The organism is Coleofasciculus sp. G3-WIS-01 (genome assembly GCF_040223135.1).
Classification (GTDB): Bacteria; Cyanobacteriota; Cyanobacteriia; order Cyanobacteriales; family Coleofasciculaceae; genus Coleofasciculus.
In genome coordinates, this window is the sequence record NZ_JAVJZI010000287.1 from 1 (window position 1) to 57,671 (window position 57,671).

General features: G+C 45.8%; 59 protein-coding genes and 1 pseudogene (1 of these 60 running past the window's edge). 22 read left to right on the top strand and 38 right to left on the bottom strand.

What is annotated here, in order from left to right; translation table 11 throughout:
* Positions 1-258 precede the first annotated feature (258 nt).
* Together RIM23_RS30700 and RIM23_RS30705 are read left to right on the top strand one after the other, a co-directional pair.
* Positions 259-2,091, top strand: coding sequence for a protein kinase domain-containing protein (locus RIM23_RS30700; protein WP_446372296.1), 1,833 nt, complete (start codon positions 259-261; stop codon positions 2,089-2,091).
* A 193-nt stretch (positions 2,092-2,284) separates the two neighbouring features.
* A complete protein-coding gene (locus RIM23_RS30705; protein WP_446372298.1) occupies positions 2,285-3,403 on the top strand; it encodes an alpha-hydroxy acid oxidase in 1,119 nt (372 codons plus the stop codon).
* Positions 3,404-3,647: 244 nt separating this feature from the next.
* Here the strand turns inward: RIM23_RS30705 and RIM23_RS30710 are convergent, their stop codons facing one another.
* Complete coding sequence (locus tag RIM23_RS30710) at positions 3,648-4,391, bottom strand: histidine kinase (protein WP_446372300.1); 744 nt, start codon at positions 4,389-4,391, stop codon at positions 3,648-3,650.
* A 132-nt stretch (positions 4,392-4,523) separates the two neighbouring features.
* Complete coding sequence (locus RIM23_RS30715; protein WP_446372302.1) at positions 4,524-5,351, bottom strand: hypothetical protein; 828 nt, start codon at positions 5,349-5,351, stop codon at positions 4,524-4,526.
* 274 nt (positions 5,352-5,625) lie between these two features.
* Here RIM23_RS30715 and RIM23_RS30720 point away from each other — a divergent pair, with 274 nt between their 5' ends.
* Entirely contained in the window at positions 5,626-6,540 is a 915-nt protein-coding gene (locus RIM23_RS30720; RefSeq protein ID WP_446372304.1) for a hypothetical protein, read from the top strand.
* A gap of 48 nt (positions 6,541-6,588) precedes the next feature.
* On the opposite strand, the gene RIM23_RS30725 is transcribed toward RIM23_RS30720, so the two are convergent.
* Complete coding sequence (locus RIM23_RS30725) at positions 6,589-7,047, bottom strand: MgtC/SapB family protein (protein WP_446372306.1); 459 nt, start codon at positions 7,045-7,047, stop codon at positions 6,589-6,591.
* Between the two features lie 41 nt (positions 7,048-7,088).
* Positions 7,089-7,331, bottom strand: a complete 243-nt coding sequence (locus RIM23_RS30730) for a hypothetical protein (RefSeq protein ID WP_446372308.1) — start codon at positions 7,329-7,331, stop codon at positions 7,089-7,091.
* Positions 7,332-7,369: 38 nt separating this feature from the next.
* Between RIM23_RS30730 and lipB the strand changes: the two genes are divergently transcribed.
* Positions 7,370-8,011, top strand: a complete 642-nt coding sequence (gene lipB / locus RIM23_RS30735) for a lipoyl(octanoyl) transferase LipB (protein WP_446372310.1) — start codon at positions 7,370-7,372, stop codon at positions 8,009-8,011.
* A gap of 179 nt (positions 8,012-8,190) precedes the next feature.
* Here lipB and RIM23_RS30740 read toward each other — a convergent pair whose 3' ends face one another.
* Positions 8,191-9,186, bottom strand: coding sequence for an FHA domain-containing protein (locus RIM23_RS30740; RefSeq protein WP_446372312.1), 996 nt, complete (start codon positions 9,184-9,186; stop codon positions 8,191-8,193).
* Between the two features lie 152 nt (positions 9,187-9,338).
* Positions 9,339-10,016, bottom strand: a complete 678-nt coding sequence (locus RIM23_RS30745; protein ID WP_446372388.1) for a DUF3120 domain-containing protein — start codon at positions 10,014-10,016, stop codon at positions 9,339-9,341.
* 277 nt (positions 10,017-10,293) lie between these two features.
* Between RIM23_RS30745 and RIM23_RS30750 the strand changes: the two genes are divergently transcribed.
* On the top strand, positions 10,294-11,268 hold the full coding sequence (locus tag RIM23_RS30750; protein WP_446372390.1) for an undecaprenyl-diphosphate phosphatase: 975 nt from the start codon (positions 10,294-10,296) through the stop codon (positions 11,266-11,268).
* A 51-nt stretch (positions 11,269-11,319) separates the two neighbouring features.
* On the opposite strand, the gene RIM23_RS30755 is transcribed toward RIM23_RS30750, so the two are convergent.
* Positions 11,320-12,036, bottom strand: a complete 717-nt coding sequence (locus tag RIM23_RS30755) for a TerC family protein (protein ID WP_446339744.1) — start codon at positions 12,034-12,036, stop codon at positions 11,320-11,322.
* A 174-nt stretch (positions 12,037-12,210) separates the two neighbouring features.
* Here RIM23_RS30755 and psaM point away from each other — a divergent pair, with 174 nt between their 5' ends.
* The gene (gene psaM, locus RIM23_RS30760; RefSeq protein WP_071777246.1) at positions 12,211-12,306 is read left to right on the top strand and encodes a photosystem I reaction center subunit XII; all 96 of its coding nucleotides are present in this window, start codon (positions 12,211-12,213) and stop codon (positions 12,304-12,306) included.
* Positions 12,307-12,637: 331 nt separating this feature from the next.
* Positions 12,638-13,030, top strand: coding sequence for a slr1601 family putative cell division protein (locus RIM23_RS30765; protein ID WP_446372314.1), 393 nt, complete (start codon positions 12,638-12,640; stop codon positions 13,028-13,030).
* Positions 13,031-13,076: 46 nt separating this feature from the next.
* On the opposite strand, the gene RIM23_RS30770 is transcribed toward RIM23_RS30765, so the two are convergent.
* Both RIM23_RS30770 and RIM23_RS30775 read right to left on the bottom strand, forming a co-directional pair.
* Entirely contained in the window at positions 13,077-13,781 is a 705-nt protein-coding gene (locus RIM23_RS30770; protein ID WP_446372316.1) for a tetratricopeptide repeat protein, read from the bottom strand.
* A 568-nt stretch (positions 13,782-14,349) separates the two neighbouring features.
* Positions 14,350-14,523 (bottom strand): hypothetical protein, encoded by a 174-nt coding sequence (locus RIM23_RS30775; RefSeq protein WP_446372318.1) that lies wholly within the window; start codon positions 14,521-14,523, stop codon positions 14,350-14,352.
* A gap of 299 nt (positions 14,524-14,822) precedes the next feature.
* Here RIM23_RS30775 and RIM23_RS30780 point away from each other — a divergent pair, with 299 nt between their 5' ends.
* Together RIM23_RS30780 and RIM23_RS30785 are read left to right on the top strand one after the other, a co-directional pair.
* On the top strand, positions 14,823-15,287 hold the full coding sequence (locus tag RIM23_RS30780; protein WP_446339741.1) for a hypothetical protein: 465 nt from the start codon (positions 14,823-14,825) through the stop codon (positions 15,285-15,287).
* Between the two features lie 11 nt (positions 15,288-15,298).
* Positions 15,299-15,853: a glutathione S-transferase family protein gene (locus RIM23_RS30785; RefSeq protein WP_446339740.1), complete on the top strand. Its 555-nt coding sequence runs from the start codon at positions 15,299-15,301 to the stop codon at positions 15,851-15,853.
* Between the two features lie 208 nt (positions 15,854-16,061).
* Here RIM23_RS30785 and RIM23_RS30790 read toward each other — a convergent pair whose 3' ends face one another.
* From RIM23_RS30790 to RIM23_RS30830, 9 genes are all read right to left on the bottom strand, one after another.
* Positions 16,062-16,199: a photosystem II reaction center protein K gene (locus tag RIM23_RS30790; protein WP_006103223.1), complete on the bottom strand. Its 138-nt coding sequence runs from the start codon at positions 16,197-16,199 to the stop codon at positions 16,062-16,064.
* A gap of 157 nt (positions 16,200-16,356) precedes the next feature.
* On the bottom strand, positions 16,357-16,644 hold the full coding sequence (rpmA, locus tag RIM23_RS30795; RefSeq protein ID WP_446339739.1) for a 50S ribosomal protein L27: 288 nt from the start codon (positions 16,642-16,644) through the stop codon (positions 16,357-16,359).
* A gap of 160 nt (positions 16,645-16,804) precedes the next feature.
* Positions 16,805-17,248 (bottom strand): 50S ribosomal protein L21, encoded by a 444-nt coding sequence (gene rplU, locus RIM23_RS30800; protein WP_446372320.1) that lies wholly within the window; start codon positions 17,246-17,248, stop codon positions 16,805-16,807.
* Positions 17,249-17,579: 331 nt separating this feature from the next.
* Complete coding sequence (locus RIM23_RS30805) at positions 17,580-18,422, bottom strand: sulfotransferase domain-containing protein (RefSeq protein ID WP_446372322.1); 843 nt, start codon at positions 18,420-18,422, stop codon at positions 17,580-17,582.
* Between the two features lie 71 nt (positions 18,423-18,493).
* Positions 18,494-19,729: a polysaccharide pyruvyl transferase family protein gene (locus tag RIM23_RS30810; protein ID WP_446372324.1), complete on the bottom strand. Its 1,236-nt coding sequence runs from the start codon at positions 19,727-19,729 to the stop codon at positions 18,494-18,496.
* Positions 19,730-19,779: 50 nt separating this feature from the next.
* Entirely contained in the window at positions 19,780-20,973 is a 1,194-nt protein-coding gene (locus tag RIM23_RS30815; RefSeq protein WP_446372326.1) for a glycosyltransferase, read from the bottom strand.
* A gap of 32 nt (positions 20,974-21,005) precedes the next feature.
* Positions 21,006-23,015 carry an ABC transporter ATP-binding protein gene (locus tag RIM23_RS30820; protein ID WP_446372328.1) on the bottom strand — a complete coding sequence of 670 codons (2,010 nt, stop codon included), beginning with the start codon at positions 23,013-23,015 and terminating at the stop codon, positions 21,006-21,008.
* Positions 23,016-23,051: 36 nt separating this feature from the next.
* Complete coding sequence (locus RIM23_RS30825) at positions 23,052-24,260, bottom strand: glycosyltransferase family 4 protein (RefSeq protein WP_446372330.1); 1,209 nt, start codon at positions 24,258-24,260, stop codon at positions 23,052-23,054.
* A complete protein-coding gene (locus RIM23_RS30830) occupies positions 24,248-24,454 on the bottom strand; it encodes a hypothetical protein (protein ID WP_446372332.1) in 207 nt (68 codons plus the stop codon). The genes RIM23_RS30825 and RIM23_RS30830 overlap by 13 nt, the downstream gene beginning before the upstream one ends.
* Before the next feature lie 253 nt (positions 24,455-24,707).
* Here RIM23_RS30830 and gloB point away from each other — a divergent pair, with 253 nt between their 5' ends.
* The 3 genes from gloB (at position 24,708) to dnaB (ending at position 28,014) form a co-directional block, all read left to right on the top strand.
* Positions 24,708-25,481, top strand: a complete 774-nt coding sequence (gene gloB / locus RIM23_RS30835) for a hydroxyacylglutathione hydrolase (protein WP_446372334.1) — start codon at positions 24,708-24,710, stop codon at positions 25,479-25,481.
* Between the two features lie 596 nt (positions 25,482-26,077).
* Positions 26,078-26,536 (top strand): 50S ribosomal protein L9, encoded by a 459-nt coding sequence (gene rplI / locus RIM23_RS30840; RefSeq protein ID WP_446372336.1) that lies wholly within the window; start codon positions 26,078-26,080, stop codon positions 26,534-26,536.
* A gap of 131 nt (positions 26,537-26,667) precedes the next feature.
* Positions 26,668-28,014, top strand: coding sequence for a replicative DNA helicase (gene dnaB, locus RIM23_RS30845; protein WP_446372338.1), 1,347 nt, complete (start codon positions 26,668-26,670; stop codon positions 28,012-28,014).
* Positions 28,015-28,048: 34 nt separating this feature from the next.
* Here the strand turns inward: dnaB and RIM23_RS30850 are convergent, their stop codons facing one another.
* Both RIM23_RS30850 and RIM23_RS30855 read right to left on the bottom strand, forming a co-directional pair.
* Positions 28,049-28,600, bottom strand: coding sequence for an FKBP-type peptidyl-prolyl cis-trans isomerase (locus RIM23_RS30850; protein ID WP_446372340.1), 552 nt, complete (start codon positions 28,598-28,600; stop codon positions 28,049-28,051).
* A gap of 26 nt (positions 28,601-28,626) precedes the next feature.
* Positions 28,627-28,950 carry a phasin family protein gene (locus RIM23_RS30855; RefSeq protein WP_446357297.1) on the bottom strand — a complete coding sequence of 108 codons (324 nt, stop codon included), beginning with the start codon at positions 28,948-28,950 and terminating at the stop codon, positions 28,627-28,629.
* 155 nt (positions 28,951-29,105) lie between these two features.
* Here RIM23_RS30855 and RIM23_RS30860 point away from each other — a divergent pair, with 155 nt between their 5' ends.
* The 4 genes from RIM23_RS30860 to RIM23_RS30875 all read left to right on the top strand — a co-directional run bounded on the left by RIM23_RS30860 (position 29,106) and on the right by RIM23_RS30875 (position 31,540).
* Entirely contained in the window at positions 29,106-29,420 is a 315-nt protein-coding gene (locus RIM23_RS30860; protein ID WP_446372342.1) for a TIGR03792 family protein, read from the top strand.
* Between the two features lie 11 nt (positions 29,421-29,431).
* Positions 29,432-29,803 (top strand): hypothetical protein, encoded by a 372-nt coding sequence (locus RIM23_RS30865; RefSeq protein WP_446372344.1) that lies wholly within the window; start codon positions 29,432-29,434, stop codon positions 29,801-29,803.
* A 734-nt stretch (positions 29,804-30,537) separates the two neighbouring features.
* Positions 30,538-31,026 carry a hypothetical protein gene (locus RIM23_RS30870; RefSeq protein ID WP_446372346.1) on the top strand — a complete coding sequence of 163 codons (489 nt, stop codon included), beginning with the start codon at positions 30,538-30,540 and terminating at the stop codon, positions 31,024-31,026.
* Between the two features lie 214 nt (positions 31,027-31,240).
* Positions 31,241-31,540, top strand: a complete 300-nt coding sequence (locus RIM23_RS30875) for a hypothetical protein (protein WP_446372348.1) — start codon at positions 31,241-31,243, stop codon at positions 31,538-31,540.
* Between the two features lie 116 nt (positions 31,541-31,656).
* Here the strand turns inward: RIM23_RS30875 and RIM23_RS30880 are convergent, their stop codons facing one another.
* The 6 genes from RIM23_RS30880 to folK form a co-directional block, all read right to left on the bottom strand.
* Positions 31,657-32,130 carry an N-acetyltransferase family protein gene (locus tag RIM23_RS30880; protein ID WP_446372350.1) on the bottom strand — a complete coding sequence of 158 codons (474 nt, stop codon included), beginning with the start codon at positions 32,128-32,130 and terminating at the stop codon, positions 31,657-31,659.
* A gap of 19 nt (positions 32,131-32,149) precedes the next feature.
* Positions 32,150-34,078: a two-component system sensor histidine kinase NblS gene (gene nblS / locus RIM23_RS30885; RefSeq protein WP_446372392.1), complete on the bottom strand. Its 1,929-nt coding sequence runs from the start codon at positions 34,076-34,078 to the stop codon at positions 32,150-32,152.
* A 293-nt stretch (positions 34,079-34,371) separates the two neighbouring features.
* Positions 34,372-35,637: a phosphoribosylamine--glycine ligase gene (purD, locus tag RIM23_RS30890; protein WP_446372352.1), complete on the bottom strand. Its 1,266-nt coding sequence runs from the start codon at positions 35,635-35,637 to the stop codon at positions 34,372-34,374.
* Between the two features lie 310 nt (positions 35,638-35,947).
* A complete protein-coding gene (locus RIM23_RS30895) occupies positions 35,948-37,375 on the bottom strand; it encodes an FAD-binding domain-containing protein (protein ID WP_446372354.1) in 1,428 nt (475 codons plus the stop codon).
* Between the two features lie 378 nt (positions 37,376-37,753).
* Positions 37,754-38,305, bottom strand: coding sequence for an NUDIX hydrolase (locus RIM23_RS30900; protein ID WP_446372356.1), 552 nt, complete (start codon positions 38,303-38,305; stop codon positions 37,754-37,756).
* Positions 38,306-38,311: 6 nt separating this feature from the next.
* Positions 38,312-38,797, bottom strand: coding sequence for a 2-amino-4-hydroxy-6-hydroxymethyldihydropteridine diphosphokinase (gene folK / locus RIM23_RS30905; protein ID WP_446372358.1), 486 nt, complete (start codon positions 38,795-38,797; stop codon positions 38,312-38,314).
* A gap of 72 nt (positions 38,798-38,869) precedes the next feature.
* Between folK and RIM23_RS30910 the strand changes: the two genes are divergently transcribed.
* Complete coding sequence (locus tag RIM23_RS30910; protein WP_446372360.1) at positions 38,870-39,745, top strand: WD40 repeat domain-containing protein; 876 nt, start codon at positions 38,870-38,872, stop codon at positions 39,743-39,745.
* Between the two features lie 223 nt (positions 39,746-39,968).
* Here RIM23_RS30910 and RIM23_RS30915 read toward each other — a convergent pair whose 3' ends face one another.
* Complete coding sequence (locus RIM23_RS30915) at positions 39,969-40,811, bottom strand: Uma2 family endonuclease (protein WP_446372362.1); 843 nt, start codon at positions 40,809-40,811, stop codon at positions 39,969-39,971.
* A 308-nt stretch (positions 40,812-41,119) separates the two neighbouring features.
* On the opposite strand from RIM23_RS30915, the gene RIM23_RS30920 reads away from it, so the two are divergent.
* The 3 genes from RIM23_RS30920 to RIM23_RS30930 all read left to right on the top strand — a co-directional run bounded on the left by RIM23_RS30920 (position 41,120) and on the right by RIM23_RS30930 (position 45,716).
* On the top strand, positions 41,120-42,295 hold the full coding sequence (locus RIM23_RS30920) for a cysteine desulfurase family protein (RefSeq protein ID WP_446372394.1): 1,176 nt from the start codon (positions 41,120-41,122) through the stop codon (positions 42,293-42,295).
* A 637-nt stretch (positions 42,296-42,932) separates the two neighbouring features.
* On the top strand, positions 42,933-44,939 hold the full coding sequence (locus tag RIM23_RS30925; RefSeq protein WP_446372364.1) for an Rne/Rng family ribonuclease: 2,007 nt from the start codon (positions 42,933-42,935) through the stop codon (positions 44,937-44,939).
* Positions 44,940-45,080: 141 nt separating this feature from the next.
* On the top strand, positions 45,081-45,716 hold the full coding sequence (locus RIM23_RS30930; protein WP_446359220.1) for a ribonuclease HII: 636 nt from the start codon (positions 45,081-45,083) through the stop codon (positions 45,714-45,716).
* Positions 45,717-45,791: 75 nt separating this feature from the next.
* Here RIM23_RS30930 and RIM23_RS30935 read toward each other — a convergent pair whose 3' ends face one another.
* Complete coding sequence (locus RIM23_RS30935) at positions 45,792-46,382, bottom strand: DUF1997 domain-containing protein (RefSeq protein ID WP_446372366.1); 591 nt, start codon at positions 46,380-46,382, stop codon at positions 45,792-45,794.
* Between the two features lie 304 nt (positions 46,383-46,686).
* Between RIM23_RS30935 and pheA the strand changes: the two genes are divergently transcribed.
* The gene (pheA, locus tag RIM23_RS30940) at positions 46,687-47,553 is read left to right on the top strand and encodes a prephenate dehydratase (RefSeq protein WP_446372368.1); all 867 of its coding nucleotides are present in this window, start codon (positions 46,687-46,689) and stop codon (positions 47,551-47,553) included.
* A 62-nt stretch (positions 47,554-47,615) separates the two neighbouring features.
* Here the strand turns inward: pheA and RIM23_RS30945 are convergent, their stop codons facing one another.
* Positions 47,616-47,750 carry a hypothetical protein gene (locus RIM23_RS30945; protein WP_446359223.1) on the bottom strand — a complete coding sequence of 45 codons (135 nt, stop codon included), beginning with the start codon at positions 47,748-47,750 and terminating at the stop codon, positions 47,616-47,618.
* Positions 47,751-47,851: 101 nt separating this feature from the next.
* Between RIM23_RS30945 and RIM23_RS30950 the strand changes: the two are divergent.
* Positions 47,852-48,034: pseudogene (locus RIM23_RS30950) on the top strand (zinc ribbon domain-containing protein); the annotation flags it as partial.
* A 110-nt stretch (positions 48,035-48,144) separates the two neighbouring features.
* Here RIM23_RS30950 and RIM23_RS30955 read toward each other — a convergent pair.
* The 9 genes from RIM23_RS30955 to RIM23_RS30995 all read right to left on the bottom strand — a co-directional run.
* The gene (locus RIM23_RS30955) at positions 48,145-48,792 is read right to left on the bottom strand and encodes an LON peptidase substrate-binding domain-containing protein (RefSeq protein ID WP_446336042.1); all 648 of its coding nucleotides are present in this window, start codon (positions 48,790-48,792) and stop codon (positions 48,145-48,147) included.
* A gap of 200 nt (positions 48,793-48,992) precedes the next feature.
* Positions 48,993-49,310 carry a 30S ribosomal protein S10 gene (gene rpsJ / locus RIM23_RS30960; RefSeq protein ID WP_044208966.1) on the bottom strand — a complete coding sequence of 106 codons (318 nt, stop codon included), beginning with the start codon at positions 49,308-49,310 and terminating at the stop codon, positions 48,993-48,995.
* Between the two features lie 218 nt (positions 49,311-49,528).
* Entirely contained in the window at positions 49,529-50,758 is a 1,230-nt protein-coding gene (gene tuf, locus RIM23_RS30965) for an elongation factor Tu (RefSeq protein WP_446372370.1), read from the bottom strand.
* A gap of 23 nt (positions 50,759-50,781) precedes the next feature.
* Positions 50,782-52,857, bottom strand: a complete 2,076-nt coding sequence (gene fusA, locus RIM23_RS30970) for an elongation factor G (RefSeq protein ID WP_446372372.1) — start codon at positions 52,855-52,857, stop codon at positions 50,782-50,784.
* A 207-nt stretch (positions 52,858-53,064) separates the two neighbouring features.
* Positions 53,065-53,535: a 30S ribosomal protein S7 gene (gene rpsG / locus RIM23_RS30975; protein ID WP_446372374.1), complete on the bottom strand. Its 471-nt coding sequence runs from the start codon at positions 53,533-53,535 to the stop codon at positions 53,065-53,067.
* A 223-nt stretch (positions 53,536-53,758) separates the two neighbouring features.
* Positions 53,759-54,130 (bottom strand): 30S ribosomal protein S12, encoded by a 372-nt coding sequence (gene rpsL / locus RIM23_RS30980; RefSeq protein ID WP_006103254.1) that lies wholly within the window; start codon positions 54,128-54,130, stop codon positions 53,759-53,761.
* Between the two features lie 310 nt (positions 54,131-54,440).
* A complete protein-coding gene (locus RIM23_RS30985; RefSeq protein ID WP_446372376.1) occupies positions 54,441-54,770 on the bottom strand; it encodes a HesB/IscA family protein in 330 nt (109 codons plus the stop codon).
* A gap of 236 nt (positions 54,771-55,006) precedes the next feature.
* Positions 55,007-55,432, bottom strand: coding sequence for a phosphomannose isomerase type II C-terminal cupin domain (locus RIM23_RS30990; protein WP_446336048.1), 426 nt, complete (start codon positions 55,430-55,432; stop codon positions 55,007-55,009).
* Positions 55,433-55,936: 504 nt separating this feature from the next.
* Positions 55,937-57,671: the 3' portion of a phosphodiester glycosidase family protein gene (locus tag RIM23_RS30995; protein ID WP_446372378.1), read on the bottom strand. 386 nt of this gene lie beyond the right edge of the window; the window shows 1,735 of its 2,121 coding nt (coding positions 387-2,121); its start codon lies beyond the right edge, outside the window — the gene reads right to left on this strand; it ends in the stop codon at positions 55,937-55,939.

Genomic DNA, 57,671 nt, shown 5'->3' on the forward strand with positions numbered 1-57,671 from the left:
TTCACAAATTGACAATGGATAATGAACAATGGATAATGACCTCTCCTTAAAAGAAGAGGATTGAAATTAAGGAAAATCTTTTTTAATTTCTTCGTAAACGAAGAGGTCTTAGACCCAATTAATCAATTATCAATTATCAATTATCAATTATTAATTATCCATTGATAAAATCCGCGATCGCACCCCAATAATTGAAAGGGATCATTACCATTCTACCCTTCTACCTTTTTACCCTTTAATCCTCCTACCATTTTCCTCTTGAGCTACTGTATTAACCCAAACTGTCCAAAACCTGAAAACAAAACCGAGCAAAACTTCTGCCAAACTTGCGGCACAAAACTGATAGTAGCAGAACGATATCGTCCGCTTCGGCTTTTGGGTGTTGGGGGATTGGGTAGAACGCTGTTAGCTGAGGATGAATCCCAGCCATCAAAACCTTACTGTGCCATCAAACAGTTTTACCCCCAAGGACAAAACAATTCCCCAAAAGCTGCCCAATTATTTAATCAAGAAGCTGAACGATTAAAAGAATTAGGCAACCATCCCCAAATTCCGGAATTTTTAGCCTATTTTGAGCAAAATAATTGTCAGTACATTGTCCAAGAATTTATCGATGGACAAAATCTAAATCAAGAGCTAGCAGAAGTAGGCGCATTTTCAGAGGGTCACATTCGCAGTCTGTTGAGTGATTTACTCCCCGTACTGCAATTTATTCATCAGGGAAATGTTATTCATCGAGATATTAAGCCAGAGAATATTATCCGGCGTCGTCGCGATAGGAAATTAGTCCTCGTCGATTTTGGTGCGGCTAAGTATGCCACCTGGACGATTTTAGCTAAAACTGGCACAACAATTGGTTCTGCGGGATATGCGGCACCCGAACAGACGTTTGGTAAAGCTGTCTTTGCCAGCGATATCTATAGTTTGGGAGTTACCTGCATTCATTTGTTAACTCAGATGCAGCCCTTTGACTTATATGAACCTTTAGAAAATGGCTTTGTCTGGCGACAGTATTTAGTCAATAATCCCGTCAGTCAGAAACTTGCTGATATTCTGGATAAAATGATTCATCCTCTATTGAAACAGCGGTATCATTCTGTAGAGGAAGTCCGCCAAGATTTCCGTCAATTGGGGATAATTCAGGCAATAATTCAATACCAGACTAATTCTCCAAAACTTGAAATCAATGCCTCTTTTGTTCATACACTCCCAGGGCATTCTGGGGGAGTTGGCACTGTAGCCTTCAGCCCAGATAAAAAAAGTCTTGCTAGTGGTAGTGTCGATAAAACAATTAAGTTGTGGCAAGTGAGTATGGCATGGGAAATTCGTACTTTAGGGGGATGGTTTTCCGGACAACATACCCAGGATGTAAGTTGTCTGGCGTTTAGCCCTAATGGAAAATATCTAGTGAGTGGGAGTCAAGATACAACCCTGAAGTTATGGCGGGTACGAACCGGAAAAAAACTGGTTAGTGTCAAAAGTCATAACGGAGGAGTCTATTCAGTGGCATTTAGCCCCAATAAACCCCTATTGGCAAGTTGCGGTAGAGATAGCACAATTAGAATTTGGCAGAGTCGCAGGTTGACAACGCTACAGGTTTTATCAAGTCATTCCAGTGGGTTTAATTGTGTCGCATTTAGTCCCGATGGGCAAATCTTGGCGAGTGGGAGTTTAGATGGGACAATTGAACTGTGGCACGTTCCCCATTGGCAAAAGCTGGAGACTCTAGCGGGACATCTAAACTCAGTTGATGCGATCGCGTTTAGTCCTGATAGTATAACTTTAGCCAGTGGCAGTTCTGACGGGATGATTCGGTTGTGGGATATTCGTACCCTTACCCAGACTTCTATCATTAAGGGTAATTTACTCCAGGTGCGTTCTCTCGCCTTTAGCCCCGACGGGCGTCTCCTCGCAAGTTGCGGTGGCGATAACAGGATTAGGATTTGGGAGGTTGCGACTGGACAAGATTGTTGTATTCTCGAAGGACATACGGATACAGTTCAGGTTGTGGCATTTAGCCCCGATGGACAAACCTTGGCGAGTGGTAGTTGTGATAGAACGATTAAAATTTGGCGAGTATGGTTGTTGTAGGGGCGAAGCATTCTTGCCAAAAACTTACTCCGAAGAGGATAAATATTCTTCAAGAATGCTTCGCCCATCTCCCAGCCCCTGCGCCCATCTCCCAGCCCCAAAATTACTGCGCCCATCTCCCAGCCCCAAAATTACCAAGGATTGAATATCGTTCCGGGTTTTCCCTGTTCCCTGTTCCCTGTTCCCTCATTCTATGACTCAACCTATTAATCTTTTCGAGTACGAATCATTAGCTCATCAGCAGTTATCTCGAATGGCTGTAGATTATTACACCAGTGGCGCTTGGGATGAAGTAACCTTACGTGATAATCGTGCGGCGTTTGAGAAATTCAAACTTCGCCCCCGGATGTTGGTTGATGTGAGTCAGCGGGATTTAAGTATAACCGTTTTAGGTCAATCTCTCTCCCTACCGATTCTAATTGCACCGATGGCATTTCAATGTCTGGCACATCCAGAGGGGGAAATAGTGACAGCAAAAGCAGCGGCTAAAGTAGGATCAGCGATGGTGTTGAGTACCCTATCCACTCAACCTTTAGAAGAAGTAGCATTGGCATCAAAACAGGTGCAGTCGGAATCTCAGATAGATACTCATTCTCCATTATGGTTTCAACTCTATATGCATCGCGATCGCGCTTTGACTCAGGACTTAGTTGAACGGGCTCAAGCCGCAGGTTATAATGCCCTTTGTCTTACCGTAGATGCGCCTGTTTTAGGGTGTCGAGAAAAAGATAAGCGCAACCAGTTTACCCTACCTATGGGTATGGAATTGGCAAATTTAGCTCATCGAGATATTCCTGAAATCATCGGCGAGTCGGGGTTATTTGCCTATTTTGTCCAGCAGCTTGACCCGGGATTGACTTGGCAGGATTTGGACGGGTTGCAGTCCTTGACAAATTTACCAATTATTGTTAAAGGAATTTTAAGGGGTGATGATGCACTGCGGGCAGTAGAACATGGGGCAAAGGCAGTGATTGTATCCAATCATGGGGGTAGGCAATTGGATGGTGCGATCGCGTCGATTGATGCTCTTGCTGAAGTTGTTGCGGCTGTCGGCGATAAGGTTGATGTGCTTATGGATGGAGGGATTCGCCGTGGCACAGATGTCCTCAAAGCCTTAGCATTGGGGGCTAAAGCGGTGTTGGTGGGGCGTCCGGTGTTGTGGGGATTAGCCGTGGCGGGAGAAGCTGGCGTGCAGCATGTCTTAGAATTGTTGCGGGATGAGTTGGATGTAGCAATGGCGTTGAGTGGTTGTGCCAAAGTCGAGGATATTGATCAGAGTTTACTCAGCCTAGGTTTTAATCTGTCCCCTTAAAAAATATCACTGCCTGCGGGAGGCGGGCGGCTGCCTGTGGACGCTGAGCAAGACCAATAAAGGGCAACCTTTGGAGGCATCGGCGGATGAAGCGGGAAACCCTAAAGACGAATAAGACCGTCCTTGTTTTAAGAAGTTGGAGGTTCCCCAACTTCAGCGGATCTTGTTGGGGTACTTCACAATTGCTCCCCTTCCCTGGTAGGGAAGGGGTTGGGGGTTAGGTTGGTAAAAGTCTTAAGCCAACTTATCGAACTGTATTTCGCTTATCAACGATAACGACATCTGGATCACAATCGCCTTCTATGTCATGAGCTTCAACAACTTCTCGCTCATTTACCCTTGGCTGCTTAACCGTTGACACAGGCTTTTGTTCTACATACTCTTCTTTCACCTCAACCTCTTCTCGACGCTCATGTTCAACTGGCTCAGGCGCCTCAAAGATTTCCAACTCTTCCGCATGGCGATCGCGCATAATTGACGCCGCACGTTCAACTCTGTCGTCACTGCCGCTGAACATCAACAAATAGTCGCCGGCTTTGATGCGCTCATTGTACACCTTAGCTTTCTCTTCCGGAATACCCAGACCAATCAAAGCGCCAACGATACCGCCTGTTGCTGCGCCAATTCCGGCTCCAGCTAACGTTGAGCCTAACGCCCCTATCTCGGCTCCGGCGGCGAGGATAGGACCAACACCTGGAATCGCCAGTAAACCGACGCCAATCAAGAAACCACCAACACCACCGAGAAGAGTACCGGTAGTCGCGCCTATACCTGCTCCTTCTTGGGCTTCATTCCCGTGTTTTTCGGTAATTTCCTTAGCGCCTTCTACGTCGTCGATATTCCGCGCTAGGAGAGAAACTCTCTCCATATCAAAATTCCCATCCTTGAGCGCCTGGATCGTATTTTGAAGATTTTCGCGCTTGGGGAAAATACCAACAACACGTTTGTATTCACGGCTTTCGGGGACAAACTTTTCTTTTTCTAGCATTACTGCTCCTTTGAATAAATTAAACAACGTTAGGCTTGACTTAGCCTTTTTTCTTTGTTGTGACTAAAGCACTTTGAACGAAGACAAAAGCATAAAGATTAATGTCACACTTCATCATTCAGAACAAAACTTTTATTTATTATCGACAGCAGAAGGGAAAATATCTTCGGCTACGATAACGGGTCTGTCTGTATATCTCGACCCAAACTCCTCAATCTTCTGCGCGTCCCAACCGAGGTCAGAATCCTGCAAGAGCTTCGGGTCAAACTTACGCGCTACACCCGTCACGGTGACTCTTTCGCCTTCTTGTACAACGCTATCCTCAGCTTTAAGATTGCGATTGACACCGATAACTAAAACGCCGATATCATCTACCCAACCATCTTCAAATAGAGAGAATGAATTGGGAGAGTAAATATCTCTAACATCACCCTCGACAGCAATAACTTTGTCGAAATAGCCTGTGGGTGCTTCCGCTAAGTCTTCAGTAGTCGGAGCCAGGGCGAGGGATTCAGCGATAATAACAGGTCGGTCTTCATACTCGACATATTCGTCACCTAAGTCTACACCGTATTCGGTTTCGATATCGGCAATTACTAATTGCGCGACTTCACCCGTTACTTGAATCGGCATCTCTTGATCCTCTGGAAGATCGAAGGGAGCTTCTGTAACATCCAGGATCAGAATAGGTTCGCTACCCAACTCCTCCGCCTGCACGAGATAGCCAAAGTCACCCACTTTTTGTTCGACTTTGTTTCTAATCGTGACCTCTTTCCCGATGATGTCTTCGGTATTTTCAGCAACATCTTCGGTGGTAACGTTGGTTCTTCCCTCCTGAATTTCCTCGTTATCAGTAGTACAGCCAGGAAGAAGCAAAGCGGCTAGAGCAAATGCGATAGCTCCTAGGTAAGTCCCGCTGCGTTTAGTCCATAAGGGGACGGAGTCTCCTTGATTCAACATGATTATTCCTATCTATAGAACAAAAGTTGCTGCTTATCTTGATCGCAGCAAACTAAGCTATCTAACTCGTTGATGGTTTAGATAGAGGTTGGAAATTATTTGCTATGTACTAAACCATAGTCGCCCTAAATAGTCGTTGTGGAATCTATCAGGAGAGTGACTTGCTCCCTCTAACTAATTGCAGATTTTTTCAGAAGGGTGAGCGGTTAGGCTTTTTCAGCCTAGACGCCAGGGGAGATTGAGCGGGTGATGAATCTCTGCCATAATGGTTCAAATGCAAACACTCAAAACCCTAGCTTTAACCCTCATTGTAGGCGTCACCCTAACGGTTTCACCCTTTGCCCAACCCGTTCAGGCACAACCCTGGCGTCCTGTGCGTGGTAGTATCCTCTTTGGGATTAGTGGCATGGCATTCTTAGAACAGCAAGAGGATTCCACTTCGTTTCTAATTGTTCATGACAATAAAAGAGTAGGGGAAGGGCGTCTGGCGATGATCAGGATTACCGGCGAACAAGCCCCTGAATATTTCCCTATCAACTGGTCAAACCAACCCTTACCTGTAGATTTAGAAGCACTCACGGCTGTTCCTGGACAATCGGAACCAACATTCATGGCGTTAACCAGTTCGGGAACAGTCTATCATTTTCGGCTCAGCGCCAATCATCAGGATGTATCTTTTTTAAACATATTTAATTTGCCCAATCTGCCTGAAGGGACTAACCTAGAAGGATTTGCTTTGCAACAAATTAATGATAAGCTGCTCGCAGTTTGGGCGCATCGGGGTAACACTGAAGAACCTGGAGTCCTGTACTGGGGATTTTTGGACTTGAAAACTGATGAGATTACGCCTCAAGGTTCAGCCAGTTTAACTGTACCGTTTCCAGTGAGTAGTGTTCGCCATATTTCTGATATAAAGGTTGATTCGGCTGGCATTGTTTATATCGCCTCGGCTTCAGATCATGGTGACGATGGACCCTTTCAATCCGCCGTTTACGTAGCAGGTATTTTGAGTCTACAGGATAACCGCCTCGTATTTCACCAAAACCAGACACTGGTTCCTATTTATCGCTTAAATTATCATAAAGTAGAAGGGATTGAACTCGTACCTGGTACAGCCGGAGGCATAATTTTAGGCACAGATGATGAAAATATGGGTTCATCAGTTTGGGGCTTTGACAGAATGTTTTAGTCCCTATTTGTAAATGCCCTTTGCCTTCTGTATTGGAGACTTTTTGTACTAGCTATTCGGCTCAATTTTTTTAAACAGTCTCAAAATTACTAAAATAAATAAGGCAGAAATTAAACTTAAAACCCATAACCCACACCCCGCCGCAATTCCCAAAGCTGCTGACACCCAAATCGCCGCCGCCGTAGTCAGTCCCCGAACTCTATATCCTTGTCGCTGGGGCTGAGATTCTTGCAAGATTACTCCTCCACCTAAAAATCCTATGCCACCAATAATGCCTTGAATCACGCGCGGAAGAGCATCTGCACTTTGTTCAGCCACACCAATTAATATGGGTATCAGGGTAAAGAAAGCAGAACCAAAGCTGACTAGGATATAAGTTCTCAACCCGGCTGGTTTATCTTTGATTTCCCGTTCAAAGCCGATAATTCCTCCCACTAGTAAGGCAATACCGAGTCGGAGTCCTATCCCTAACCAATCGTTTGGCGAAAGTAAGTAAATGTTTGACAAGGGTTTGGAACATATAGTAGGTTTGGTTGACGTAAGAAAACTCAATCTGAATTCAAGCGCTTGGTAATCTGGTTCATCAGTCCAGTCAGTAGCGCACCTGCCATTAAAAGACCGATCGCAGGAGTAAAGACAGGATTCCACAGGCTATACCACAAGTCTAATCCCAGGGAAACACCAATCGATCGCCCTAGGAGTGCGATCGCGAACCAGAAGAAGCTAAATAAAACTAGGAAAAAATCAGCGACTAATAACTGATTGATCCAATAAATAAGTTTATCTTTCATAATTAATAGGGATGTTATCTTCAGAGAGTAGGACGTGAATGGCGCAGCGTAAATGCCTGCTCGACAATCAAGGTCTTGTACCTTATACTGTCGCCTGGGAACAACAGCGATCGCTCCTGTCACAACGGGTTAACGATCCCACCCTTGATGATGTTCTCTTATTAATGGAACATCCGCCTGTCTATACTTTAGGTCAAGGTGCTTCTTTAGACTTCCTCAAGTTCAACCCAAAAGAAATCAACTGGGAAGTTCACCGTATAGAACGGGGAGGTGAAGTCACTTACCATTGTCCCGGTCAACTTGTGGGCTATCCCATTCTCAATTTACGCTATTATCAGCAAGATTTACACTGGTATCTGCGACAGTTAGAAGCCGTCTTAATTGAGGTTTTAGCGGTTTATGGACTTAAAGGCGATCGCGAAACGGGGATGACAGGGGTTTGGCTAGAGGGATGCAAGGTTGCAGCTATTGGCATTAAAGTCAGTCGTTGGATTACCATGCACGGCTTTTCCCTAAATGTTTGCCCAGACTTAAGCGGGTTTAAGCACATTGTCCCTTGTGGAATAGCCGATAAACCCGTTGGCAGTCTTGCCCAGTTTATTCCAGATCTTACCGTCGATCAAGTCCGCCCAGTGGTCATTGCCAAGTTTGCCGAGGTTTTTAGTGTCTGTTATCGTTGATATCTTGTATCATTTTCAGCATAAACGCCACATATTGTAGGGACTGTAGGGGCGAGTCGCTGCAAAAATGTTCGGTTTGAGAATTAATCTTTATCGACTCGCCCTTGTCTAAATGCGACATTAGATTATTACCGATACCTGGCGGCGGGCGCCCCGATCAAATTATGGGTAGTTCAAGCCTATACGCCTTTAGAATGTAAAGAATGAGTCGCTAAAAATTTATTCAGATCAGCATAAGTTCCCGCATAGGTAGTGGTTGGCTTATCATACCCTTTCAGCGTCACAACATGTTGTTTAAAGCCCAGCTCGTTGTATCCTAACTCTTCGAGATACTTATAGGTATCTTCTCCCAAAGCAATATCCAGACCAATTTGTTTCGTCGCCGACTCCAGACGAAACGCCGCGTTCACTGTATCGCCAATGGCTGTATAATCAGGGCGATCGCCACTACCGGTATTTCCCACCATCGCATAACCTGTATTCACTCCCGTACCAATGCGGAGCGGGAAGGGTAGGGGGTATTGACTCGAAAGCGACGCCGTCATGCTGTGCAAATCGCTAACCGCTTGCAACACGTTCAAGGCTTCGTCTTTACTCACCCCTTTATGTCCATGAAACCAAATTGCCATCACCGCATCGCCAATGTATTTATCCACCCAACTCCCTGATTTGCGGATAATATTTCCCGATTGGCGAAACCAGGTGCCAATCACGGCGGAGAGAATTTTTTCATCCAGTTGGCGAGTCAGAACCGTAAAGTCGCGGATATCCACCACCATCACCGACATCAGGCGGCGCACATGTAACGTAGAGGTTAGGGTTTCACTACTCGGAGGTTGGTTATAGTCGCGATCTCGGGTGTCGGATGGCGAGTGAAATTCCAGTTCAGTCTGACCAAACATCAGCCGATCACCATTTCGTAATGTCACCGGAATACTCACTCGGCGTCCATTGACGAAGGAACCATTGCGACTCCCTAAATCAATTAGATAGAAGTCACCGGTTTCAGTACACTGTAACATCGCGTGATTTCGGGAAATCCAGCGATCTGAGAGGACAAAATTGTTATCATCTCCGCGACCAACCGTCCAGCAGTTACTACCCACCAGGGGGAGGTAGCGGTTACCAGTCTCAGTTGGTAGAAGTAAATAGGGAGTGGATCGTAGAGTCACCACAGGCACAGAAGCAACGACGGGTTAAAAAATAAACAGGAACTTAAATCTATATCCTAGTAGATGCATTCTGAAGCCAAACGAGTGATTCCGGAAACTTCACTGCCCACATTCTCAAATGTCAATAATTGTTTACTGTAGACATTCATTAGGAGTTATTGAAGTGTAGCTGCTAGCCAAAATAGGCTATCTACCCAAATTGTACTCAATACCGCCCCGCTAAATGCCCACCACGGCAATTGTCCTCTCGTCAATGCCCCACATCCTACTAGTCCTAGTGTACATCCTAAAACCGCCGCCCAGCTAATTCCCCAAGGGGTTTGCACTTGTGCGATCGCCTCTTGCAAGATGGGTGTGATTAACGCTGGATCAACGTCCATGATCTGACGCCAGTATGGAATCAGATCGGTTAAATAAAAATATACATCAGTTAGAACTGTCCCGAACAGAGAACCCAGGTAAAACAAATTACCCACAACTCCTTTCCCCCGCCATAACCCCCAAAGGGCAAAGGGTAGACCAATTGCTTCGATGGGCAAATGTAGCAGGGGTTCACTCCGCAGCCAGCCCCAATAAATTGAACCCGCTAGCCAACACCAACTAAAACCAAGTACCAAATCTCCCCACACTTGCATCCCAGGACGCGCCATCAGCTTAACCCCCAGCCATACCCACCCTACGGTTAACACTACACTTAACCAGGGCAGTTGCCGGACCAATGGCGCTTGGACAAACACAGGTACAGATACCAGAAATGATGCAGCAGCAAACAGCCACCAGCCTTGACCTCTGGCTTTTGAGGCTATACCTAGGTAACTGAGGACGCGACCGATTGAGCCAGACAGCCAAACCTCTCCGGATGGGTGGGAGTAGTTGGAGGAGGTATCAGAAAACACACTATTGCGAAACACGATTTCTTTAATTTTCTTTACTTATGTTTACAGTTCTCAATATATCATGAGCCATATCCCCCCTAGGGGGATGTAACCTATTATAGTGTACTGCTAGCACCGCACAAAGTTTGCGATCGCGATTCAGCTATGCCAAAATGCCGATTAATGCGAGTGACTGGTGATTAGTGATTGGGGATTGGGAATTTTACAGACATACATGATCAAATTGCAGTGGCGGTGGTTCAAATTTTTAAGTATTAGCCTCCTGAGCGCCTTACTCATCATTCAGTTGAAGAGTTTCGGCACCACCTTACCGACAGACGTAGCCGTACCCACCACCCCATCCACCTCCGAGATGAACATTTCTCAAGCATTGGTACTGGGAATCGTGCAGGGGTTAACGGAGTTTATCCCGATTAGCAGTACGGCACATTTAAAAGTGATACCCGTGGTACTAGGCTGGGGTGATCCGGGAGTGGCATTTACGGCGATTATTCAACTAGGGAGTATTGCTGCGGTGCTGTGGTATTTTTGGTCAGACTTATGGCAAATTTCCACAGGTACGATTAAAGCGATTCAGAGGAGGGATTACCAAGCCAACGATTTTCGCATGGCGGTGGGTATTGGCTTGGGTACTTTACCGATTGTCTTCTGTGGCTTGTTAATTAAGATATTTATTCCCGATTTTGATAATTCTCCCCTGCGGAGTACCGTCGCGATCGCTTGTGCTTCGATTTTTATGGGGCTGCTGTTGGGCGTTGCCGAAAAGATGGGTAGGAAAGAGCGTAATTTCGATAAGTTGGGGATGCAGGATGGCGTCTTGATGGGATTTGCTCAAGCCTTGGCGCTTATTCCTGGGGTGTCGCGATCGGGTTCAACGATTACAGCTGGCTTGTTTATGGGATTGGAGAGAGGCACAGCCGCCCGATTTTCCTTTTTGCTGGGTATCCCAGCGATTACTCTAGCGGGGTTAATTGAGTTAAAGGATTTATTAGAATCCGGAGTCGGGGAGGGGGGATTCATGCCCCTCACCGTGGGAGTGATATCATCTGCCGTATTTTCTTATGCCGCGATCGCTTGGTTGATTCATTACCTACAAACCTCAAACACTTGGATCTTTGTGTGGTATCGCGTCGCCTTTGGTTTGGCAATTTTGGGTGCGGTTATCGCCGGGGTATTGCCAAATAGTTAGCCTTGTGGTAATGGAAAAATATTAGTAATGAAATATGTGCCAGGGGCAGGTTTAGTCAAGCTGTTCATTAACCTCTGGTAGTGAGTTGTCTTCTTCATTCGTGCGCTGAGAAAATCCCCAAAGGAAGATCAGGGCAATACCAGTAATCATTAGCCATTCTGGCGGCACTAATTCTGGATTAATTGCCCTAGCCAAAAGTCGCAATCCGACTAGACCAACCGTAATGTAACCTGCATCCTCCAGATTGGCATACTCCTGTAGCCAACGGATGAATAATCCTGCCATAAACCGCAGGGTAATCACACCAATGGTGCCACCAACCAAAACCAGCCAGATTTGGTCAGAAATCGCGATCGCGGTGGTAACGCTATCTAAGGAAAAGGCTAGATCAGTAATGGCGATCAGGGGAATCACTTGCCAAAGCGACGTAAATCTCGGTCCATGATGGTGATGTTGTTCGTCTTCCTCTGAAGTAAAATGCTCGAAGACTAACCAGAGCAAATAAGCAGCACCGAGGAGTTCAAATTGCCAAAACTTGACCACCCACGTTGCCGTCAGAATCAGGCTAATCCGCAGAACGTAAGCTACCCCTAAGCCAAAGTTCAGCGCCTGTCGCTGGATTTTTTTGTCTTCTAAACCTTGAGCGATTGTTGCCAGCGCGATCGCGTTATCGGCTGAGAGCACTGCTTCGAGAGCGATCAGAATTAGCAGGACTAAGGGGGCTTCTATTCCTAGATTGAACGGTAAGTTAAAAACTTGATCCAGCATTAATGAAATGAATAATGATTTCGAGTATGGACGAGGGCGTAAGCTGCTCTTGCTCGGCAACTGTGAGCCTTCTGTTAACTAATCTTAACGTGTTGACCGAAATTTCTGCCGAAAACGGAGCAATAGCCAGTAGACTAAAGGTCATATTGATGTCTAATTAGGAGCTTGTAAACCATGTCCCTTTCAGATACCCAAGTTTTCGTCGCTCTCGTCGTAGCGCTCATTCCCGGTATCTTAGCCTTCCGTCTAGCTACGGAACTCTATAAGTAGTTCTCATTCTTAATCGAACCGGGAATTGGGACATATAAGGGGTGCGACGCCAACCCTTGTCTTGTAGATACAGATACGGTTTGAGTCGCCCCCCTGATATTCCGGATAATTGCAGTAAAATGCTGTAGGTTATCTGTCTGTACACACCTACAGATGCTCCCGGCAGTTGGTAGCACTGTAACTGAATGGTTAGTGCTAGTGTATCGGGTACAGGAAACCCTTAAAGCGATTTAAGGAATCCCCATCCTCGCGTTAGCAGGTTGGGGAGCATGTCAATTACGAAAGTACCGATCTTGATGATAACGGGAGTCTTCAGCAAGTTTTTTTTGAGATGAATGCAATCCCAACCTCTCGACCAACTCGGCAACCTCTACCAACCCGCCGCAGGGTTACTCGCCAAGAACGTCGTCCTCGGCGGCATTCCTACTCCGTCGTTGCTGGTGAAATTACAGCTAAGTTAGTGGTAAATGTAATTCTTTGTACTGCCGCGATCGCTGGATTGGCGCAACTGTTGCCCTATCATTTTTCCCAAAGAGCGAAGTTACAAGAAGTACGCGCTGAAGTGAAACGCACCCAAAGCCGTGTCAATAAACTCCGCAATGACTTCGGCGAAGCCTTTGATCCGGCACAAGCTAGACAAGTTATGCAAGATCAAAGTTATCGGGTTGATCCAAATCAGCGTCAGGTCGTCTGGGAAGATCGACGTCGTATGCCCGATAACTAAACAACGATCAAGTTTCCTGGGATAGTACACAAAGGATAATTCGAGTTTAAGCGGTTAACGGATCGAGTAACTCGCTCATCCAGGTTTCAACTTTCCGGCGTAGACGACCTGAGGTTCCTGATACAGGAAGTTGAGAGAGAGCGCGTTGATAGTCAGCGATAGCGCAGTTCCAATCTCCCCGCAAATGATAGGTACGACCTCGTTCGGCATAGATGTGGTTTTGTAGGCATCCCAAAATTAAAGCCAAGTCTAGGTTTTCTATGGCGAGGTCATAAAGCCCTAATTCCCGAAAGGTGATGGCTTGGTTAACCCAAGTGCGAACATTACGCGGATTGAGATCCAATGCTTTTTCATAATCCGCCAGCGCTTTAGCTAATTGTCCCATGGCAGCATAGTAATTGCCGCGATTATTGTAAGCACTGTCCAATTCAGGATTGAGTTGTAAGGCTCGGTTGTAATCGTCTAAGGCTTTTTGACGCTGACCCATTTGGAAGTAAATCAAGCCCCGATTGTTATAGTCAATGGCATGGGTAGGATGATGTCTAATTGCCTGACTCAAAAGCGCGATCGCACTACTGTACTCTCCCTGTTTGGCTTTGCGTTGTGCGCCGGTGCGTAGACTTTTAATCGAAAGGTGGTCTGGGGTTCGAGGTGCCAGTTTAATCGGGGGTAAAGGATAGGGTTTGCGGCGGGACATGGGAATCCATTGTCTATTCTCTTCATCGCCTTTGATAAATACATGAGTGTTCATAATCGTCCTCCAACAACACCTGCGGTCTATCTACAATCAACCTTAAGTCTGGCTGCACCCCGCGAGTTGGTGTCGGTGTGTCACTTCCTGAGGCGTCTTTACTCCTCTTCATAATCACCAGCCAACCCAACTTATTGATGTTCTATGAGAAATCTACAGCACAGCTTAGCTGCTTTCCTGAAATCTTAGTGAATGAAGCTGAGTCATTCCCTCTATCCTGAGTGTTGTTCACTCCGCTAGCTGTGTGAACCTACAAAAATTGGCACAATCGGACAGGAGTTCATATAGCTGGCGATCGCACTAAAATCTTTATTGCCATCTGGCGATGCTCTGTCTCCCAACCTTACCGGGCTAACGGTAACGCGCCAGAAATCTGCAATGTTTCTTTACATTCCCCGGCAAGTGATTGTCTAGTCTAACCCATCTATTAAGGATGTCCAGTCTAGAAGATAAACTACCCAGACCTGCTAAGAGCACAGGTCTGGGTTTTCAGTAGCCCTGAAGCTATCAAACAAGCTAAGCTGAACATACTCAATAGTTCGGTTAAAGAAGCACAATAACCCCGTGCCTAGCTTTTAACAGGTTTGCCTTTTAGGTTGGCTACCTTGCGGTTGGCGGCTACACGCGCACAAGCCCTAACAGCCATATTTGCCACCAGGTTAAACTCGCTCTTGATGGTTTGATAGGTTAGGGACTGAATGGCAATTTTATTGGTCAGCTTAGGGTCTGTGTGGTCATTCACGTAGTTGCATGCGTCCGCAAACGCCCAAACAGGTTGCCTCTAAGAAGGCAACCTGTTTGGGCGTGGGTTGAAGTTTTACAACTATCGTGAGGACTTGTTTCATGGCTAATATTATACCAATAGGCGGGAAATGACTGGAAATACTTCGGGCATTTAGCGTTGGCATTTCCCCCTATCCCCCAAAGGCTTACCTCCACTTCGTTCCAGTTGAAGCCGTAGCCCCTCGCGATTTAGGTGGTAAAATGCAACCAAAGTAACTGATTGGTTTGGGTTGGGATATCATTAAGGACACTCAAAATATGGCAACGGCAACAGCATTACAGGATGCTCCTGACGTTAGTGCGGATAATTATTTAGTTGTAGGCTTAGCCACCTGCTTCTTGAAACAAGAGGGTGAAGTTGAGGAGGTAAAAATCCTGGAACCGATTCCTTCAGCGGCTCTGGAGGCAATTCTCAAAGGGATTCCCACCTCTTATTCCATGGCGCGTGGCACCACACTGGGCGAGGTGATCAGTGGTGACACCCCAGAAAAACCGCCTGAATTTCCCGTCGAGGCTCATTTTTGCGATGATTTTATCGTCCGCGCGATCGCAGCCGCTCGCACGTACAAAACTCGTCCGGAGGCACAATCCCACATTCCTCCTGGTACAATGCGCGATGATTTCAATTACTCCATCGAACGCAAGCGGGTGCTGAATCAGATACGAGTTGTGCGTAAGGAAGACGACGTTAAACAGCACGAATACACTCACAAAGTTCTATAACCCAAACGACGATGCTAAAACTTTATGGTGGCTCCCGCAGTCGGGCGTCAATTGTCCAGTGGTATTTAGAAGAACTGGGCGTTCCCTACGACTATGTGCTGTTGGATATGCAAGCTGGGGAACATCGCCAGCCGGATTATCTGGCGATTAATCCCATGGGTAAAGTCCCAGCTATTGTGGATGGGGATTTCCCACTTTGGGAGTCGGGGGCAATTTTGCTCTACCTGGCTCAAAAATATGGCAACCTAAACGGATTGGAAGAGCAAGCCACCATAGCTCAATGGATTTTGTTTGCCAATGCGACCCTTGGTCCGGGAATTTTTGTGGAGGCGAGTCGAGAGCGGGAAATGCCGAAATTGTTTCCCCCGCTTGAGCAACGTTTACAAAATCAACCGTTCTTGTTGGGAGATCAGTTTAGCGTGGCTGATGTGGCGGTGGGAGCGTATTTGAGTTATATCCCGATTATGTTACAGCTTGATTTGAGCGAGTACCCAGCTATCTCAGACTATATCAAGCGCCTTGGTGAGCGATCGGCATTTAAGAAAACGATTGGCGGACGCAGCTAAGAAGATATAGCATCATTCTTAATCGGGCGGTGCAAGATCTGAGACTAAGGAACGGACGCGCTCACATCCGCAACGGATGAGAGAAACATCCTGTGTTTCGGAGTCTAGGCGCGACCCGTCCCTTGCACCAATTAACAACCGTATTCACCCAATTTGATCGGGTCGCCCTCTACTCAACCCCCTGTGTCAGAAAGTGTTTCTTGAGAGTTTAACGGAAACCTACAGCCGCTTGCCAAACAAACGCTAGCAGCAAGAAAAAGACAGGGATGACCGGGAGAACGTCTACGATAGGGTCAAAGATAGAATAAGCTTCAGGCAATTTCGCCAACAGCATGGCTGCTTCCATAGTTAAGTCTTCCTTTCTAAGCGAATTTTCAGAATTGAAATGGATCTTAACATGAACTGGGTTACAACTGAGCTAGCTTCAGGGGGTAGGTTGGGTCTAGAGAAGAGACCCAACCCTAACCTGTTGGGTTTCACTTCGTTCAACCCAACCTACAAATCTAAACCTGAGCTGTTGCCAGTTCAGCTTCAGCCGCAACTGGATAAATGCTCACTTTCTTGCCAGATTTACCCTTTCTCTCAAACGTCACCGTGCCATCTATCAGGGCAAATAGAGTATCATCTTTGCCGCGACCGACATTAGTACCGGGGTGAAATTTAGTGCCACGCTGACGCACCAAAATGTTACCGGCTTTGACAACTTGACCGCCAAAGCGTTTAACTCCTAGCCGTTTGGCATTAGAGTCACGACCGTTACGGGTACTACCTGTACCTTTCTTATGAGCCATAGTCTCCTCTTGTTTTAATGGTGTGATACCAAATCCAGGGAATGCTACCCCCGTTATAACCTAGTCCGCGCAGGCGGACTTTGCTTGTGTAGCAGCGATTTCAATCGCCTCCTCAAAAGGGAGTGATAAAGGCGGATTTGGTGTGAGTAGATTCCTATTCTTATTCTGAAGCAGTTTCAGATGTTGCTTCAGGTGCTGACTCCTCCGCCTCAGTTGCCATTACATCTACAGGAGTCTCAGAAGTCGGTCTTTCTGGGGACTCAGTGCTAGTAGTCGCTAACACTGAACCATTCAGACTGATAGTATCAATCATCAGGCGAGTAATTTCCTGGCGATGTCCCCGCTTTTTGCGGGTTTTCTTCTTCGGCTTCATCTTGTAGACTAGGATTTTGCGATCGCGAAAATGTCGCATCACCGTGCCTTCAACTGTCGCTCCATCAACCCAAGGCTGACCGATGGTGACGTCACCATTATTCTCAACCAGCAAAACCCGTTCAATGGTGACTTTCTCCTCAGGTTCAACGGGTAGGAGTTCAATGTCGTAAAAGCGACCGGGTTCAACTCGCAGTTGTTTTCCGCCTGTCTCAATAATTGCGTAACTCATGGGATTGTCCTTAAATGTAGCCGTACAGGTAGCTAGCTCATTGGCGAGTTGGGACTAACGGATTAGGCTGTTAGGGCTAAAAGTACACAAGCGTGAGTCATATCTAGCTTGCCGTTGTACTCACCATGACAGCTTTTGCCATAATCCTAACTCATGTCGAGAAGCGATAAATCGCTGTTTCTCTAAGGCTTTGAGCCGCTTTTGGTATATCTTGACCTGATCCGAGCAGGAATATACACGCAATTAATCATCATCTGTGATCAACTCAGTATATGTCAAGTCTAACTTTTGGTTCAGTTTAATTGAGACAAAAGAATGATGATATATCTATTTACCAATTATCATCCTCTTCATATCCCAACTTTATCAATATTTGATTATATTTATTTTTGAAAACCCTAGTGTGTTCTTGATTAAAATGGTTTTTCCAATCTCCAGCTACTCCTTTACGATAGTGACTTTTTTTATCCTCTTTTCCCTGATTTCTTCCTTTTGATTTTCGAGGAAATTGATTTTTATATATTAACCTTAACAATCTCTCTTCAGGAATTTTATTCATCGACATACTGAAAGAAAACTTTCCGCTCTTTTCCAAAGCCCGATTTAAAAACATGGCTGTAAGATACGAAAATCTTTCTTTAAATGTTGGCTCATTGACTATACCTAAAAAATAGCAAGCCTGAATAATTTCGTTATAAGGATCGTTTACAAGATTTTCCATCTTGATTTCATAAACATTAGACAAGGAGTAATCCCAAGTATACATTTCTTCTAAAAATCGTTTACTAAATTCTATTTCCAAGAGTAAACCTTCCTCCTTCGATAAATTTTCTAACTTGCTTCTGTGTTCTACAAGCTCACTCCATCGATTTGTTGGATGGCTATAACGATGAGAAAAGTATCCAGACACGAGCACGTCACGAGGATCTCGAATCACATGAAAACCTCTAAAATTATCTAATTCTTTTACGTATTTAAAGTTTGCATTTGTATAACATAAAAAATCTACTTTGTTTTGGTGAACAAATTCATTTAACTTAAAATCGAACATTTTCGCGTTAGAAACATAGCAGGCTTTCCAGTTAACCTCTGCACATATATTTCTAACAATGTTACTCAGCCAAGTTGTTGCCGCTTTGTGATGTCCAAAATAAGCAAGTAAAGGACTTTTCATAAACTTTAGCTCCTTTAATTTTTTAGTAAATTTGATGCTATAGTCAATTTGTAAAATTATGTTTTTGCGATTCAAGATTTAAAGTTTGCACAAGATAGCTGCTGTATTTTAGGTAATTTAGACTGAATATGCTGGCGAATTTCTTCTCGGCTATCGATCCGAGTAATTAAAAACTGCGTTAATGTGCCTCTTTTGAAGATAGTTTCGGGTTCTATAGTCATTCCTTCGAGAGCAAAATGCTCAAACAATCCTTCAAATTTTCCCTGATAGGTGATACATGCTACGGGTGTTCCTTGACCAAGACATGCAATAGCCAGATGCATCCTACCACTGAGTACGAAATCTAGTTTAGCAACTATTGCTTTAATCTCTGCGGCTTGGCATGGGGTGGGAAGTTGTATACAATAAGGTTTAATTTCCGGAGTAACTTCATTTAATATGTTGTCTGATAATACTACATCACTGATTCCTTTGTACTCACGAAAATCATGGGGTATAATCATAAAACTAAGTTTTTCATTTTCACTAAACAGTGTATTTATAGTCTTCACATACACTTCACTTAGCTTGGGATTTTTGGGGTTAATTCCAATCACTATTCGACCCTTATCGTGTTGATCATTGATCCAGTTATACATCTTCAATACAATCTCAGAATCTACAATAGGCTTGAGCATAAATGCTAAATCGGCAACGAGTTCAATGGGACGATTGAGATGATAAGTTAACCGCTTTTGAGAAACTGGATCTCTAGCACATAGTCTTACACTTGGCGGCAAATGGCGTAGAGCTTCAATAGAAGCTAAAGTTGGTTTTTCATTGAAACTAAAACCTAGAACCGCAGAATTAACACCCATTTCTGCTGCTAAAGAAACAAGCCTTAGCATTTTACAGTTAAAGGCTTCATAGTAAGCACCATCCATCATATCGGCACCTAAACAATAAAATCTTTCATATTGACTGGCGATGGGTATAAAACGCAACAATGATTTTAAGGCTCGCGAGTCATCATATGAAAAATAATTTTCCATTTCAACAGTATCATCAATTTTTTCTAACCCTTGCCATTCTCGGTCGGGTTTATAAGAAATTAAACTAATTTTATTAAGACCTTTTTGTTTAAGATATGCTACCGTTGCATTCATCATGGCTTCATCACCAACGCTCCCTGGAGCAGAAGGGGGAAGGATTAGGCTTGAGGACTGCTTAATATAGCTAGGTCGCAGAATACGCCAAAACCGAAAAAAGTTAACATATAGAGGAAGTAACCAGTATTTGAATAACCAAGATATAATGATTGTTTTCATTTTTTATTTATTTTTAAGGTTAATTAAGTCTTTTTGTCTTAATAATTAAGTCAAAATTTTGGCTGCATACGATCCTCTACATAACTCATAATTTTCTCAATTCTATTTTCCCAGGAAAACTGACGTGCAAATTCTATACTTTCTGGATACCCTTCTATTTTTCTCGGATAGGTCTTTAAAACATACTGAATACACTGTGCAAGGGACGTAGGATTATCAGGTTTACACCAAGCTGCAATCATCTGAGATTCCTTAAATCTCATCAGGGGCGGGATTTCCGTTACTACAATGGGAGTTCCAGAAGCCATATACTGAAAAAACTTAACCGGATTCGTAAAATTTGCAGCATCGCCAGAACAGTGCGGATGAGCTAAAACATCAGCCGCTTGTAACAAACTAACTAATCTACTCCGTGGAAGAATCCACCCTAACAGCTTAACATTATCAATGTTTTTATTGTCAATTATCTGCTGGTAATGGTTAACTTCTGATTCCGTACCACCTGTCAGTGCAAATTGAATTTGGGGTAACTCCCTAGCGGCATCAATTAAATCATCAACACCTTTGAAACGACGCAATGCTCCTGAATAAACAGCAAGATGTTGGCGTTCATTCGCCAAAAGTTCTTTTCGCCAATTTTCAGCTTCTTCAGGTTGTCTGACTAAAAATGATGGATCAAAACCATTATCTAGCCATACCACTTTTTCTGGGGGCATACCATGTTGAATCAGGCTTTCTCTGATAGTTTCAGACTGGGTGATCGCAATTTGAAAAAATGGACTGTGAACAATTTCTGGTTCAAAGGATTTGTCCTGATAGTAGTGACGTTCGTAAACCGTGGGAACTTTTTGTTGGACGGCTGTTTTAGCAAAATTCCAATCCCTTGTGTGTACGATTTGAGTATGAGGACGAATATGTATGGGAAAATAGTATTTGGCAAGTATAGTATTAAAGCTAGTAAGTTTCCCACCCTTATCAATGAACCACGGTTTGGGTAAAAGAGCAACTTTAAGTTTATCCTGAGTATTATAAAACTCTCTAAATTGCTGATTGGGTTGTGTAGGTTTGAACGGCAAAATTAAGCTAAATAAATTTGAATCACTTGAACTTTCCTTGGGGTAGATTAAAACAGTAGAGTAGCCCAGATTTGCCGCAGCATTGGCGCAAAGAACATCATGTATTTCATGGGCTGTACCCGGTTCTAACGATAACTTTCTACTAAAGTAAATATAATGCTTTTTCATAACCCATATATTTTGTTATAATAAAATGCTTCCTATTTTTTTGAAAACTTAGCACTATTCTCAAACAACTCAATAGTATTGAGAATATTGATAGCTGAACTATAGGATTCTTCTAATAATTCATTCTCCTCTTCTGGAGTATCTACTAAGTCATCCGCTAATAACCGGATAGAACCGATCATGGAATTGAGCATGGTTCGGACTTCGTGAGATGCTTTAATTAAAGCAGGATTCGCTGTCGGCTTAGCTTGAGGATGTTCAGCAAATTGCATCTGGTACAACCGTGCGTAGTACCCTCCTTTGCGTAAAAGTTCGTCATGTTTCCCGACTTCCATTACACATCCTTTCTCTAAGACGGCAATTTGATCAGCGTTTTGCACAGTTGAAAGGCGGTGAGCAATCACTAGAGTTGTGCGATCGCGACTTAATTCCTCCAGCGCTTCTTGTACCAGACGCTCAGAAACCGTATCTAATGCACTCGTGGCTTCGTCCAGAATCAAGATATCCGGATTTTGCAAAAGAGCGCGAGCAATGGCAAGACGCTGACGCTGTCCTCCTGATAATAGCACCCCGCGATCGCCAATCATCGTCTTAAACCCCTTCGGGAGTTGTTCAATAAATTCTAATGCATTTGCCCGTCGCGCTGCTTCAATTACGTCTTTTTCGGAAGCATCCGGTCGAGCATAAGCAATATTCTCGTGAACCGAGGTATTAAACAAAAATGTATCCTGGCTGACAATTCCCATCATATTGCGGAGACTTTTGATATCAAACTCCCGCAAATCGACTCCATCTAGGGTAATAATTCCCTCAGTGGGGTCATAAAATCGTGGTAATAAATCAGCTAATGTTGATTTGCCGGCACCCGACGATCCCACTAACGCTAATGTTGTACCACGAGGTAAGTATAAATCAACATCTTTTAATATTAACTTGTTCGGTTGAGTCGGATAGGCAAAGGATAGCTCCTGAAAATGAATCCCTTCTTTTAAAGGATGGTAAGGCTGAGAACCCTGGTTCATAAAGGGCTTATTATCCTGGCGCAAGAAGTCATGTGCTACTTCCACACTGGCAGAACTATTTGCCAAGGAACCCCTCGCTTTGTTTAACTGCGAAATTAAAGGTAAAAGCCGTTGCAGTAAGACGAGAAAACTAAGTAATACCGCCGATAGAGCCTCTATCTGACTGGCAAAAAATATTCGTCCCATAAACACAATTCCCAGCAAACCGATAATGCTAGTCACTTCACCAACGGGTCCTATGGCTGCATTGTTTGCCTGAGATTGAAAATCTGCCTTTTCGCGATCGCGGATTAGCTTTCGGATTCTTTGATACTCTCTCTCGTCATTACCAGTAGCTTTAACGAGTCTAATTCCGCTCAAAGTTTCTAGTACGGCAATCGAATAAGCTTTTGACAGACTTGATAGCTGCTTACCAAATATCTTGGCACGACTAATCGAGTATTGATTGACTACGGCTACAATAGCCACTAAAACCGTTGAAGCTAACGTCAATTGCCAAGAAAGAGCCAGTAGCAATGCGAGAAATACTAAAGCATTCGTTACAGTCACCATCATATTTAATAGGGTACTGACCTCGCCAGCGGCTCGACCAATTTCTGTACCCAGGCGATTCACTAGATCACCCACTTTCATGCGAGAGTAAAAATCTATATCTACATCGAGTAATAATTTTACTCCTGCTTCACGTAAATCACATGTAATTCTGCGTCTTAACGAACTCGATGCTAATGTACTGGCATAATTAGAAAGATTTTTTAAAGTAATTAGTCCCACAATCGCTCCCGCCATCGCTATCAGCCGATAATTTCCCTGCAGGTTATTAAAGGGTGACATAATCGCCTGAAGAATTGGCGGACCACTTTTTAAATCTAAATCTATACCTAATAGATTTAAAATGATCGGAGCGATTAGGGCTGTACCAATACCGTTAAATAATCCACCCGATAGTCCCAAGAGAACTGTTGTCGTAACTCGTACTGGATATCGTCTAAGAACTTTTGATAATAAATTGGAAGCCATATAGTTTTATTTTTTCAGTCTATTCAATATCTAAAGCTATAATTTATTAATGACTTCAGATAGTATGTCTGACATTTTGTCTATACTGTAACATTCTATGCACCTTTGTCTAGCCTTTTTTCCGTGCTCATTGGCATCTTGATAGTTTTGGAATATCCACCGAATTTTATCAGCAATTTGTTCAGGAGAACTGGCATCAACCAGATAACCCGTGTCTGCTAAAATTTCCGGAATGTCGCCAACGCGCGTCGATAAAATTGGCTTGCCCATTGCCATCGCATCAGTTAGTTTTAAGGGAAACTGAGCTTTAGCGGCTGGAGTATCTCGCTGAGGAACGACCACAATATGAGCCGCTGCAACGACTTCAGGCATTGCTGACACAGGTAACCTTGGTAGCTTGATAATCCAATGTCCCCACTTTTCCATGAGTTGATGGTCATAATCATCATATGGACTACCCCCAACAATTACAAGCCTTAAGTCAGATTCATTTAATTGATCGAGTGCGATCAAAACATCCTCTACACCTTTATAAGGTCGTGGCGCTCCTGGAAACATGATAACTCGATAGTTAGACAGATTATATCGTGTTCTACTAGTTTCTGGATTATACTGACTGGGATCGAATACTGTAGTATCTTTGCCCTGAGGGAGATATACACCACCAAAACGTTCTTGCATGAAATGGGTGTGAGTTGTGATTACATCAGCTTGGGAAACTAAGCCTTCTGTCAATCTTAAATAAACAGGATGATTCGGATTTCTGAGAGCGCCTTCAGGTTTGAGAATATCTCTAGCAAATTGTTTTAAGCTAGGACGGTATGTCCAGTCATCGCCTCCGTACCAACTTAACTCCCAATCGTCTATATCTAGTAGAACAGGACATCGGGTTTTAAACTTTTGAATGAGGGCAACACCAAAGCTGGTTGGTTTTAATTTACTGGCATAAATAATATTTCCTTGGATATGTTTAATTAAGTTATTGATTGAAATAATAAATTTGGGGTAATTATAGGCTGGAATTGTAATAATCGGAATTTCTGGCGGCGGACTATCTTGACGCTGCTCGTGGGGAACAAAGCCGATAACTTCAACTTCATAATCAAGTTTTTGTAGAGCTTTATACAATAAAAATGGTCGGACGGCTCCGCCCCACCTGCCAGATCCACTGCTCGATAAGTCACTGACAACTAATGAAATTTTCCGCTTTGGTTTCAAGGATTTGCTTTTTTTTAACTGCTCCACTGTAGTCTTCCCATTTGCCGTTCATCCAATACACGATTGATATAACTACGTTCTTCATCCGTCACTTTATAGTCAGAAAGCATCGTAGTAATCAACTGAAGATACTCCCAACGACTCAATTGACCCGTATCGAGAATCCGATCAACAATTTGGGCGATCGCGGGAGTAGAGGGGCGTTGAACAGTTCCTGCCATGGGCGGTTAGTCGTTGTTAGTGGTGACCTATACTCTTGACTTACGATAGCCTAGTTAACCGAGGTTCGTCATCTCAAGCTGAGTAAGCGGTAGTAGAGATAGGATGAAGGTTCAAGGCTTCCTTCGTAGCTCCATTCTAATCTAATGCCTATTCAGAATGTCGGCATAATCAGACGATTTGCCATTGAGGTGGTTTATCTCTAAATACGGAAAATGATTGATAACAGACTTTTCTGAGGAGGAACGATTCAATATGCAAGTCCATAGACTACCAGCCCTTTCGGATAACTATATCTTTTTGCTCCATGAACCCGAACAGAACATTGCTGCTGTCGTTGATCCAGCCGAGGCTCAACCTGTATGGCAGCATCTGGAAAAACTGGGTGCAGAGTTAGTAACAATTTTTAACACTCATCATCACTGGGATCATCTGGGTGGAAATCGAGAGTTAATCCAGCGATACCCTGATGTCTGTGTCTATGGCGGAACCCAAGATCGGGGCAGAATTCCGGGACAACAGGTATTTTTACAAGAGGGTGATCAGGTTCAGTTTAGCGATCGCACGGCTGAGGTCTTTTTTGTTCCCGGTCATACTAGCGGGCATATCGCTTACTATTTTCCCCCTGTCACCGACAATGACGTGGGTGAATTATTCTGTGGTGACACCTTATTCGCCGGAGGATGTGGCAGACTTTTTGAAGGGACACCCACACAGATGGTTGATTCCTTGAGCAAGCTACGAGCTTTACCAGACAATACTCGTGTCTGGTGCGCCCATGAATACACCCTAAAAAATCTCAAATTTGCCCGCACCGTTGATCCCAACAACCCAGACCTCCACAGCCGATATATTGACGTTGAAGCAGCTCGTCGTCGCTTAGAGGCAACAGTACCCTCCCTACTGGGTGTCGAAAAACTGACGAATCCCTTTTTGCGCTGGGAACAACCGACAATCCAAAAAGCTGTGAACAGTACAGAACCTGTACAAACCTTTGCCCGGTTGCGGGGGATGAAGGATCAATTTTAACGTAGTCGCGGAAGTCCTCACCCTCAGCGTTAGCAGGGTGAGGATGGACAGCGGATTGACGGAGGTACGGAGTCAATCAACAGACTGCTACTATAAAAATGGTTGTTGACCCGCCTAGGCGTATGGACTATCAGACAGGCTAACTTCAAAGTAGCAGTAAGATGCTTGCCGCAGAAACATCGCAGCTAGGGAAAGAACATGACCACTGGTTCGTTAGGTTACGCCCTACGGTAAAAGATAAGCCAAGTTATGTTGTACGAGTAAAAAATAACTGCCTGTGGAAGACGGGCGGCTGCCTGTGGACGCTGAGTAAGACCATCACCAGATTGAGTTCTGGACTTTCTGCTCTTAGGAATTAGAAAGTGCCCAACGTGGCATCGGCGAATGAGACGGGAAATCCCAAAGACGAATAAGACCGTCCTTGTTTAGCTAAGTTGGAAGCCCCAAATAAGAGCGAAGCAAGTTGGGGTACTTCACCCCAGGGTGTAGAGACGTAGCATGCTACGTCTCTACACGAATCCCAAATTTTCGTATAATTGGAGTTCTGAGTAAGCATCATATAGTCTAAGTTAAGCAGCCCGTACCCAAAAAAGACAATGGCAAAACGTGTACAGTTAGTTTTAAATCAAGACGTTAGGAAGCTAGGCAAAACTGGCGAACTGGTGGACGTCGCTCCTGGCTATGCTCGTAATTATTTGATTCCCCATGGGATTGGCACCTTAGCCACTGCTGGCATTCTCAAGCAAGTTGAGCGGCGCAAAGAACAAGAGCGACAACGTTTACTCGAAGAAAAGCAGCAAGCTGAAGCCCGTAAGACAGCATTAGAAACCATTGGTCGCTTTACCATCCGTAAGCAAGTGGGTGAACAAGAGGCAATCTTTGGTACAGTTACGGCAGCCGATGTAGCAGAAGCCATTCAAGCAGCGACGAACCAAGAAATAGATCGTCGGGGAATCACGCTTCCCGATATCAGCAAGCTGGGTTTCTATAAAGCTCAAGTCAAACTGCATCCAGAAGTTACGGCGGTTATAGAAATTCACGTTGCCCCGATGTAGAGACGTAGGATTCTACGTCTCTACTCCGGATATAGGGGCGGGTTTTACCGATCCGATCAGGTTTTGGCTCTGTGCTCCTGTGCGCCCCTGCTCCCCTACCCTCTGCCTTGTTGTACTCGCTATCTCTGGCGATGGCTCTAGACTTTAATCTTTCAATTATCAGTAGCTCTATACCGCCTCAAATCATTGAGGCGGAGGAGTCGATTTTGGGCGGGATCATGCTTGACCCCGAAGCCATGAGTCGAGTGGTGGATTTATTGTCTCCAGAAGCCTTCTACGTTAGCGCTCACCAAGAAATCTATAGATGTGCCTTCATTCTGCATCATGAAGGTAAGCCAACGGATTTCATGAGCGTTACCTCTTGGTTGTATGACCATAAATTATTAGACAAGGTGGGGGGTCAGAGCAAGATAGCGCAGTTAATTGAACGCACGGTGTCAGCCGTCAATATTGACCGCTACGCGGCGTTGGTGATGGATAAGTACCTGCGCCGTCAGCTCATCCAATCGGGAAATGAGATTGTTCAATTGGGTTACGAGACGCATAAGGAGTTGGACTTTGTTCTTGATCAAGCAGAACAGAAAATTTTTAATGTGACTCAGGTGCGCCCGCAACAAGGGTTAGTGCCAATCTCTGAGACATTAATTCAAGCTTTTCAGGAAATAGAAACCCTTCATGAAGGGATTGCCTTACCTGGTATACCCTCTAATTTCTATGACTTGGATGCGTTAACGGGTGGGTTTGGGCGTTCTGATCTAATTATTGTGGCGGGAAGACCCTCAATGGGAAAAACTAGCTTTGCGTTGGCTATGGCTCGCAATATTGCCGATAAATTTCCTGTAGCAATTTTTAGTTTAGAAATGTCCAAGGCGCAATTAGTGCAGCGGCTTTTATCTAGCGAGGCGACTATTGAAAGTAACTATTTGCGAACGGGGAGAATTACTCAAAATCAATGGGAACCTCTCTCCCAAGCAGTGGGGACGTTATCAGAATTACCCATTTATATCGAGGATACGCCTAACCCCAGCGTTATGCAGATGCGATCAAATCTGCGGCGTCTCCAGGCTGAACTTGGGGGAATGCTGGGATTGGTTTTGATCGATTACTTGCAGTTAATGGAAGGGAGTGGTAGTGAAAATCGAGTCCAAGAACTGTCTCGGATTACCCGTTCTCTCAAAGGGTTAGCCCGGGAACTGAATACTCCTGTGATTGCTCTATCTCAGCTTAGTCGAGCCGTAGAAGCGCGGAACAATAAGCGACCAATGATGTCCGATTTGAGAGAGTCGGGTTCGATTGAGCAAGATGCGGACTTAGTGATTATGTTGTACCGGGATGAGTATTATAATCCAAATACGCCAGATCAAGGGATCACCGAAGTGATTATTACCAAACATCGCAATGGTCCAACTGGCGTGGTGAAGTTAATCTTTGACCCTCAGTATACTCGCTTCCGCAATCTCGCCCATCCCAATCAGTGATCATTAGAGCTGACTGGGAAAGGCGTGATGATTTCTAACTAATTTTCAACAATTCCACATCGAAAATTAGAGTCGCGTTAGGCGGAATCACTCCACCTGCACCCCGGGAACCATAGCCTAATTCTGGAGGAACGATCAGCCGCCGACGTCCGCCAACTTTCATCGTGGCAACGCCTTCATCCCAGCCTTTGATCACCTGTCCTACACCGAGTTTAAAGGAAAACGGACGGTTGCGATCGCGGGAACTATCAAACTTGATGCCATCTTCCAGAGTTCCGGTATAGTGAACCACAACGGTTTGACCTTTTTGGGGTTGTGCGCCGTCACCTTCTTTGAGTTCGACATATTTCAAACCCGATGGTGTGGTGACAATGTCCTGCTCGGTGTTCTGTGCTTCAGTGGAATCTGTATTCATGGCAATGGGTTGATTGTCAGGGATGGGGCTAGCCTGGGTGACTTGGGTTAGGGATTGAGGTTGGGTGAGGTTGAGTTCCTCGGCTGTTGCACTCCCTCGACTGAGTTGAGTCACTACCAACAACAATCCACAGGCAACAATAACACCTAAGCTGATTAGAATATCTCTCAAAATCTATCCTCCTATTCAATCCTTGATTAACGCCACAGCTTATTTTCTAGATCCCGCACTTGACGTTCCAACCGATCAATGCGCCCGCGCAATTCATCCACTTCCGTTTGGCGAGGGACACCTAACTCCTGCAAGAGGTTCCGTAGCTGTCGTTCCATGTTGACTTCAAAGTTACCTTGCTCCGATTTGATCTGCTGCACCATATCATCGACGAATCCTTGGGCTTGCTCTGGATTAATTTTTCCATCTTTTACCCATTCATCGCTAACTTCTCGCAGTTTGTCTGCCACCATGGACGTTGTGCCCACACCAACCATCAATAACTGCTTCAGCCAGTCTCTATTATCCATACGCTGTTCCTGTAACTCGGTGCTTCCCCCAGGATAGGGGAAGGGAGGTTGTATTCCCACCTCCAGTTCCATTGTGTGCTATCTTGCCCATAACTGCTGCTGTGTTCGTTTTTGCCTCAGTTGCACAGTATCCGATCAAGCGCAAGTGCCTAGTTATGGTAATTGAGTATCTTAAATTTAGAGTCTCGCCCGAACTTCGGGAAACATTTATTCAGAAAGATGCCGAAATCTGGACATCCATGCTGGCTAGCTGTCCAGGATTCATCAGCAAAGAAGTCTGGATTGAGCCAGAAACTCCTGCTGAGGTCATTCTGATCATTCGTTGGACAAGCCGTCAACAGTGGGAAGCTGTTCCACAAGAGCAGTTGGATAAAACCCACAAGCGGTTTGAGCAGGAGTTTAATCACGATTATCAGATGATTCAGGCGAGTGAATATCAAGTCAGAAAATTTCCTCAAACACCCAGCTAACGTTAGACCTGATGTCTAGTTGTCCCCGTTGCCATCAATCTATCAGTAATCAAGAAATTACTTGCCCTCATTGTGGCATGATTCTCAAAGCCTACGGTCATCCAGGTATTACCTTACACCAAGCCGTGGAACAGAAGTATTTGTGTCAAACCTGTCTCTATCATGCCGATGATACCTGTACGTTTCCTCAACGTCCTTACGCCAAGGAATGCACCCTTTATACAGATAAAGACCAGTCTACCCTGAAACCTGAACCGATTTATATGCCGCGTCGTAGTCCCTTACACGGGGCAAAATTGTGGTGTCAGCGTCACCCAGCCGTAGTCGGGTTACTGGGATTAGTTGCTGTTAGTATAGTGTTTACTTTACTCTCTAACTCGTGAGTGGTTACACTTTGAATTAAATCGCTTTTTATGCCCAATCGGGAAAATCCCGTAGCAAATTGCCCGTTTATCAATGGATAATTAATAATTGATAATTGATAATTGATTAATTGGGTCTAAGACCTCTTCGTTTACGAAGAAATTAAAAAATATTTTCCTTAATTTCAATCCTCTTCTTTTAAGGAGAGGTCATTATCCATTGTTCATTATCCATTGTCATACCCCATGAATTATCCCTGATGTAGGGGCGCACGGCGTGCGCCCGATTACCCCAAACCCAATGGTTGTGATTGGCTCCTGGATTATCTGGCGACGCATCCACAAGCGCGGGAGAGGTTGTCCGTTTGTCGAGAATAGAGGATGGGGATTGGGAATTGATTTAACCCCAAGGTTGATACCCGGTTGAATTCGGTTAGATTAGGGCACGATATTATCGTACCCCTACCCCATGAATTATCCCTGATGTAGGGGCGCACGGCGTGCGCCCGATTTAATGGTAAAATCTATTCCACAATTTTAACTGTGTCAGTCCACTACAAACTATGACACGACTTGACAAACCTGTAAGCTTCGACTGGGCAATTTGCTCAAAAAACTGGCATCCTATTATATAGATGAACTCAACGTCAGTATTCAGTCATCTATCTTTTGGCTTATCTGTCATCACTGAACCCTAGCACCGACTGAATCTGGATTAGCTCATCTATCCACAAAATCTTTTCAGGATAACGATTATGCCCTACCAAAATATTAGCGCGACGCTTTCCGACGAAGATAAAGAAGCGATTAAAGCCGCTATCCAAACCATTGAGGAAAAACTCTCGTTCTTAGTCAATCTGAGTGTTGAAGAACGCCGTAAGCTGTTTAAGATGGGAGATAAAAGCTTGGGGTTTGTCCAGAATAGTTTAAATATTGCCCAGTCGAATCCGGATATTTTGCCCAATAGCTTTGATTTTAATGAATTTGTCCAGGATTATAAGTTAGCACTGGCGCTGCAGGAAATTTTCTTGGAGTTGCGCCAACTGGAGGAAAAAATAGATGATACGCTGCTGGCGGTGGGAAGTGAGGCGATGGCGAGTAGTTTAGAGGTGTATGAGTATGTGAAGACGGCGGCTAAGCGCACCCCCGGTTTAAAGGCGGCGGCGGAGGAATTAGGAGAACGGTTTAAGGCGATGAAGGCGAAGACGCCCAAGTCAGATGGGGGTTCGGCGCCGACGAGTTAAGCGGTTGAGGGATATTGGGAAAGGCAGGATTAGATAAGAATACGGGCACAGAAAGAATTATTGCGGCTTTAGCCTGATTGTTTTGTTATTCAGGTTTGGCTGGGCTGCATCCCAGTTTTAGAGACGCGCCATGGCATTGTAGAGACGCGCCATGGCATTGTAGAGACGCGCCATGGCATTGTAGAGACGCGCCATGGCATTGTAGAGACGCGCCATGGCGCGTCTCTACAGGCTGGGGAGGAGATGGATTCTGTTGACGAGTATCAAAGACTCGTCGGTGAGTATCAAAGACTCGTCCGCGAGTATCAAAGACTCGTCGGTGAGTATCAAAGACTCGTTTATGAGTATTAAAGACTCGTTTATGAGTATTAAAGACTCGTTTATGAGTATTAAAGACTCGTTGGTGAGTATTATAGATTCGTCAGTGAGTATCAAAGACTCGTTTATGAGTATCAAAGACTCGTCCGCGAGTATCAAAGACTCGTTTATGAGTATCCGCAAGCTGGGCGGTTGAAACCGCAGCTACACAAACGAAACCCGCCTGCGCGGGTTTTCAATATTTCATTAGTCCGCGTAGGCGGACTTTGTTTGTCTAGCCGCGATTTTAATCGCCGTGGCAAAAGGGGATTACTAATCCTTTTTGATTACACCACGCTCAACTAAATAACGCTTAAATTCCACACCCTGACGCTCGACAATCTCCGTATCATAGTGGTGAAAGCCATATTTTTTAAACAACCCCAAGCTAAACTCACTCGCTTCTGCATATAAGCGCTCAATCCTGTGATTTTTGGCATAATCCAAGAGAGTTTGCATCAGAGTCGAACCAATCCCTTGGTGGATGCGATCGCGCCGGACATAGACTGAGGTAATATGACCATTATCGGCTATCCCAGCAAAGCCGAGAATCCTGGTTTCATCTGTCGCCACAAATGTTTTCCCTGACAAAATGAACTCGCCAAACCTGACATTATCTGTGGCAAACGACGCCCAGCTATGAGTTTGCTCATCAGAGTAATAATGCGGCGCGATCGCGAGTACCGTTTCTTGATACAATTGTGCCAGTTTCGGAATATCCGATTCTTGTGCCATCCGAATCGTCATGTTTATAATCAGTGAAAAATTAAGTCACCGATGCGGTTGTCTCATCCGTCTCTGTTGAGAGTAAATGGTCTTCTGATGTCAGTAAGTGGTCTTCTGAGGATTGCCCAGATTGCTCTTTTTCTGTACACACATCCAAGTCAAACCAAAAGGTTGTACCAATCCCCACTTCACTGACTAAATAGACTCGGCTGTGGTGTTTCTCCACAATATTTCGGACAATAGAAAGACCTAAACCTGTACCTTCTAGGGTATGCACCCGGTTTTCGACGCGGAAAAATCGATCAAAAATGTTTTCTTGATCCTCCCAATCAATCCCAATACCTGTATCAGAAATTTCCACCCGAACTTGAGGAATTTCATCCGGATGATGGGAATTGGTTTCTAGGGGATAGGTACGAATCACCACTCGTCCACCAGATTCTGTGAATTTCAGCGCGTTGCCCACCAAATTATCAAAGACTTGCAGCAATAAGTCATAATGCCCTAACACAAGAGGCATTTGGGGGGCAATTTCCTGAACCAGTTCAATCCCTTTATCCCGGGCATTAAGCTGATAAGTGCGGAGGGTTTGCTCCACAGGTCCTGCCACGTCTACAGGTTCAAAATGATATATGCGGCAAGATGTTTCCAGTCTCGACAAATCCAAAACATCGTTAACCAGACGAGTTAAACGGTCGGTTTCTCGATTCGCCGTTTCCAGAAATTCTTGCCGTTCTACTTCACTCAAGTCTTCGCCGTATTCGTGTAGGGTTTCGATAAATGATTTGATATTAAATAATGGTGTTCTCAGTTCATGAGAGACATTGCTAATAAATTGACTCTTTGCCTCATTCAATTCCACCTCACGGGTAATATCCTGCACTGTCATCGCAATGCCTTTGATACTCTCGCGATATTGGTCAAACACCCGTGTCAGCAGAATCCGAACCGTGCGAGGTGTAGGTTCACTCAGGGTAATACGGAACTCCTCTCCTTCCCGTTCCCCTGTGGTTTCGCCGCCAGCAATTTGATACAAGGGTCGCGTTAGTTCCAGGGTAACGGCTGTTGGTAGATGATGCAGCAGGTTTTCGCCAACCAGGGTATGACTATCCCAGCCAAAGATACGCCGCGCCGTCGGGTTGACCAAAATCACGTTCAATGTGGTATCAAGTAATACAGCACCATCCGCGATCGTAGATACCAAGGTTTCCAGTTTGGCTTTTTCTGCGGTCAACTCCTCAATATTTTGTTCCTCATAGCGCTCTAAGCGTTCTGCCATTTCGTTGAAGCTGGAAATCAGTTCTCCCAGTTCTCCTCCCAGGGGTAAGTCTATGCGCTGATTGAAGTTCCCTGCGGCAATATTTTTGACACCCGTTAGCAGTTCTTTAATCGGTTGTGTAATCGTCAAGGCGTTAAATACCGCGCCCAGAATCACCATCACCCAAATTGAGATAAACACAGCAATGGTGACATCCCGGGTCAAATTCGAGGAAGCAACAACCGTGGGATTGGGGTTAATGCCAATAGCTAAAACGCCGAGATACTTGCCTTCATGGGTGAGAGGAACAAAAACATCAGTAACTTCCCCGTCTGGGGTCAGATGCTGCCGAACCATCGGTAGGTCTGAGTTTTTGGCATAATCTTCAGGAAGCTTTATTCGGCGTTGAATCGTCAGAGAATTGTGAACCTCTGATTCAGAAAAGGGGATGCCGAAGAAGATTCTGCCATCCTCGTCAGCGTAAATCATATAGCGCACGCTAGAGGTACTGCTATAAAAACGGTTAGAAAAGCGAGCGACTTCTGTCAGATTGTTTTCCGCAATCTGAGGCGCTACATTAGCCGCCAGCAGTAGACCCAAATCTCGACCAAAACGAGTATCGTTCACGCGGGCATCTTGTTGAATCGTGTTGACCGCCCAAAAGGTCAAGCCACTCATAATCAGGGAGACGGCTAAGGTCGCCGCCGCCATTAATCGGGTCTGGAGAGTAAACTCCGACCACCACCGTGCCAGTACTTCTCGGAAGGTTTTCAGCAAAGCCAGAAAAATTGGTTAATCAGCATTAAACGGAAAAGTTTCCTTAATTTATATTAAATTCTCTCAAAAATTGAAGCTTTGAGCAAGGAGAGGGTGATGGGGGAAGTTTTAAGTTAACTCCCATATCCTCTCTAGGCTCCTCGGCTCCCAGACATGGAATGACACGTCTGGAACATCCTCTGTCTCCCTGTTCCTGCTCTTGAGTACAACTGTCGATCTGACAGGGGTTAGGTTTGGGTGACGCGATGACCGATATCTTTACGATAGTACATTCCCTCAAACTCAATACAGTCTATCGCCCGATAAGTGGCTGCGATCGCACCTTCTAATGTTTCGCCTGTTGCTGTCACCCCTAAGACGCGCCCACCATCGGTTAGCATTTGTTGCTGCTTAAACTGAGTTCCGGCACAAAAAACCGTAGCACCTCGTTCCTGGGCTTGTTCAATCCCATTAATAACATGACCTTTCTGATAAGCACCCGGATACCCTTGAGCCGCCGCCACCACACAAGCCGCCGCCCCAGGTTGCCAGCTAATTGGGGGAAATTCTGCCAGTTTCCGCCCGGTACAAGCCAGGAGCAACTCGTGCAGAGGCGTTTCCAGCAACGGTAAAATCGCTTGGGTTTCTGGGTCACCGAAGCGACAATTAAATTCCAGAACGGTAGGAGCACCTTGAGGCGTAATCATTAACCCCGCGTAGAGAACACCGCGATAGTCAATCCCGCGTTCCTGCAACGCATTAACCGTGGGTTGAAGAATGTCTTGCTCAATCCGTGCCATCAAGCTAGGATTCACCAAGACAGAAGGAGCAAAAGCGCCCATCCCGCCCGTATTGAGTCCCGTATCGCCTTCACCAATCCGCTTGTGATCTTGAGCGGGTAATAAAGGACGAATGGTGATGCCATCGGTTAGTGCCAAAACAGATACTTCTTGACCCGTGACACATTCTTCGATGACCACGGCATTAAACTTATTCTTAAACAAGAACTCAACCGCCGCCACCGCTTCCTCAATGGTTTGAGCCACCGTAACCCCTTTTCCGGCTGCCAAACCATCTGCCTTGACGACAATTGGGGCATCTTGCTCTTTCAGGTATGCGATCGCCTCATCCTTATCGGCAAACATAGCAAACCCAGGAGTAGGAACGCCAGCCGACTGCATTAACGTTTTCGCCCAAGACTTACTCGATTCAATTTGGGCACCCGCTTGAGTGGGACCAAAAACCACCAAGTTTTGACGGCGCAGATAGTCCGTAATCCCCAACGCCAAAGGGAGTTCCGGACCAACAACCACTAAAGAAACATTATGAACCAAAGCAAACCGGGCAATTCCGGCAAAATCATCCACTCGTAAGGGCAGATTCTGACACTGTGGGTTTGTTGCTGTACCCCCATTGCCAGGAACACAGATTACTTGTTTAATGCGTTGAGATTGCAACAGTTTCCAGGCGAGGGCGTGTTCGCGTCCCCCATTGCCAACCACCAAAATCTTCACGTTAGCCTTGCGCTCCCGAAGAAATGAACGATAAAGTATACACTGCCATAAAGCAGGTAGTACATCTGCTTGTGCTGTACCCAGTGAGTGTGTGAGTTGAGCAAATGCCCTCCATTATGCCATGGGATGTCCCCTGATGAAGTGCGGAGAGCTCTAGGTGCAGGGGAGTGGAGATGGGAGAGATGGGGAAGATGAGGGAGATGAGGGAGAGAATTTACAAATGACGAATGACGAATAACTTATCCTTTTTGCTTTATTACTCTAAGGTTTCTGGATGAAAGAAGAATCCCTCGTCTCAGGCGAGGGAGTGTCAACCTTTTTGCTGTTGATAGCGCACTTTAAAGTCTTGCTGCTGTTTTTTGTGATCCACGATGGGTTCAGGATAGCCACAACTCGAACGTTCATCCGCAGGAATTTTCCCCGTAACCAGGTATTTTGTATCCAGTGAACTCAACTCCGGTAACCATTGGCGAATATACTCTCCATCCGGGTCATATTTTTGTGCCTGACTTGCGGGATTAAAAATTCGCAAGGGCTTCGGGTCCATACCACTGGATGCACTCCATTGCCAGCCGCCATTATTAGCCGCTAAGTCACCATCATATAATTTTTGCATAAAATAGTTTTCACCCCACTGCCAGTTAATAATCAAGTCTTTAGTCAAGAAACTGGCAACAATCATCCGACAACGGTTATGCATCCATCCCGTTTCATTTAACTGGCGCATGGCAGCATCAACGATAGGATAACCCGTTCTACCTTCACACCAGGCTTTAAACAAGGTTTGATTATTGTCCCAGGGGAAATCTTGGAAAGTATCACGATAGGGTCCTGTTGCTAATTCAGGAAAGAAATAAAGGGCGTGTTGATAAAATTCTCGCCAAGCTAATTCCTGTTGCCAGGTTTGAATACTACCACGAGTTTCATCGCTAAAGCTGCCCTCTATAGCCCTTTGGGTAGCTTGCCAAACCGTGCGAATACCGATCGCCCCAAATTTGAGGGCGGCGCTGAGTCGGGATGTACCATCAATGGCGGGAAGATTGCGTTGATGTTGGTATTTGTCGATGGTGCGATCGCCAAATTCCTCTAGTCTCTCTTTCGCGGCTTTCTCTCCTGGTTCCAGGATTAGGGGATTGTCCCAAGTCAACCCTAAATCTTTAGCCGTAGGCAACTCAATTGTCCCCACCTTTTTCACCACATCCTGTTCCGTTTCGGTGAGTCCTTCAGCATTTTTAAAGGATTCAGCCGGGGCAGTTTTGGCTTGGTCTTTCCAGTTTTTCCAGAAGGGGGTATAAACCTTGTAAGGATCGCCGGAATTGGTGCGAATTTCTCCGGGGGCGTGTAAGAGTTGATCCCAGAAAAATTCAACCGCAATCCCTTTTTCCGATAGGGCATCTTGTACCGTGCGATCGCGCGTTTTGGCATAGGGTTCAACATCCCGGTTCCAGAATACCGCTTTAGCGTTGAGGGCGTCAGCTAGAGCGGGAATTCCTTGAGTAGGATTTTGATGCAAGATTAATAATTGACTCCCAACTTCAGCGTAGCGTTGTTGTAACTCCTGTAAACAGCCAATCATGTACATAACTCTAGCTGGGGCGATATCATCCCGTTCTAAGATATTCGGGTCAATACAAAAGACCCCTATCACCTTCTGACTTTTTTTACAAGCCGCAGCCAGACCAATATTATCAGAAATTCGTAAATCACGGCGATGCCAGAAGAGAATCAGATCAGTCATGAATAATGAATTTTGAATCTGTAGAGATGGGCGCTAGCCTTTCTCGTTGTGCTGTTGATTATAACCTTAAAATGGATTCAAACTCTTATCCAGCCCTCGCTATGAACTAATTGATAGCACTTCCCTTTGTTTTCTCAATTCTATAAAATTGTCGCCAAACTCCACTAACCTCCTCTGCGTTCCTCTGCGTTAACCTCTGCGTCCCTCTGCGTTAAAAATATAATTATCAGATAGAGAGAAACGTTCCAGCGAAACGTCTCTACAATGTTCGCCACACAACCCTATTTTGCAACATATTAGCATAGGGCGCACATTGGATAGGGCGCACGTCTGTGCGCCCCTACGGTTTCCCGAATATCTTCAACAACAATTAACCCACTATTGCGGCAAAAACGGACGCGCTAGGTAAAAGCTACAAATCGATTTAGCATCAACCGCATCCCCCCCATGAATCGCTTTTTCTAATTCTTCAGGAGTCATCAATACCGTTTCTAAATCTTCATCCGCATCCAATCCTGGCGGCGTCTCCAGTTTCTCTAAATCTTGCGCCAGAAATGCGTAAATATATTCATCAGAATACCCTGGTGCTAAGGCAAAATTACCCAAAGATTGCCAACGGTGCGCCCGATACCCGATTTCTTCTTGAATTTCCCGTTGGATTGTCGTTTCTGGGTCTTCTAAAGGTTCCACCGTACCCGCCGGAAACTCTAATAACCGCCGTTGTACCGTAAACCGATATTGACGCACGAGTACCAGTTTCCCATCTGGGGTCACAGGAACCGCTAGCGCCCCACCGGGGTGACGAACGCATTCCCAGTCGCCTTTAGCTTGATTGGGAAGACGCAGGTGATTAACTTCAAAGTTAAATTTGCGTCCCTGATAAACAAAGCGTTGTCTGAGTAATTGAGGGGGTTCTTTACCTTGAGGCATGTCTAACTATACGGGGTGAACTCCAGAACAGTCTACCCTTTGTACGAGTTGTGCGATCGCACATCCGGATATCGGTTCTAGCCAATCGGGGGCAATTTCGGCTAAGGGAACCAGGACAAAGGCTCGTTCACTCATCCGGGGGTGGGGGATTTGCAGGGTAGGGGTGTCTATTATTAAATTATCGAATAATAAGATATCTAAGTCTAGGGTTCTCGGTCCCCAGCGTTCCCGCCGTTCCCGCCCGAACTGTTTTTCGATGCTGAGGGTGATTTGTAATAAATCCTGGGGGGTTAGCTGTACATCTATAATCACACAACCATTGAGATAATCCGGCTGCGGCGGACCAACGGGGGCGGTTTGATACCAACTAGACTGAGAGGTTACCGTGATACCGGGAGTTTTAGCTAACATAACTATAGCCGCCTCTAGGATGGCACTCGAATCACCCAAATTGCTACCTAGCGCGATCGCACATTGTTGAGATTGTGACACAAAATCCCCCTGCGGTTAAGTTTATAGACTACCAGAAATAAACAAAGCTTTTGCTGCTATAGAGATGTATTAATGCACGAAGAACAAATCCTCGGTCTTTGGTTATCCGGACCCAAGGGAACAGTTTACTCCCTAGCAATGAGTCCCGATGGCAAAACCTTAATCAGTGGTGGCGGAGATACAATCGTGCGAGTATGGGATTTAAGCAATGGAGAGGAACTCTCCTGTTTCCGAGGTCACTCTGACTGGGTACATGGGGTAGCGATTAGTCCAGATGGTCAAACTTTGGTGAGTGGGAGTTTTGATTGCACACTGAAAGTGTGGAACCTGAAAAGTGGGAAAGAACTACACACCTTAGAAGGTCATTCAGATCGAGTATATTGTGTGACGATTAGTCCTGACGGACAGAGAATTTATAGCGGTAGCCAGGATACAACAATTAAAGTTTGGGATATTAAAAATGGTGCTGAACTTCACACCCTAACCGAACCGTCAGACTGGGTGTATTCCCTCGCCATTAGTTCAGATGGTAAAAGATTAGTGAGTGGTTGTGCTGATGGTACTATTTGGATTGGTCATCGAAAAATACTCACCGGTCATTCAGGTAGCGTTACCTCAGTGGCGATTAGTCCCAATGGGAAAACGTTGGTGAGTAGCAGTATTGACAAAACGATTAAACTCTGGGACTTGAGCACAGGAGAGGAAATTCGCACACTGATCGGTCATTCGGGAACTGTTACTTCAGTGGTAATTAGTCAAGATGGACGTCGAATTATTAGTGGAAGTAACGATAAAACAGTTAAGGTTTGGGATTTACAGACAGGTGAAATTTTGCACAGGATTAGTGACCATGCAGAAGCCGTTTTAGCGGTAGCAATTAGTCCAGATGGACAGACTATCGCCAGTGGTAGCCAGAATGATGTGATTAAAATTTGGGAAGTGAGATAGTGTAGGGGCGGGTTTCCTATTATCATTTCTGACATCACCCAGATGCAACTAAACCCGCCCGTTTTTTAGCCTAAACATTTTGTGCTTTCCTTGACATGCTCCCATTGAGTAAAGGGCGACCCGATAAAATTGAGTGGACACCGTTGTTGATTTGTGCAAGCGGGTCGCCCCTACAAGAGAAATAAAGGTGACATACTCCCTAGTGCGATCGCGTCTAATTCTATCATGAACCTTCAGGTACAATACTGATAAATTGCGCCAGGGTTTGTGCAGTTAAAGCTACTTCCACCAAATCCTCTAATTGATTAATTTCAAGTACCTGTAAACGTTGCTCAATATCTAGCGGAACCTGTTCAAAGCGCATAGAGAGGATACGCAATAACTGTCGTAATGTCCCTTGTTGAAATCCTCGCTGTTGAGCCGCTTCTTCAGGTAGGGGAACAAGATTACCATTTTGATCATAAAATCGTAACCAAACCGCCGTCTCTCGGTCTATGGTTCCTTGCCAAGTTCCCAACCACAACCCCAATTTTTGACACCACAGCCAACCCTGCTCATTAGGGACTAATGGTTGATATTGTTGAGACGCATCCAAATGCCAACCCTGCAATGAATTGGGTTCAAAGGGATTAAAAACAAAGTAATCCGGTGTTCTAAAAATACGCTCATAAATATCTTTCTTCGTCCCCGTATCCACAGACGCCGTAGAAGGAGACATTAATTCGACAATTACATCAGGGTAACGCCCCCCTTCTTCCCACACAACCCAACCTTGCCGTTCAGTAGTCCCGTCAACATTTAATACCGCAAAGAAATCTGGTCCTTTAAAATCCCGGTTCCGCGCCTGCTCACTGCTGTAATAAATAAACATATTACCGCTCGTGAAGAAATCATTGCGAGCAAGATACGCTTGCTGCAACGACCGAATCAGGACATTTATAGAAATACGGTGGCGATTACTTTCCAACGGTTCTCCATCATCAAAGATTAAGTCAGTTGGGGGCATGGATGGTTCCCAGCCTACCATAGTTTGGGATGTTGTCTCTTGAGTAGCCAACTCTGACATAATAAGCGTCTCTTTACATTAAGGTTCTTTTTTTCAGATACCTGAAAGTATCTTAACAAGAATGGCACTGAAAAGCGTGCATTTTTGGATCGCCTAAACCTTGATAGATCGTAGGGTGGGCAATGCCCACCAGCCTCATCTGAGCGTGCTATTCATCTTAACAAAAGCGCGATCGCTAACACTCCCTTGTAGTAAAATAAACCTTTAATAGGATGTCCGTCATAACTCACATTCTGCATCCCTTTCAGTCAGCCAATTTTCTAGAGTGGCGTGGCATACTAAAAATGACAAATGGCGATTTACTAATTATGTCTCATCGTCCAATTTACCTTGATAACCACGCCACCACCCCCATGGATGAACGGGTGCTAGAGGCAATGCTGCCCTTTTTTAGAGAACATTTCGGCAACCCTTCCAGTATCAGCCACGCTTACGGTTGGGAAGCAGAAGCAGCAGTAAAACAAGCACGACAAACTATAGCTGACGCTATCCACGCCACACCAGAGGAAATTGTTTTCACCAGTGGTGCAACCGAAGCGAATAATTTAGCGATTAAAGGAGTTGCTGAAGCCTATTTCAGTAAAGGGCGTCATATTATTACCGTCCAAACCGAACATCGGGCGGTGCTTGATCCATGTACCTATTTACAAAACTTAGGATTTGAGGTCACGCTTTTGCCTGTCCAAAGGGATGGACTACTTGATTTAACTCAGCTTGAAAAAGCGATTCGTCCTGATACAATCTTAGTCTCAGTCATGGCAGCTAATAACGAAATTGGTGTATTACAACCCCTGGCTGAGGTTGGGGAACTGTGTCACCAGCATCAGGTACTCTTCCATACCGACGCCGCTCAAGGGATTGGTAAAATCCCCTTGGATGTCCAGGATATGAATATTGACCTGATGTCCCTAACAGCCCATAAACTTTATGGACCCAAGGGTATTGGGGCGCTTTATATCCGCCGCCGTAACCCAAGAGTTAAGTTAGCCTCACAAATTCAGGGAGGGGGACAGGAACGGGGAATCCGTTCGGGTACCCTCAATACACCACAAATCGTTGGCTTTGCTAAAGCGGTGGAACTAGGATTAGCTGAACAAACCTTTGAATCTCAACGCCTCCTCCAGCTACGGGAACAGCTTTGGAACGCCCTGTCTCAGCTAGGGGGGATTCACCTGAATGGTCATCCTCACCAGCGATTGTCAGGAAATCTTAATATTTCCGTGGAAGGGGTGGACGGTTCTGCTCTCCTGTTGGGATTACAGCCGATAGTCGCGGTTTCCTCAGGTTCGGCTTGCTCCTCGACTAATGTAGCGCCATCCCACGTCCTTTTGGCACTAGGACATTCAGAATCCCTAGCTCATGCTTCGATTCGGTTTGGTATTGGGCGCTGTAATACAGCCGAGGAAATCGATACCGTTACCCAACACGCGATCGCGACAATTACATCCCTGCGTCAAGCTCAAACCCCTTACACGTCGGTCTAGTTACGGTGATTGGGGATTCCTCATTCGTCCTTTGTCCTTTGTTGATGAGGAAATCGCTCCCATCTCCCCAGCTTTCGGGAGCACCCGGAACCCCCTCACAGGTAAACTGATGGTTTCTACCCATTAACAATCAACAATCAACGCAGTATAATGTAAAATTGAGGAAACAGTTAGCGTACCAACAGTGACACTAGGTTCGACCTGTGTAAACTATCTGTAGATACTATCCGTAACTGATTCACACTTCCAGAGCTTTAACTTGCACGTTACCAAACTCCAATGCTAGCCCTTGGACAAAGGGGCATGACATTGGCTACCTGTAGCATTGGAGAAAAAGTTGATCTACGAGAGTGTCAGTAGTCTTCAGTCACTCCCCGATCACAATTTACGTTTTCTAAGTAAGTAAAGCTAAAGTTTTTGCTTTTCAGAATCATAAGGGGTAGCCAAAGCAAGAGTAACCGATCAATTTTAGGTATGCGATTTAATATTTTTGGAGGAAAAGGGAATTCAGACAAGCATTCAAGCATTTTTCAAGCTTGGCTCGTTTGCCTGCCCTCTAAACTAATTAGCTATCTAAAATTCCAACCAAAACCAAGCTTCAGTACTTGAACGTACTGCCAAATTTTGAGGAAATTGAATGGCAAAACAAATTATTATTGCAGAGCAATATCGGCTGGCTGCTGTCTTTTCAGAAGATCAGATTCAAGAACTTGTCGTTGCCACCGGCAGCCACCAAGTCGGTGATATTTATCTCGGCATTGTCGAAAACGTTTTACCGGGCATTGATGCCGCATTTGTCAATATCGGCGATGCCGAACGCAATGGATTTATTCACGTTACCGACTTGGGTCCTGTGCGACTTAAACGTCGCTCTGGGGCGATTACGGAACTGCTCACCCCGCAGCAAAAAGTCTTAGTCCAAGTGATGAAGGAGCCGACGGGAAATAAAGGTCCTCGGCTGACTGGAAATATCAGCCTTCCGGGTCGTTATCTGGTGCTGATGCCCTATGGACGAGGTGTTAATTTATCCCGACGGATAAAAAACGAAAACGAGCGTAATCGCCTCAGAGCCTTGGCTGTGCTGATCAAACCCGCTGGGATGGGATTATTGGTTCGCACCGAAGCCGAGGGCAGAGCCGAAGAAGCGATTATGGAGGATTTGGAGGCACTGCAACGCCAATGGGAAGCCATCCAACAGGAGGCAACCTCGACGAGAGCGCCGTCCCTACTCAATCGCGATGATGATTTTATCCAGCGAGTCCTCCGCGATATGTACACAGCGGATGTGAATCGAATTGTGGTTGATTCCCATACTGGGGTCAAGCGGGTGAAGCAGCAATTAGTGAGCTGGAGTGGCGGCAGATCACCGGAAGGGGTTTTAATTGACCACCACCGCGATCGCCTCTCAATTCTCGATTATTTCCGCATTAATGCGGCGATTCGAGAAGCCTTAAAGCCACGAGTCGATCTGCCATCCGGAGGCTACATTATCATCCAACAGACGGAAGCTCTCATTGTAATTGATGTGAACTCCGGTTCCTTTACTCGTTCAGCAACCGCACGAGAAACGGTTCTGTGGACTAACTGTGAAGCCGCAACGGAAATCGCCCGCCAATTACGCCTACGTAACATTGCTGGCGTAATCATCGTGGACTTTATCGATATGGACTCGCGGCGTGACCAATTGCAGGTTCTGGAACATTTCAACAAAGCGTTGAAAATGGACAAAGCCAGACCCCAAATCGCCCAACTTTCAGAACTGGGATTAGTCGAACTCACTCGTAAGCGCCAGGGTCAAAATATTTACGAATTATTTGGTCACACTTGTCCAAGCTGCGGTGGTTTAGGACATTTGGTGCATCTTCCTGGTGAACCAGAACCTCAAGTGCAACAAGAGCTAGAGCCTGTTTCTCGCGTTGAAGTCCCCGAAAGCTCTGATCTTCCAGAACCCTTGGATATCCCTGGCTTTAATGAACCGGATGAACTTGAACTGAATCATCCGAGTTATCAAGAAAGGGGAATCGTCAATGGCACTAATCGCCGCCGCCGTCGTCGCCGCTTGGATGATGTGATCTCCAAAGATGAACCCATCGCCAAGAGCAATATTCGTCCAATACCCGTGTCTCAACGCTCCTCTGATGTGGGTGACGACGTAGAGGAGATCAGGCGTGATAGTACCTCAGTTGAACGTCCCATCGCGCCAGAGCCCAGCGAACGAGTGGGCAGACCCCAGCTAATTCGCTCGGTGGTAGAAATGGAACCACCGGAAGTTATTCAGGTTGAGATGACCCCGGAGGAACAGGATGTTTATGCTTTGATGGGCATTTCACCGTTAGTGCGCTTAGACCGGGAGATTAGAAATCCCAGATCGGTTATGGTTTCGGTGGTACTTCCTGGAGAAGCTGAATCGGATACTTCCACCAATGACATAGCTGACGTAGCTGACGATTCATGGGAGGATATTTCTAGCCCATCAGAGGAATCTGAGTTAGAAGAGGGTTCAGACAAGGTATTGGTTAGTTCATCGGGAGTTGCTGTCGATTCAGAATCATCGGCTGAATCAACCTCAGCCAGTGAATCGGAAACGAAGCCATCTTTGATTCGTCGTCGTCGCCGCCGTTCTTCGGCGATGGAAAATGAGTGAATGAGCAATGGAAACGTTTTGAGTGTTCCTTTCCGTGATCCAACAAGCGCCTTTAAGGGCGGAGGCGAGCCACTCTCGTTGGACTATGTATAGGATGATAACCTTCACTCAAAACCCGCCCTGACTGAGTTTCAGGTATCCATGACTATGGAGAATTCAGCCAACTATTGCCAACTACCGGAACTATCGGGCGATCGCAAATTGGTTGCCGGAGTGGATGAAGTTGGGTGTGGCGCTTTATTTGGTCCGGTTGTGGCAGCAGCGGTTATTTTACCTGCATCGACTCTGCTCAACTTGGCTGGTTCGGGAATGAAAGATAGTAAACAGTTAACTCGTCTACGACGCCAGAAATTGGCGCAAGCGATTAAAGAGGTGGCTATCGATTGGAGTATTGGTTATGCCACTAGTGCTGAAATCGATCAAATTAATATATTACAAGCCTCTTTGTTGGCAATGAAACGGGCTGTGCTTAAGTTGAAAGTGCAGCCCGATTTATGCCTGATCGATGGGAGACAAGCGTTGGTTGGTTTACCCGTATCCCAAAAGAGTCTAATTAAAGGGGATGAGCGATCACTAGAAATTGCGGCGGCTAGTATTGTGGCGAAAGTCTGGCGTGATGATTTAATTGAGCGTTTAGCGACTAAGTATCCCGATTATGACTTAGCCGCTAATAAGGGATACGGAACTCAACGACATCGTTTAGCCCTCCAACAGTTGGGTCCTTCGCCGCAACATCGCCGTTCCTTTCGTCCTTGTCAATTCAGGGATGGGGGATGAGGGAGATAGGAAGCTGGGGTGCTGGGGAACACAGCACAGGAGCAGGGGAGTGAACTCAAAACTTTCCCAATCCCCCTAAATGGTAGGATTATCGACAGGTGTAAGATGCTGAGAGTTAGGCTGATTAAGGGTTTGACGATCCGCGTTAGCCCATTGACTATAATCCAATAGCAGTTGATGCATTAATTTCTGCTTAATCCGTAGTAAAACACTTTTGAGTAATCCATTGCCGGTTTTTTCGATAATGGGTTGAGGTGTCAGGGAAATGGGAAAGGGAATATCTACCCGAACCTTTAAATCCGCTCTGCCTTTAAGTTTAGTTTGGCTGTGGTTTGACTCAGGATAGAGTTTCCCATTGACCTGTAGGGTAAAGCGTTGATTAATGTAGTCCAATCCAGGAATGTCGCAATCTACCGATCTTAGTTGAACTGTACCGTTAACATCTGTCCAAACTTTGAGGGTGACTCTCGGTTGAAAGGTTAATGACAGAAAATGCAATGGACGCATCTTCAGGCGAAACTGCTCTGGACTCAGTTGCTCGATCAGATTTGGGTCGGCTATCGCCTGTACCAACCGCTGAGGTTGACGTAAATAGTGCTGAATGGGTACAGATTGTTCCGGTACAGTAATTTCTACGGATTGGGATGCAGTAAACTGGCTGGTCATAGGGTGAGAGCAACGTTGGGTTTCGTCTAAGTTTCTTAATGTTAATCTTACTTTAATTAAGGTTTATTTACATAATTGGGCGAAATTTTTTAAGGTTATGGACATGAACGAGTTTGCTAAATGAGACCACAGCATATAACTTAATCCTTACTCTGATTGTAGAAATTTTGATCGCCAAGCGTTATCTTCCTATAGAAGACTTTAATCACCTCGATCAGTCTAAACGTTTAGTCCTCAGGAAGGAAAAGATTAAATCCCATTACTGAGAATAAAAAAACGCACATTATAAGGTAAAGTGTATTTTATGTCAATTTCAATTGCCCATCTAGGACCACCAGGGACTTACGCGGAAGCGGCTGCCTTAGCTTACTGTCGCACCCTTGCCAGTAAATGTGATTCAAAACCCTGGTTATGCCCTTATCCCAGCATTGCCCAAACCTTACACGCGGTCGCCCAAGGGCAAGCTGATTTGGCTGTGGTGCCTGTGGAAAATTCCATTGAAGGCAGTGTAACAATTACGTTGGATACCCTATGGCAACTGGATCAACTGCAAATTCAACAGGCATTGGTTTTGCCGATCCAACATGCCCTGTTGTCACGAGCATCTCGTCTCCAGGCAATCCAAACCGTTTATTCTCATCCTCAAGCCTTAGCCCAATGTCAAGGGTGGCTCCAGAAGTGTCTGCCCTCAGTGCAACTTATACCGACCAACTCAACCACGGAAGCCTTACAGCATTTGGATACCGACTATACAGCCGGCGCGATCTCTTCACAACGGGCGGCGCTGCTTTACCAGTTACCTATCCTCGCTGCGGCGATCAATGATTATCCTGATAACTGTACTCGCTTTTGGATTGTTGGTCAGCAACCATCCTCTGGCGGTAGTCATACCTCCTTAGCTTTTAGCACCCCTGCCAATGTGCCAGGAGCGTTAGTTAAACCCCTGCAAGCCTTTGCCCAGCGAGAGATTAACCTGAGTCGAATTGAATCTCGCCCAACGAAGCGATCGCTGGGTGAGTATCTTTTCTTTATTGATTTAGAAGCTAATGCTTCTACACCGTTGGTGCAAGAGGCACTCTCAGAAGCTGCCACTCATACAGAAATTCTGAAAATATTTGGCAGCTACAGTGTCATACCCATTGACTCAATGGCGCTGATTGAGGACGAATAGGCTGCCTTTGCCTGTAGAAAACCCACAGGGGTTAACAACTGTAACCTAATATCTGCCCAAACTTACCCATGTCTGGACTTTTTGGGTAGGTCTTGCCGATATCGCGCCATCCTTTCTATTACGTCGCTGAGGCTATTAGCGCCCAAATCGACGCGCTTCATCTCTAGCCAGTTGATAGCTGTTTCAGTCAAAGTCATCGTAAACCTACGTTTTGACTCATCATAAATTTTTTGTCTAGGCATTCCAATTCTTCTATTGCTCATGTATAATATGATTATAACAATCATTGAGCAGGTCGTTGTACGGGTCAACCTTAATTGTGGTTGATCGATGGTATCCCTCAACCAAAACCTGCTCAAGATGCCACACCGAAAAAGACTCAATGCCCTTATCTGAGCGGGTTTTTCGGTGTGACAACTGCGGGTTGGAAATTGACCGGGATTTCAATGCCTCCATTAATTTGGAGATAGCCGCCAGTTAGGTGGGGAGAGCCTGTGGACTGGTTGAGTGCCGTCACCTCCAGAATGAAGCAGGAAGTAAGCGTCAAGGATGTCCACTTGTGGGTAGCTTTGGGTAAGTCTTATGTAACGGCTAATTAAAGGCATCTTTAAGGACTGTACGGGCTGCCAAATGATTGCGCGTGGAGGTGAGTATTTCAGCTTCGCGTTCCAAACGGGCTGCTGTATCCTGCATTTCTAGCAAAGCTTGTTGTTCCGAAGCGACGCCGTAAAGATTGCCCGCTACCCAATAGGATAGTTCTAAAGGAAGGTCTGGCAAATCTTCAGGCAGCTCGATTTTCTGATCCGTCAGCTTGGCAGAAAGATGGACGACATCTCGCAGCAATTGCTCAACGGATTTGGAGAGTTCTCTTAAGTCTTTTTGGGAGGGTTGATCCTCTATCCATTCCACCAACCCGACGCGATAGGGTTTTTCTCGGACGTATTCTAAAACCCGAAATCTTTGCTGACCCAGGGTTAAGACTTTCATCCGATCATCGGGCAAGGGCAAACGCTGGAAGTGGATAATTTCAGCGCAGCAGCCAACGGCGGCGGGTTGACCTTGCACCGGGTCCCACATTAATACCCCAAACCGCCGATCGCTCTCCAAAATCGTGTTCATCAGGATGCGATAGCGAAATTCAAAGATATGTAGGGGTAGGGGTCGTCCCGGAAATAGAACCACTTCTGGCAGTGGAAACAAAGGAAGTTCTCTAACAGCAATTGAGGAAGAGGATGCCATTGTGCCTTGGTGAAAAGGGTAACTGCGCTTCTTTACCTACTTTAACGGATTTTTTGGGGACAAGAAGCAAGCATTGGAGCAGAAGAGCTTCATAAGCTCCAGGAACAAGGGAGATTTTAGGTCTGCAAAGCTACGCTAACGCAGGTTTCCAAATCCTTACGCTTAATACTTTCGCCCTTCTACCCTCCTACCCTCCTACCCTATAGCTTCACTTCAATATCCACACCAGCAGGTAAATCAAGTTTCATCAGGGCGTCAATTGTTTTGGACGACGGTTGATAAATGTCAATCAGACGTCGGTGAGTACGTGTTTCAAAATGTTCCCGTGAATCTTTATCAACGTGGGGCGATCGCAAGACACAATAAATACGACGTTTGGTCGGTAAGGGAATTGGACCGACGGCGGCAGCATTGGTGCGATTTGCTGTATCCACAATCTTCTCGCAAGAAGTGTCCAGCAATCGCCGATCAAATGCTTTAAGGCGAATCCGAATTTTTTGCTGCTGAATCGTTGCCATTTTTTTGAGTTGTCTAGGTTCTGAAATAATTAAGAATTTTGAGGGTGTAGAGGCAGGTTTAGGGATTAATATGGATTGGTTTTCCCAAAGCCTAAGTTGCCAAACCAGCCCTGACTTTGAGTGCGATAGTTTCCACCTTTCGGACTTCCAAAACAGATAGTAAGGAGCAGAGAAGCTGATTCAGTTCTCTGCTCCTACTTTTTTGAGCCAGAACAGTGCTACTTGAGGATTTTGGAGACAACACCTGCACCGATGGTGCGACCGCCTTCGCGAATGGCAAAGCGCATTCCTTGTTCAATCGCGATCGGGTTAATTAGCTCCACGGTCATTTTTACTCGGTCTCCCGGCATGACCATTTCCACATTGCTACCATCATCAGCGGTGTAGGAACTGATTGTTCCCGTCACATCGGTGGTACGAACATAGAACTGGGGGCGGTAGCCGGAAAAGAATGGAGTATGACGACCTCCTTCTTCTTTTTTGAGTACATAGACTTCCGACTCGAACTGAGTATGAGGAGTGATCGAACCGGGCTTGGCAATTACCATTCCCCGCTCAATATCTTTCTTCTCAACACCTCGGAGTAGAATTCCGGCATTGTCACCCGCCATCCCTTCATCGAGACTCTTTTTAAACATCTCAATGCCGGTGACGGTTTTCTTGACCGTATCTCGGAGTCCAACTAACTCAACTTCGTCACCAATCTTGACTTTACCTCGCTCGATCCGACCCGTAGCTACTGTCCCCCGACCGGTAATGGTGAAGACGTCTTCGACTGCCATCAGGAAGGGCTTATCTACATCCCGTTCTGGGGTAGGAATGTAAGCATCGACCTCGTCCATTAACGCATAGATCTGATCAACCCACTCATCGTCACCCTTCTTAATGGTTGGGTTAGCGGTGAGAGAGTCGAGTGCCTTTAAAGCCGAACCTGCCACGATGGGAATTTTATCCCCATCGAATTCATAATCACTGAGGAGTTCGCGGACTTCGAGTTCCACCAATTCCAGTAGTTCATCGTCATCCACCATGTCTTTCTTGTTCAAAAAGACCACCAAGTTGGGGACGCCTACCTGCTTGGCAAGGAGAATGTGTTCCCGAGTTTGGGGCATTGGACCGTCAGCGGCTGAAACCACTAAGATGGCGCCATCCATTTGAGCCGCACCCGTGATCATGTTTTTCACATAGTCGGCGTGACCCGGGCAATCAACGTGAGCATAGTGGCGATTTGCCGTTTCATACTCAACGTGAGCCGTGTTAATGGTAATCCCCCGTGCCTTTTCCTCTGGCGCCGCATCAATCTCTTCGTACTTCTTGGCGGTTGCTTGACCTGATGCAGCCAGAGTCATGGTAATGGCAGCCGTCAGCGTTGTTTTGCCGTGGTCTACGTGACCAATTGTGCCAATGTTGACGTGGGGTTTAGTCCTTTCAAACTTTGCGCGTGCCATGAATTACGTTTTCCTTTTCTTAGTTATGCGTTCCCTTTGGTCTTAGCAATGATAGCTTCAGCCACGTTACGAGGCACTTCATCGTAGTTGCTAAACTCCATTGAGAAGATACCTCGACCTTGGGTCTTAGACCGGATATCCGTAGCATAACCAAACATCTCGGCTAATGGAACTTTAGCAGAAACTTTGGCAATGCCTTCTTCGGTACCCATTCCTTCAATTTGACCACGGCGGGAGTTGAGATCGCCCATGACATCTCCGAGAAAGTCTTCAGGCACTTCAACTTCCACTTTCATCATAGGCTCTAGTAGCACGGGTGAAGCCTTCATCACCGCTTGTCGAATTGCCATCGAACCGGCAATTTTGAATGCCATTTCCGAAGAATCAACATCGTGGTAAGAGCCATCAACTAATGTGGCTTTGACATCAATGAGAGGATACCCAGCCAGGATACCCGATTCGCAGGCTTCTTTCATACCCTGCTCAGCCGGGGAAATAAATTCCTTCGGTACGGAACCACCAACAATCTTGGAGACAAATTCAAACCCACTACCGGATTCACCTGGCTCCAATTCAATGACAACATGACCGTACTGGCCTTTACCGCCACTTTGACGGATAAACTTGCCTTCCGCTTGCACGGATTTACGAATTGTTTCCCGGTAAGCCACCTGAGGGGCACCCACATTGGCTTCAACTTTGAACTCCCGCAGCATCCGATCCACCAGAATTTCCAGGTGGAGTTCACCCATTCCCGCAATCACGGTTTGATTGGTTTCTTGATCGATACTCACCCGGAATGTCGGATCTTCTTCCGATAAGGCTTGGAGGGCTTTGGAAAGCTTCTCCATATCCTGTTTGGTTTTGGGTTCTACGGCTACCGAAATCACCGGCTCTGGAACATAAAGCGATTCCAAAATAATTGGCGATTCTTCACCACAAATTGTATCACCCGTTGTCGTTTGCTTTAGACCAATCGCTGCACCGAGATCGCCAGCCCGTAGCTCATCGACCTCAATCCGTTCGTTGGATTTCAAAATAATCAGACGGGATATACGTTCCTTCTGATCTTTAGTGGAGTTGAGAATATAGCTGCCTTTTTGCAGAACTCCCGAATAGACCCGCATGAAGGTTAAACGACCATAAGGGTCTGACATGATCTTAAATGCCAGGGCCGCTAGGGGAGCTTCATCGTCTGCAGGTCTGGTTTCAGGTGTACCATCGGGCAATAGTCCCTGAATTGCCGGAACTTCCGGGGGAGATGGTAGATAGTCCACCACTCCATCTAGGAGTAGTTGTACTCCTCTATTTTTGAAGGCTGAACCACACAGCACCGGGACAATTGTTCCCGCAATTGTACCTTTACGCAAAGCAGACCGAATTTCGTCTTCGGTGAGTTCTTCTTCCGCCAGATACTTTTCTAAGAGCGCTTCATCTGTCTCGGCTACGGCTTCGATGAGCTTGACTCGGTATTCTTGGGCTAGCTCTTGAACATCTTCCGGAATTTCTGTGTCTTGCATATCCGTACCCAGGTCATTGCTATAAATCCGGGCACGCATTTGGACAAGATCGACAATACCGTGGAAATCATTTTCACTGCCGATGGGAATTTGGATCGCAACTGCATTGGTACGCAGGCGATCGCGGAGTTGCTCGTATACTTTGAAGAAGTTAGCACCCGTGCGATCCATCTTGTTGACAAAGGCAATCCTCGGTACCCGGTAGCGATCCGCTTGCCGCCACACAGTTTCCGATTGGGGCTGGACACCTCCCACTGAGCAGAACACAGCAATCACACCATCCAAAACCCGCATCGAACGCTCAACTTCAATTGTGAAGTCTACGTGACCCGGTGTATCAATGATGTTAATCCGGTGATCCAGCCAGTTTGTGCTGATGGCCGCAGCAGTAATTGTAATTCCCCGTTCCCGCTCTTGCTCCATCCAGTCGGTCACGGCTGTCCCTTCATGGACTTCGCCTATCTTATGAACGATTCCTGAGTAAAACAGAATCCGTTCGGTTGTTGTTGTCTTGCCCGCATCAATGTGGGCTGCAATCCCGATATTGCGTATTTTCTCAAGCGGGATGGTACGTGCCACAGCTACCTCCTTCGTCGCCGCAAGTTTCCACGTTGCTATCTCTTTACAATTCTATACTTTGTTTAACTTTTTAGGGATTTGTTCTTTCTCCTTTGTCCTATTCGCTCCTCAAAAAGCCAGCTAGCTAGGTTATTGGTTATTCCTCACGGAACCCCCCGAATCAACCTTTAGCCTTCGCAAGTGCTCTCATTCATCGGTCTAACTGAGTTAGTAGCGATAATGGGCAAACGCTTTATTGGCATCTGCCATCCGATGGGTTTCTTCCCGTTTACGAATGGCATTCCCGGTTTCATTTGCCGCATCCATCAGCTCATTTGCCAATTTACTCGACATACTTTTCCCTGAGCGACTTCGGGAAAACTGAATCAGCCAGCGCATAGCTAATGTTGTTCCGCGTTCTGAGCGGACTTCCATGGGAACTTGATATGTTGCCCCTCCAACCCGACGGGCTTTCACTTCTACTAACGGGGTGACATTCCGTATCGCTTTTTCAAATACCTCTAGAGGTTCGTTACCTGTGCGTTCTTCAATAATTTTGAAGGCGTCATATATAACTCCAGATGCCAGAGATTTTTTTCCATGACGCATAATCCGGCGCACCATCATACTAACCAAACGGCTGTTATAAACCGGGTCAGGGGGGACAGGGCGCTTTTTAACAACTGTACGACGAGACATAGTAAGCCTTTACAAAATACATAATCCGTTGGCAAATTTAACAAATTATCCGGGAATTGATTTTCTTTTCCCCAGGTTTAAGGGTTGCTTGGAAAAATCCAGAAAAACCCAGCCAGAAAAACCTAGTCACATCATCTCCCATTTTCCAGGGCAGCTTACCCAACCTAAACCGCTATGGGCAAGTTGAGCCAGGTGTGGGCAGATTTTTAAAAGCTCTCTTTGCTTACTTAGGACGCTTGGTTCCGTACTTGGAACGACCCTGCTTGCGATCTTTCACACCTGCCGTATCTAGCGTTCCCCGAATAATATGATATCGAACCCCGGGTAAATCTTTAACCCGTCCTCCTCTAATCATCACGACCGAGTGTTCTTGAAGGTTATGACCAATTCCAGGAATATACGCCGTCACTTCAAAACCTGATGTCAGGCGTACCCTTGCCACTTTCCGCAGGGCTGAGTTCGGTTTTTTGGGGGTTGTCGTGTAGACTCGGGTGCAAACACCCCGCCTTTGTGGACATTGTTTCAGTGCAGGCGATTTGGTTTTCGCCTTGATTTTGGCGCGTTCGCTACGAATGAGCTGCTGGATAGTGGGCATGAGTTACGGCGCGTAAAATTCCTTAATTGTTTGAACGTATTGACAAATTCTGATTGTACTGACTTTTGGGCAACAATGTCAATGTTTTTGTCCTTTGTCCTTGGTCATTCGTCATTTGCTACTCCTTACACCTAGGAGCATTGATCACGCCTTGACTTTTCACGGGAAGTCTAGAAACTATTGTAGAGACGCGATGAAAGAAGCGTCTGGGCGGGCGCGAGTTAAATCGGGTTGCAACCGAAAAGATAGTGGTGAAACCCGCCCCTACACAATTGATACTCACGTAGCGCCATATACCGTGAAAGTTAGATCACGCCTTGACTCGAAACGAGTTTCCGCAGCCACAGGTTTCAATGGCATTGGGGTTATAAAAGCGAAACCCACCACCCATAAGATCTTCTGAATAATCCAAGGTTAGGTTGGTTAAATACTTGATGCTCGCTTCATCCACGACGACAGTGATACCTTGAGTGTCATAGACGCGATCGCTCGCTCTGACGGCATCATCAAACTCCAGAGTATAGTATAAATCAGCACATCCCCCTGGCTTCGCGCCTAAGCGTAATCGAGCTTGCTGTTGCTGGTGCTTGGTCTTGAGGCGTCTTATTTCATTGGTCGCCGCTTGACTCAGTGTAATCATCGTTTTTGTCCTGGCTTAGAAATCCTCTTGACAGGCAATTCTAGAAAACTCCTTTAATTGATGACGATAAGAACTTTCGTCACTTGAGGCAAAAAAATTTCCCCCCTTAGTATTAGGGAGGAGTTCATTTAGCGTCAAGCTAGTACAGCACAGTGTAATTAACAATTTACCAAGCTAAACCGATATTAACCTTCGACTTCCCTGGAAGCCGTACTAGCTACTGCTGTAAGCCGCACCTATTCTGTGTCACACTCGTTGCGGGCATAGTCATCTTCATAGCGAATAATGTCATCTTCGCCAAGGTACTCGCCATTCTGCACTTCTATTAATACCAGGGGAATAACACCTGGATTTTCTAGGCGATGAGCATGTCCTTGAGGAACATAACTGGACTGATTTTGATGAATCAATAATTCCTTATCTCCGCAAATAACCTTTGCCATGCCGCTGACAACAATCCAGTGTTCACTACGATGGTAGTGCATTTGCAGGCTGAGGCGATGACCGGGCTTCACCTCAATGCGCTTAATCTTGTATCCTCGCCCCTCTTCCAGAACAGTAAATGAACCCCAAGGTCTTAGTTCTGTAGCGGCAGCGCCTTCGGCAGTCAACGATCTGGGCAGGGTAATCGCCGAATCTTGAGGAACTGCTTGCTGAACCATAGTATTTCTCCTGAAAATAGTTACGGTAGTGAAGTACCCCAACTTGCTTCGCTGAAGTTGGGGAACCTCCAACTTCTTAAAACAAGGACGGTCTTATTCGTCTTTAGGGTTTCCCGCTTCATCCGCCGATGCCTCCAAAGGTTGCCCTTTATTGGTCTTACTCAGCGTCCACAGGCAGCCGCCCGCCTCCCGCAGGCATTAATTGCGATCAAAAGGTTAAATCCGGTATTTAGCTATTGCCCGGTTATCAACAACACAAAAGCCAACTACAGTTAAGATTAGCAAATTCATCTTAGATTTTGCACCCATTAGGGGATAGATACGTCAAATTGTAGAAAGTCTTCACATTGAGAGACTTGAGCTTTATCGAAACTTTAGATAAAAGCTCTGGCAGATAAAGAAGAAGATGTTAAAGGTTAGAGCTAGCTTAGTGTTCGTCATTTGTAAGGATTTGAGAAATTTTTACATAACTTAACAGGGTTCAGTTGATTTCCAGCAACCTACTTAGGGGAAATTGGGTCGAAAGAGTCCCAAAGCATTGTGAACCCGGGCGGCTGTGTAAGGAGAACGATCCAGAAGATGACCCCCTAAATACAGTCCAGTGGAACTCCCACCATCGAGATTCAGTGCATCAACGGCTCCGAGTTGCTGCATCAACTGTGCTGTTTCGGTTAAGTTGGGACCTCTACCACCGAGGCGATTGTGCATGGCGGCAATAATTATTGTGCCATTTGCCGTGATCCCGATCGCACTGCGAATAGCTGCTTGTTGAGCAAAGGCATCACTAAACTTTTCAGCTTGGGCATCTAGCACAATTTGGCGATTTTGCAGTAACAACGGACCAGCACCGAGGATATGAGGATAATTATTAAACTCAATCGGCAAGGTTTTCTGTTCAATCTGAACTTGTGTGCCAATCGTGAGAGTACTTACCGCAACTTTTGGATCACTGCCTCTGTCTATGAGAAGATAGCCATTAACTGGAATAGGAAACGGCTCCTTACCCGCTAAACCTCCCGGTAATTGAGCCGTAATCTGATTATTTTGCACAACCGAGATCACTTCATTATCGGTTAACGGGGTGTAGATTGCGCCCCATTCTGGAGTATAGCGAGATCTCCCGGCTTGCACATAACCGCTATTCAGGAACAGAATCGGAAAACGTTCTCCCTTGGCGGTGATTAAGGTTTCCTGAAGGCTGAGACGTCCAAATTTGAATTGATGCTGATCCGTCCACGCGATCGCACCTCGGTTGAGAATGGGTCCAGAATACCAGCGTCCATCGCGGCGGATGGCACCTAAGGGCAGTTGATTATTGCGGTTAAAAAAACCACCATTGATGGCGGCTGAGGCTTGCCACAACTGGGCGGTTTGGATCAGGGGGGCGGTTCCCATTTGATTTGTGGGATTACTCCAAATCGGTTTCAGGTTGACTTGGGGATTTTTGGGATCAACCTCTAGCCACACCAAAGGAAATCGAGTATCACCCAGAGTCACAGTCCGCTGACGCCACCAGATACCCGGTGCCCACAGAATATCTTTTTCCACCATGGCATCCGGTCGAAGTTCGATGACTAAGCGATTGGGATTAGGTAAGCTAAAGACGTGTAACCGTAGACCATCTGGAATCGAAACGCCGATAGTGGTTTGGGTTTGATTCGTTTCAACGCGGATAATCGGTTGATTCTCCGGCGCTGCATTGTTTTTCTCATCCCCCTCAATGGGGGAGGTTTTAAGTGTTGAGTGTGTAGGGGCGGGTTTTACTACTATCATTTCTTGCTTCACCCGGATGTGACTAAACCCGCCCTGACTAAGTTTTGAGTGTTGGGTGTTGAGTGTTGAGTTATTTCCCTCATCTTCCTCATCTTCCACCGCCGGAGGTGGGGTAAACTGTTCAATCACAGACGGATTCGCGATCGCGTCTAATATAATCACCCCTTCACCGGGGCTTCTGCTCACTTGCCAAGGTGTGGGACGATCTAAATCAAGAATCATCCTAAACCCCCATAGCTGCGTCTCTTGTCGGATACTCTCTAACCGTGCAGGTACAGACGTTAGAGCTAATGTATCTCCTTGGGCTTGGAATTGCCATCCCATCTGTTGGGCAAACTCTGTAATATCTAAATAGCGATAAGCATCACGATGGTGAGCCACCAGAACCAGAGGCGTACTCAGGGGATTAGAGAACCACTGTATCGGTTGTCGCGTCCAATTGCGGGTACTCAACAATTCCAGTCCG

Bases quoted from the DNA above. Each gene is read 5' to 3' on its own strand.
- RIM23_RS30985 (WP_446372376.1), bottom strand. From the start codon at position 54,770: ATGATTACACTGAGTCAAGCGGCGACCAATGAAATAAGACGCCTCAAG.
- RIM23_RS30925 (WP_446372364.1), top strand. From the start codon at position 42,933: ATGGCAAAACAAATTATTATTGCAGAGCAATATCGGCTGGCTGCTGTC.
- gloB (WP_446372334.1), top strand. From the start codon at position 24,708: ATGCAAGTCCATAGACTACCAGCCCTTTCGGATAACTATATCTTTTTG.
- RIM23_RS30930 (WP_446359220.1), top strand. From the start codon at position 45,081: ATGACTATGGAGAATTCAGCCAACTATTGCCAACTACCGGAACTATCG.
- rpsJ (WP_044208966.1), bottom strand. From the start codon at position 49,310: ATGGCAACGATTCAGCAGCAAAAAATTCGGATTCGCCTTAAAGCATTT.
- RIM23_RS30910 (WP_446372360.1), top strand. From the start codon at position 38,870: ATGCACGAAGAACAAATCCTCGGTCTTTGGTTATCCGGACCCAAGGGA.
- RIM23_RS30895 (WP_446372354.1), bottom strand. From the start codon at position 37,375: ATGACTGATCTGATTCTCTTCTGGCATCGCCGTGATTTACGAATTTCT.
- RIM23_RS30815 (WP_446372326.1), bottom strand. From the start codon at position 20,973: ATGAAAAAGCATTATATTTACTTTAGTAGAAAGTTATCGTTAGAACCG.
- RIM23_RS30750 (WP_446372390.1), top strand. From the start codon at position 10,294: ATGATCAAATTGCAGTGGCGGTGGTTCAAATTTTTAAGTATTAGCCTC.
- RIM23_RS30785 (WP_446339740.1), top strand. From the start codon at position 15,299: ATGCTAAAACTTTATGGTGGCTCCCGCAGTCGGGCGTCAATTGTCCAG.
- RIM23_RS30705 (WP_446372298.1), top strand. From the start codon at position 2,285: ATGACTCAACCTATTAATCTTTTCGAGTACGAATCATTAGCTCATCAG.
- rplU (WP_446372320.1), bottom strand. From the start codon at position 17,248: ATGAGTTACGCAATTATTGAGACAGGCGGAAAACAACTGCGAGTTGAA.
- RIM23_RS30920 (WP_446372394.1), top strand. From the start codon at position 41,120: ATGTCTCATCGTCCAATTTACCTTGATAACCACGCCACCACCCCCATG.
- RIM23_RS30935 (WP_446372366.1), bottom strand. From the start codon at position 46,382: ATGACCAGCCAGTTTACTGCATCCCAATCCGTAGAAATTACTGTACCG.
- RIM23_RS30710 (WP_446372300.1), bottom strand. From the start codon at position 4,391: ATGCTAGAAAAAGAAAAGTTTGTCCCCGAAAGCCGTGAATACAAACGT.
- RIM23_RS30945 (WP_446359223.1), bottom strand. From the start codon at position 47,750: ATGACTTTGACTGAAACAGCTATCAACTGGCTAGAGATGAAGCGCGTC.
- RIM23_RS30830 (WP_446372332.1), bottom strand. From the start codon at position 24,454: ATGGCAGGAACTGTTCAACGCCCCTCTACTCCCGCGATCGCCCAAATT.
- RIM23_RS30860 (WP_446372342.1), top strand. From the start codon at position 29,106: ATGGTAATTGAGTATCTTAAATTTAGAGTCTCGCCCGAACTTCGGGAA.
- rplI (WP_446372336.1), top strand. From the start codon at position 26,078: ATGGCAAAACGTGTACAGTTAGTTTTAAATCAAGACGTTAGGAAGCTA.
- RIM23_RS30990 (WP_446336048.1), bottom strand. From the start codon at position 55,432: ATGGTTCAGCAAGCAGTTCCTCAAGATTCGGCGATTACCCTGCCCAGA.
- dnaB (WP_446372338.1), top strand. From the start codon at position 26,668: ATGGCTCTAGACTTTAATCTTTCAATTATCAGTAGCTCTATACCGCCT.
- RIM23_RS30915 (WP_446372362.1), bottom strand. From the start codon at position 40,811: ATGTCAGAGTTGGCTACTCAAGAGACAACATCCCAAACTATGGTAGGC.
- RIM23_RS30880 (WP_446372350.1), bottom strand. From the start codon at position 32,130: ATGACGATTCGGATGGCACAAGAATCGGATATTCCGAAACTGGCACAA.
- RIM23_RS30820 (WP_446372328.1), bottom strand. From the start codon at position 23,015: ATGGCTTCCAATTTATTATCAAAAGTTCTTAGACGATATCCAGTACGA.
- RIM23_RS30755 (WP_446339744.1), bottom strand. From the start codon at position 12,036: ATGCTGGATCAAGTTTTTAACTTACCGTTCAATCTAGGAATAGAAGCC.
- pheA (WP_446372368.1), top strand. From the start codon at position 46,687: ATGTCAATTTCAATTGCCCATCTAGGACCACCAGGGACTTACGCGGAA.
- psaM (WP_071777246.1), top strand. From the start codon at position 12,211: ATGTCCCTTTCAGATACCCAAGTTTTCGTCGCTCTCGTCGTAGCGCTC.
- RIM23_RS30730 (WP_446372308.1), bottom strand. From the start codon at position 7,331: ATGAAAGATAAACTTATTTATTGGATCAATCAGTTATTAGTCGCTGAT.
- rpmA (WP_446339739.1), bottom strand. From the start codon at position 16,644: ATGGCTCATAAGAAAGGTACAGGTAGTACCCGTAACGGTCGTGACTCT.
- RIM23_RS30720 (WP_446372304.1), top strand. From the start codon at position 5,626: ATGCAAACACTCAAAACCCTAGCTTTAACCCTCATTGTAGGCGTCACC.
- RIM23_RS30865 (WP_446372344.1), top strand. From the start codon at position 29,432: ATGTCTAGTTGTCCCCGTTGCCATCAATCTATCAGTAATCAAGAAATT.
- lipB (WP_446372310.1), top strand. From the start codon at position 7,370: ATGGCGCAGCGTAAATGCCTGCTCGACAATCAAGGTCTTGTACCTTAT.
- RIM23_RS30770 (WP_446372316.1), bottom strand. From the start codon at position 13,781: ATGAACACTCATGTATTTATCAAAGGCGATGAAGAGAATAGACAATGG.
- rpsL (WP_006103254.1), bottom strand. From the start codon at position 54,130: ATGCCCACTATCCAGCAGCTCATTCGTAGCGAACGCGCCAAAATCAAG.
- RIM23_RS30855 (WP_446357297.1), bottom strand. From the start codon at position 28,950: ATGGATAATAGAGACTGGCTGAAGCAGTTATTGATGGTTGGTGTGGGC.
- RIM23_RS30810 (WP_446372324.1), bottom strand. From the start codon at position 19,729: ATGAAAACAATCATTATATCTTGGTTATTCAAATACTGGTTACTTCCT.
- RIM23_RS30875 (WP_446372348.1), top strand. From the start codon at position 31,241: ATGGCGCGTCTCTACAGGCTGGGGAGGAGATGGATTCTGTTGACGAGT.
- rpsG (WP_446372374.1), bottom strand. From the start codon at position 53,535: ATGTCTCGTCGTACAGTTGTTAAAAAGCGCCCTGTCCCCCCTGACCCG.
- RIM23_RS30955 (WP_446336042.1), bottom strand. From the start codon at position 48,792: ATGGCATCCTCTTCCTCAATTGCTGTTAGAGAACTTCCTTTGTTTCCA.
- RIM23_RS30870 (WP_446372346.1), top strand. From the start codon at position 30,538: ATGCCCTACCAAAATATTAGCGCGACGCTTTCCGACGAAGATAAAGAA.
- RIM23_RS30900 (WP_446372356.1), bottom strand. From the start codon at position 38,305: ATGCCTCAAGGTAAAGAACCCCCTCAATTACTCAGACAACGCTTTGTT.
- RIM23_RS30715 (WP_446372302.1), bottom strand. From the start codon at position 5,351: ATGTTGAATCAAGGAGACTCCGTCCCCTTATGGACTAAACGCAGCGGG.
- RIM23_RS30780 (WP_446339741.1), top strand. From the start codon at position 14,823: ATGGCAACGGCAACAGCATTACAGGATGCTCCTGACGTTAGTGCGGAT.
- RIM23_RS30765 (WP_446372314.1), top strand. From the start codon at position 12,638: ATGAATGCAATCCCAACCTCTCGACCAACTCGGCAACCTCTACCAACC.
- tuf (WP_446372370.1), bottom strand. From the start codon at position 50,758: ATGGCACGCGCAAAGTTTGAAAGGACTAAACCCCACGTCAACATTGGC.
- RIM23_RS30790 (WP_006103223.1), bottom strand. From the start codon at position 16,199: ATGGAAGCAGCCATGCTGTTGGCGAAATTGCCTGAAGCTTATTCTATC.
- nblS (WP_446372392.1), bottom strand. From the start codon at position 34,078: ATGGCGGCGGCGACCTTAGCCGTCTCCCTGATTATGAGTGGCTTGACC.
- RIM23_RS30805 (WP_446372322.1), bottom strand. From the start codon at position 18,422: ATGAAAAGTCCTTTACTTGCTTATTTTGGACATCACAAAGCGGCAACA.